This window comes from Stenotrophomonas sp. YJH_SMC_82, from assembly GCF_059368875.1.
Window position 1 is genome coordinate 1 of record NZ_JCAFSE010000001.1, and the last position, 57,671, is coordinate 57,671.

Below are 57,671 nucleotides of genomic sequence, written 5' to 3' on the forward strand. Positions count from 1 at the left end.
AGTGCGACACTCCAAAAGCCTCCCTGGTGAAATTAGCGCTGTGGAACCACCCGATCCCATCCCGAACTCGGAAGTGAAACGCAGCTGCGCCGATGGTAGTGTGGCTCAAGCCATGCGAGAGTAGGTCATCGCCAGGGTTTATACCCAAAACCCCGCTGCTCACGCAGCGGGGTTTTTCTTTGTGCGCAGAACATGTGGGTAGTGCCGGCCGCCGGCCGGCACCGCCATAGCTGCACACCGGCCGGTAGATGCACGCCATGCGTGGATATTCTCCGCGGGCAGCCCCAGCGCCAACCAGGGTTGGCGACTACCGAGGGCATGCGGGCGCACAGTAGATTCACGCCATATGTGGATGCGGCACCAGCCAGGGTTGGTCGCTCCTCACGGCAGGTCCGGAAGCGGCCTTTTTTCCTGACCCATCACGCAAAAGCAGGCAAAAAAAACGGCGCCCTGCGGGCGCCGTCTTGACCGGGATGGAACTGCAGGCCCGGATCAGGCGGCCCGCGAGACCTCGTGCGGTTCCTGCTGGCGGAACACCGATACCGCCTCGGTAAGCGTACCCGCCTGCGATTGCAGCTCGCGTGCGGCCGCGGTGGCTTCCTCCACAAGCGCGGCATTCTGCTGCGTCGCCTGGTCCATCTGCACCACGGTCTGGTTGATCTGCTCGATGCCGACCGACTGCTCCTGCGAGGCCGCCGAGATCTCGTGCATCAGGTGGCTGACATTCTCAACGCCCCCGACAATGCCCTGCATCCGCTGGCCCGCATCGGCCACCAGCTGGGCACCTTCGCCCACCTGGCGACCCGCCTCATCGATCAGTTTCTTGATTTCCTGTGCGGCGGCGGCGGAGCGCTGCGCCAGCACGCGCACCTCGCTGGCCACCACCGCGAAGCCACGGCCCTGCTCGCCGGCACGGGCGGCCTCCACTGCCGCGTTGAGCGCGAGGATATTGGTCTGGAAGGCGATGCCATCGATCACGCCAGTGATGTCGCCGATCCGCTTCGAGGCTCCCTCGATCGCCTGCATGGTGTCGACGACCCGCTGCATGGCGACGTTGCCATCGCTGGCGGCGCTCTGGGTGGTGATCGCCAGCTGGCTCGCCTCGCGCGCATGGGCAGCGTTCTGGCGCACGGTGGCAGTCAGCTCTTCCATCGAAGCGGCGGTTTCCTGCAGGTGCGCTGCCTGGCGCTCGCTGCGCTCGGACAGCGCGCCATTGCCCGCAGCGATTTCGCTGGCAGCGGTGCTGATCGAGGACGCGCACTGCTGGATACGGCCCACCATGCGCGCCAGCTGGCCGGCGGTGGCGTTGGCATCGCGCTGGATCGCGGCAAAGGCGCCGTGATACTCGCCATGCATGCGTCGATCGAGATCTCCGCTGGCCAGCGCCGAGAGCATCTGCCGCACCTCGTCAACCGTACTGCCCAACGTATCCAGCAGCTGGTTGATGCCACCGGTGAGGCCATCGAGGAAGCTGGCACCTTCGGTTGCCTGCAGGCGCTGGTCGAGGTCGCCGGCGGCGGCGGCCGCGACGATGCCGGCGACGGCGTTCTCCAAGGCGAGCTCATGGGTACGGTCATGCCACTCCACGGCGAAGCCCAGGCGCAGGCCCTGTGCGTCGAAGACCGGAGTAACCACCTGTGCGAAGTGCACCGGGCCGATCTGTACCTTGCCGTTGTGGCTGACCTGCAGGCCATTGAGGATGGCGCGGATCCGGTCCGGGTTGGCGTGGAAGCGATGAATGCTGCTACCGACCAGGCGCTCGGCATCGAAATCGGGGAAGGCCTGGCGCAACGTTGCCTGCTGGTTGCGCAGCAGGGCCACCACCGAGCGGTTCACGTAGCGGATCACGTGATCGTTGTCGGCAATCATCATCGCGGTGCGCGAGGCATCGAGGGCCTGGCGGATCTGCGCGTTCTCGGCGTGTGCCTCCGCTTCGCGTCCACGCTGGGCCTGCACATGGCGTGCGGTGTCGGCCAGCGCATGGGCCAGCGAACCCGGTGCGTAGGCGGTGGTGTCAGCATGTGCACCAAGATCGGCGCCGGTGGCGATGTCGCGCGCCAGCGCGGCCAGCCGCCGGGGACCGTGGCCGAGTGCTTCGGTCTGCTGGCGGAGCCGCAGTGCGACCTGGCCAAGGAACAGGGTCAGGCCGGCCAGCATCGCGGCCTGCAGCAGCGCCGGCGCCACCGCAGCACCGGCCGGCAGCGGGGCCAGCAGTGCAAGCGTGCCGATGCTACCGGCCAGCCACACCGGCAGACGATCGCGATGGCCCAGCAGCACGCCCAGCAGCAGGGCGATCGGCAACGCCGGCGACAGGCCGGTGATCGCGGACAACAGGGCCAGCTGCAGCGCCACCAGGATTGCCAGGGCGTTGCGGGCGATGCCGCGGCCTGCCAGCGGACCGGCCAGCCACAAGGCGGGCAGCACAGCGCCCGCGGCCAACGCGGCGGCCACACCGTGCGGACCGCTCAGGGCCAGCACCAGCCCGGTCACGGCCAGTGCCGCGCTGCCGGTCAGCAGGCGGCGGTCAGCACCGCGGGCGAGCTGTTGCAGGTGCGACAGGCGGGCGGTATCGGGGGGACGGGCGGATGCAATGGACATCGGAGGCTCCTGGGTCAGCAGACGACAACGAGCACGCCGCAACGCACGCAGCAGGGCGTGACGAGGGCGGGTGCCGGGAATTCGAGGGATGCGGCGCGATCAGCGACGCGGAGACGGGACACCGCGGCCACATCCTGTGGGTGACGGTGCAGCAGAGCGGGCATGCGGACTTCCTTGCAGAACCAGGCACATGCCGCAGGACCGACCGGGCCCGCGTGCAGCGGGCGCAGGGGCCCACAACTGATGTATCGGCCGCAAACGCGCGGAGTGAAGCGCGCGGACGCCTGCGCTCAGCCGGCGTTGTCGTTGCTGAAGAAGTGCAGGATCACGCCTGCGATCTGTTCCGGATCTTCCATGTGCAGGTGATGGTTGCCGGGAAACACTGCCAGCCGGCCATCCCGCAGGTGCTGCAGGCGATCGCTGCGCATCGGCTCGGGATAATACGACTGCGCCGGTGTGGCATAGATCACCTGTGTCGGGCAGGCGATGGCCTGCAGCAGGTTGTCGATCTGGCCCTCGCTGAGGCGGATCGCGGTGGGCAGCATCAGGCGCGGATCGCTGCACCAGCGATACCCGCCTTCGACCGGTTCCACGCCGCGCTCGACCAGCAGTCGTGCGCACGGTTCGCTGAGCTGGTTGGTCATCATCCGTGCGCGGATCGGCGCGGCCAGGTCGGGGAACACGCGCAGCTGCTTGCGCGCCAACGCACGGGTTGCGTTCACGTGCTCGCGCAGGCGATGGGCGGTCTCTTCTTCGGGGCCGCGCAGGCCGCCGAGAGCTTCGATCGCCACCAGGCGCTCGACGCGGTCGCTGACCGAGGCGGTGAGGCTGGCGATGCCGGCGCCCATCGAATGGCCGAGCAGGCTGAAGCGGTCCCAGCCCAGGGCGTCGGCCACATCAAGCACGTGGCAGATCGCGGCCGCCGTGGTGTAGCTGGCACCGGCCGGCAGGTGCGCGCTGTGGCCATGGCCGGGCAGGTCGATCGCCACCAGCTGCAGCGACGCCAGGTGCGGCGCCAGCGGCACGAAGCTGGCGGCATTGTCGAGCCAGCCATGCAGGGCCAGCACGCACGGGCCGTCGCCGCTGTTGCGCAGGCCGGCGACGCGGGTGCCGCCGACCCCGAGTTCAAAGGGTTGCAGACTCATGCCAGCGAGGCCACGGCCAGTCGCGCCAGGGCGCGCGCGTGTTCCGGTTCGGCATTGAGGCAGGGGATGTAGCGCATCGTCGCGCCACGTTCGGCCAGCGTTTCGGTGAAGCCCATCGCGACTTCTTCCAGCGTTTCCAGGCAATCGGTGGCGAAGCCGGGGCAGACCACGTCGATCTGCTTCACACCGGATTCGGCCAACGCCCACAGGCTCGGCTCAGCGTAAGGCTGCAGCCAGCGCTCGCGGCCGAAGCGCGACTGGTAACCCATCTGCCAGTCGTCCTTGCCCAGGCCCAGCGCGTTGGCGATGGCCTGCGCGCTGGCCTCGCAGCGCTGCGGATACGGATCACCCGCGTCGGCCAGGCGCTGCGGAATGCCGTGGAAGGAGAACATCAGTTTCTGGCTGCGGCCGTGCTGTTCCCAGTAGCGGCGGATCGAGCCGGCAACGGCCTCGACCCAGCCCGGGTCGACCGAGTAGTCGCGTACCAGACTGACGGTCACGCCCGGGTTGCGCCGCTGCCAGGCATCGACCCGGTCCTCGACCGAGGCGGTGGTGGTGGTGGAGTACTGCGGGTACAGCGGCAGCACCACGATGCGGCGTGCGCCTTCGCCGGCGAGGCGGTCGAGCTCGTGGGCCAGGGCCGGTTCGCCATAGCGCATTGCGTGGCGCACTTTCAGGGTTGGCAGCAGGGCCTGCATCGCCTGCGCCAGCTGCCGGGTATGGACCATCAGCGGTGAGCCATCCGGCAGCCAGACCTGGGCGTACTTGGCCGCCGAACGACTGCTGCGCAGCGGCAGGATCAGCCCGCGCAGCAGCGGCTGCCACAGCAGTGGCGGGATCGCGACCACGCGGCGGTCGGACAGGAATTCGGCCAGGTAACGGCGTACGGCGGGGGCCGTCGGCGTATCGGGCGTGCCTAGGTTGACCGCCAGCACGGCGGTATCGGGTGCGTCGAGCATGGGGTGCATTGTCGCCGATCCGGTGTCGCACCGGGATGCAGGGTTCGGATTGCTGGCATAGCGCGCATCTATGTGAGCGGGGAGCGCTCATTGGGGATTCATGACAACACTACTAATTTCAGTCACTTGCTATATCTTCCTATGGACTGACTTCTGGAGCCTGCCATGCGTCGCCCGATCCAAGCCCTGCTGATCGCCGCCAGCCTGCTGTCCAGCCAGGCCATGGCCGGACCGCAGGAAGACCAGCGCGCCCGCAATGCCGTGCGCGTGCTGGCGGAGATCCAGGAAATCCCTGAACAGGGAATTCCGGACAAGTTGCTCGACGAAGGCCGCGCGGTCATCGTCATTCCCGACACGATCAAGGCCGGCCTGGTCATTGGCGGTCGTCGCGGCCACGGGCTGATGTCGGTGCGCATGCCCAATGGCGCCTGGTCCAGCCCGGTATTCGTCAAGCTGACCGGTGGCAGCATCGGCTTCCAGGCCGGCGTGCAGTCTTCCGACGTAGTGCTGGTGTTCCGCAACGACCGCAGCCTGGACAACCTGGTCAATGGCAAGTTCACGCTTGGCGCCGATGCCGGCGTTGCCGCCGGTCCGGTCGGCCGCAATGCCGCCGCCGCCACCGACGGCCAGCTGAAGGCCGAGATCTGGTCGTGGTCGCGCGCGCGCGGCCTGTTCGCCGGTGTCGCGCTGGATGGCGCGGTGCTGCAGATCGACGATGCCGCCAATCTGGACGCCTACGGCAGCAACACCACGCCGCGCATGATCTTCGAAGGTCGCGCCGTCGGTTCGCCGTCGATGGACGTGGTCGCCTTCCGCGATCGCCTGGAAGAGGCCACCTACGCCGCCCGCAACAACCGCAACGGCAACGGTGGCAATGCACCGCGTCCGGCGCCGGCGCCGGCTGCCGCCCCCGTGTCTGTGCCCGTTCAGGCAGCACCGGCGGCCCCGGCCGAAGCCACCACCGCGCCGCTGCAGAACGTTCCGCAGAACCCGCCGCCGCAGCAGCAGGGCTTCCAGCCGGTCAACGACGGCGAAATCCGCACGGAAACGCTGGGCGGAAACTGACTTTCGTCACGCGCGCCGGCTAACACCCGGTGCGCTATGCTCGACAGCCTGATCACTAACGTAACGAGCGTCTTTATGGGCAGTTTCAGCATCTGGCATTGGTTGGTCGTGCTGGCCATCGTCCTGCTGGTGTTCGGCACAAAGCGCCTGACCAGTGGCGCCAAGGACCTCGGTTCGGCGGTCAAGGAATTCAAGAAGGGCATGCGCGACGACGACAAGCCGAACGCGCAGCTGGGCGACGAGTCGCGCAGCCAGGACGCCTCGCGCACCGCGCAGGACGAGCACGACCGCACCCCTCGCTGATCCGGAGCGGTCGCGGTGTTTGATATCGGCTTCAGCGAACTGCTGGTGATCGCCGTGGTCGCCCTGGTGGTGCTCGGTCCCGAGCGCCTGCCCAAGGCGGCCCGCTTTGCCGGCCTGTGGGTGCGTCGCGCCCGCAATCAATGGGATTCGGTGAAACAGGAACTGGAGCGCGAACTGCAGGCCGAGGAGATCAAGCGGCAGATGCAGGACGTTCGCCAGGGCATGCAGGACACCGAGAACCAGCTGCGTGCCAGCGGCGAAGCGATCCGTCGCGAAGCGCAGGAGGCGCAGCAGCAGGGCGATACGCTGGCGCAGGAGGTACGCGCACCGGCGCCTGCGGATCTGCCGCCGCATATGAGCGGCCTGACCCGTGCCGATGCACCGGTACAGGAGGGCGTCGCTCCCGAGCCGACGCCGGCGACACCCCCTGAAGCCGGTGCGCCGCCGCCGCCGCGCACGGAGCGCCAGCCATGAGTGAACAGGATTTCGGCGAGAGCTCGCTGGTCGAACATCTGGTGGAACTGCGCGGCCGCCTGGTGCGCGCATTGCTGGGCCTGGGCGTGGTGCTGCTGGCGCTGCTGCCGTTCACCCAGAAGCTGTACAACGCGTTGGCCGAGCCGCTGGTCTCGCAGCTGCCGAACGGGCAGACGATGATTGCCACCAATCCGGCCGGCGCCTTCTTCGCGCCGTTGAAGCTGACCTTCTTCGTTGCCCTGTTCGTGGCGGTGCCGTGGCTGCTGTACCAGCTGTGGGCCTTCGTCGCGCCCGGCCTGTATGCGCGCGAGAAGCGCCTGGCGGTGCCGCTGCTGGTGTCCTCGGTGCTGCTGTTCTACACCGGCTGTGCCTTTGCCTACTTCCTGGTGCTGCCGGCGGTGTTCCACTTCCTCACCACCTTCAGCCCGGAAGTGATTGCGATCACCCCGGATGCAAATGCCTACCTGGATTTCGTGCTGGCGATCTTCTTCGCCTTCGGCGGCAGCTTCGAACTGCCGGTGGCGATGGTGATCCTGGTGCTGCTGGGCTGGGTGACGCCGCAGCAGTTCAAGGAAGGCCGCGGCTACGCGATCGTCGGCATCTTCGTGCTGGCGGCGGTGCTGACCCCGCCGGACGTGGTTTCGCAGCTGATGCTGGCGATCCCGATGTGCCTGCTCTATGAGCTGGGCATCCACGCCGCACGCTGGCTGGTGCCGTCGTCGGCAGTCAAGAAGCCCGCCGCCTGAAAGAAAAAAGGGGACGGAGGGGATTAAGTCGTTTATGCCCAGTGTGTGCAGCTAACGACTTAATCCCCTCCGTCCCCTTTTTTCATCAGGCGTGGAAGATGTCGCTTGAGGTCGGCGTGGTCGGGACCGGCGGTGCGGCGCGGCTGCCACGGTGCACGAACATCTGCTTCCACGCGGCGTAGACCGCGCCGACATACAGCGGCATCAGCACCGTGGTCAGCACCAGCTGGGCGATGAAGGCGGCGGCCAGCGGGCCGCCGATCAGCATCGCGATCTGGATCACGATCACGAACAGGATGTAGATGCAGAACGCGGCGATCAGGCCGAGCACGGCGAACACGATCATCGCGCCGATGTTCTCGATGCAGCCCTGCAGGCTCAGGCGCAGCGCGTGCATGCCGCTCTGCTTGTCGAACACCACCAGCGCCGGCTGGGTGAACATTGCCAGCGACAGTGCGACCGCGCTCAGGAACACCAGCAGCATCCACAGTGCGATGCGCTTGGCCGGCAGGTTGGCCACCAGCGCCGCGGCATCGTCCGGCTTGATCTGCTGGCCATTGCGGCTGATCTCTTCCATCTTGGTCATGACCTCGCTGAAGGCGGTGAAGCCTTCGCGGCCGATCATCAGGAAGAGCAGCGCGCCCAGCAGCAGCACCGCCAGCACCTGGATCGCCAGCGGCACCAGCAGGTGGCTGACGCGGTGGTCGCGGATCGGCTGCAGCAGGTGCGAGGCCAGGCCCGGGCGACCTTCGTCGATCTCACCCACGGCGTACAGCATGCCGCCGAACATGATCGGCGAGATGGCCAGGGTCATCAGCTGCACGGCCATGCCGGCGGCGCCGGGAATCAGCGTCGACAACAGGGTGACCACCCAGCTCACCAGCAGCCAGGTCAGACCGATCCGGGCCAGCTGCAGCGGCGCACGCCGATACAGCGAGAACGTATCCAGCAACCACTGGGCGCCCGCCGAGGCCGGCAGCTTGCGAATCTCTTTCATGGACATCCGGGAAGGACAGGAGGGGCCGGGCGCTTGCCCGTGCCGCCGATTATCCCTGTTTTGCCGCCGGCTGGGCTGAAGACAGCCGCGCCTGGCGAACGAAGCGGCGCAGCAGCTGGCGCGCCAGCGGTGCGGCGCTGACCGCGCGCTCGATGCTGCGGGCACAGCCGCCATGGCGGCCGATGCAGTCGGCACGGGCACGCACGTAGCCGCGCATGTGGTGGGTGGCGAACTCGGGGTGGAACTGCACGCCCCAGGCCTGGCGCCCCCAGCGGAAGGCATGGCAGCCATCCAGCGGCGAGCGTGCCAGTACTTCGGCACCGTCAGGCGCGCGCAACACGGTCTGCAGGTGGGTGGCGTGGGCGGCGAAGTGCTGCGGCAGGCCCTGGAACAGCGGGTCCTGCGCGGCCTGCGGCTGCAGCTCCAGTTCGATCGTGCCCGACTCGCGCCCGGCCGGGTTGTAGGCCACCTCGCCACCCAGCGCGTGCGCCAGCAGCTGGTGCCCGTAGCAGATACCGAACACGGGCAAGTCGTCGTGGGCGGCCTGGCGCAGCCATGCGGCACTGCGCTCACTCCATTCGGCGTGGTCGGTGACGAAGGCGGCCGAGCCGGTCACCAGCACGCCGGCGAAGGCATGCGGGTCGGGCAGGGCATCCCCGTGTTCGACATCGACCACCACCGTCTCGTGCTCTTCCAGCCCGGCGGCCACCCGGATCCAGTGCGGGAAGCGCCCGTAGCGGCGCAGCGACGGCACCGGGCGGCCGGTTTCAAGGATCAGGAACGGGGCTGGGTTCATCCGGGGGCGGCAGGACTGACAGGACTTCCTCGATTGTAGTCAGCCCCTGCGCCACCTTTTCAAGCCCGGCCTGGCGCAGGGTTCGCAGCCCTTCAGCCCGCGCGGCACGGGTGAAACCGGCCAGATCCATGTCGGCGCGGATCTGCCCACGCAGCCGCGAGCCCAATGGCAGCAACTCATACAGGCCGATGCGGCCGAGGAATCCGGTGCGCCGGCACTCCAGGCAACCAACCGGCCGACAGGGCGTGGCGGCATCTGGATATGCAGCTTGGCTATCAGCCAGCACCGCCCAGTCGGCAGCACCAAGGGTGTGCGGCTGCTTGCAGTGCGGGCACAGGGTGCGCACCAGGCGCTGGGCGAGGATGCCGTTGAGGGTGCTGGCCAGCAGGTAGTGCGGCACGCCCAGGTCGAGCAGGCGGGTGACCGCCGACGGCGCGTCGTTGGTATGCAGCGTGGACAGCACCAGATGGCCGGTCAGCGAGGCCTGCACCGCCATCTGCGCGGTTTCCAGATCGCGGATCTCGCCGATCATGATGATGTCCGGGTCCTGCCGCAGCAGGGTGCGCACGCCGCTGGCGAAGTCCAGGTCGATGTTGGCCTGCACCTGCATCTGGTTGAACTCGGGCGCGATCATCTCGATCGGGTCCTCCACGGTGCACACGTTCACGTCCGGCGTGGCCAGCCGCTTCAGCGTGGAATACAGGGTGGTGGTCTTGCCTGAGCCGGTCGGGCCGGTGACCAGCACGATGCCGTGCGGGCGTTCGACCAGTGCATTCCAGCCGGCGGCCTCCTGCGGACTGAAACCCAGCTGGTCGATGCTCTTGAAGGCGGCATCCGGGTCGAAGATGCGCATCACGCACTTCTCGCCGAAGGCGGTGGGCATGGTCGACAGGCGCATCTCGACCTCGCGGCCGCCCGGCGAGCGGGTCTTGATGCGGCCGTCCTGCGGGCGCCGGCGTTCGGCCAGGTCCATGCGGCCGAGCACCTTGATGCGGCTGACCACGGCGGTCATCACCGCCGGGGGCACCTCGAAGACCTTGTGCAGCACGCCATCGATGCGGAAGCGCATGCGCCCCATCTCGCGGCGCGGTTCCAGGTGGATGTCCGAGGCGCGCTGTTCGTAGGCATATTGCAGCAGCCAGTCGACGATGTGCACGATGTGCTGGTCGTCGGCATTGACGTCGCCGGTACGGCCCAGCTCGACCAGCTGCTCGAAGCTGGGCAGGGTGGTGCTGGCTTCGCCGCGGACATCGCCGCGCGCGCCACGCACCGAGCGGGTCACCCCGTAGAACTCCATGGTGTAGCGGTGCAGGTCGAGCGGATTGACCACCGCCAGCTCGATGCTGCGGCGGGTCAGGTGATGCAGGTCGCGGCGCCACTCCTGCACCAGCGGCTCGCTGGTGGCCACCAGCACCCGTTCGGCATCCACCGCCAGCGGCAGGAAGCGGTGGCGGCGGGCGTAGGCGTGGGAGACCAGCGCGGTGACCGCAGCGACGTCGACCCGGGTCGGATCGATGCGCAGGTAGCGGCTGCCGGTGCGCCGGGCCAGCCATTCGGTCAGGCGTTCCAGGGTCAGTTCGCCACCGTCGCGGGCGGCCAGCTTGAGGTTGGACAGCAACACCAGCGGGTGCACTTCACTGGCATTGCGCGCGCCCTGTGCGGAAAACCGCATGCGCTCGACGTCGTGCTCGGCCACCAGGCCATCGGCCAGCAGCGCTGCGCAGACCTGTTCGAAATGCAGGCGGCCCCACGGCAGCGGGATGTCGCCTGGCTCGCCGGGCGTGCCCACCGGCAGCCGATGTTCCATCTGCCTGCTCCTCCCGGGTACGGAATGCCCCGCAGGTCGGCCGTTATACTAACGCACCCCCTTGCCGGCCAAGACTCGTACGCATGTCCGCGACCCCGACCGTTCCGATCACCTTCCAGGGCCTGATCCAGACCCTGAACCAGTTCTGGGCCCAGCAGGGCTGCGTGCTCATCCAGCCGCTCGACCTGGAGGTGGGCGCCGGTACCTTCCACCCGGCCACCTTCCTGCGTGCGATCGGTCCGGAACGCTGGAACGCGGCCTACGTGCAGCCCTCGCGCCGCCCGACCGATGGCCGCTACGGCGAGAACCCGAACCGCCTGCAGCGCTACTACCAGTACCAGGTGGCGATGAAGCCGGCGCCGGACAACATCCAGCAGCTGTACCTGGATTCGCTGAAGGCGCTGGGCATCGACCCGCTGGTGCACGACCTGCGTTTCGTCGAGGACAACTGGGAATCGCCGACGCTGGGCGCCTGGGGCCTGGGCTGGGAAGTCTGGCTCAACGGCATGGAAGTGACCCAGTTCACCTACTTCCAGCAGGCCGGTGGCCTGGAGTGCCGCCCGGTGCTGGGCGAGATCACCTACGGTCTCGAACGCCTGTGCATGTACCTGCAGAACTGCGACAACGTCTACGACCTGGTCTGGACCTACGGCCCGGACGGGCAACCGGTGACCTATGGCGACGTCTACCACCAGAACGAAGTCGAGCAGAGCACCTACAACTTCGAATACGCCGACGTGGACGAAATGTTCCACCGCTTCGATGCCTGCGAGCGTGAAGCGCAGAAGCTGGTCGAGGTGGGCCTGCCGCTGCCGGCCTACGAGCAGGTGATGAAGGCCAGCCACACCTTCAACCTGCTCGATGCACGCCGCGCGATCAGCGTGACCGAGCGCCAGCGCTACATCCTGCGCGTGCGCGCGCTGGCCCAGGCGGTGGCCAAGGCGTACTACGAGCAGCGCGAGAAGCTGGGCTTCCCGGGCGCGAAGAAGGCCTGACGGGCCGTCCGCACCCACCCGCTTTTCATCAACTACCCGGGGCGCCGGACGCGTCGCGCGCTGCGCCCCCACCACAGGATCGAACCGATGAGCCAACTGTCCCCCCTGCTGATCGAACTGGGCACCGAGGAGCTGCCGGTCAAGGCGCTGCCGGGCCTGGCCCAGGCGTTCTTCGACGGTGTTGTCGAAGGCCTGCGCACGCGCGGCGTCGCGCTGGAACTGGGTGATGCACGCCCGCTGTCGACCCCGCGCCGCCTGGCCGTGCTGCTGCCGGGCGTGGGCCTGGAACAGCCGGAACAGCACAGCGAAGTGCTGGGCCCGTACCTGAACATCGCACTGGACGCCGAAGGCCAGCCGACCAAGGCGTTGCAGGGCTTCGCCGCCAAGGCCGGGATCGACTGGACCGCGCTGGAGAAGACCACCGACAACAAGGGTGAGCGCTTCGTGCACCGCGCGGTGACCCCGGGCGCACGCACCGCCAGCCTGCTGCCGGAGATCCTGCGCGAGGCGATTGCAGCGATGCCGATTCCCAAGCCGATGCGCTGGGGCGGCCACACCTGGGGCTTTGCCCGCCCGGCGCACTGGCTGGTGCTGCTGCACGGTACCGAGGTGGTGGAGGCCGAACTGTTCGGCCTGCAGGCCGGCCGTGTCAGCCGTGGCCATCGCTTCCACCACGACCAGCCCGTGTCGCTGGCCCAGCCGCAGGACTATGTTGAAGCCCTGCGCGCCGCCTTCGTGCTGGTCGACCCGCGCGAGCGCCGTGCGCGCATCGTCGCCGAGGTCGAGGCCGCCGCAGCCAGGGCCGGTGGCAGCGCCCGCATCACCGACGACAACCTGGAGCAGGTGGTGAACCTGGTCGAGTGGCCGTCGGCGGTGCTGTGCAGCTTCGAACGCGCGTTCCTGGCAGTGCCGCAGGAAGCGCTGATCGAAACGATGGAGATCAACCAGAAGTTCTTCCCGGTGCTGGATGCCGCAGGCACGCTGACCGAGAAGTTCATCGGCATCGCCAACATCGAATCGAAGGACGTGGCCGAAGTGGCCAAGGGCTACGAGCGGGTGATCCGCCCGCGCTTTGCCGACGCCAAGTTCTTCTTCGACGAGGACCTGAAGCAGGGCCTGGCGTCGATGGGCGACGGCCTGAAGACGGTGACCTACCAGGCCAAGCTGGGCAGCGTGGCCGACAAGGTGGCGCGCGTGGCCGCCCTGGCCGAAGTGATCGCACCCCAGGTGGGTGCCGATGCCGTGCAGGCCAGGCGGGCTGCCGAATTGGCCAAGAACGACCTGCAGTCGCGCATGGTCAACGAGTTCCCGGAGCTGCAGGGCATCGCCGGCCGCCACTACGCCGCGGCCGGTGGCGAATCGACCGAGGTGGCGCTGGCCATCGACGAGGCCTACCAGCCGCGCTTCGGCGGTGATGACATCGCGCTGTCGCCGCTGGGCAAGGTGCTGGCCATCGCCGAACGCGTCGACACGCTGGCCGGTGGTTTCGCCGCAGGCCTGAAGCCGACCGGCAACAAGGACCCGTTCGCGCTGCGCCGCAATGCGCTGGGCCTGGCCCGCACGATCATCGAAAGCGGCTTCGAGCTGGACCTGCGCGCGCTGCTGGCCAGCGCCAACGCCGGCCTGGCCGCGCGCAACGTGCAGGCCGATGTCGGCGAGCTGTACGACTTCATTCTCGACCGCCTGAAGGGCTATTACGGCGACAAGGGCGTGCCGGCCACGCACTTCAACGCGGTGGCCGAACTGAAGCCGGCCTCGCTGTACGACTTCGACCGCCGCCTGGATGCGATCGGCACCTTCGCCGCACTGCCGGAAGCCGAAGCACTGGCTGCGGCCAACAAGCGCATCCGCAACATCCTGCGCAAGGCCGAGGGCGACATTCCGGCGCAGATCGACCCGGCGCTGCTGCAGGAAGACGCCGAGCGCGCGCTGGCCGAAGCGGTCACCGCCGCCATCGACGACACCGGCGCCAGCCTGCACCAGAAGGACTACGTGGCCGTGCTGGCACGCCTGGCGCGCCTGCGCCCGCAGGTCGACGCGTTCTTCGACGGGGTGATGGTCAATGCGGACGATCTGGCGCTGCGTGGCAACCGCCTGGCGCTGCTGACGATGCTGGGCGAGCGCCTGGGCAAGGTCGCGGCGATCGAGCATCTGTCGAGCTGATGCCCGTATCGGTAGTGCCGGCCGCTGGCCGGCATTACCCCGCGCACCGCATCGCCGGTGGATGTCCATCGGGGTCATTGCCGGCATCGCGCACGATGCCGGCATCCTCGCCTGCATTCACGATGATCGCCACAAAGGTGCGTATTTTGACCGCCACTTAACAACCGATCCCGAATGACGTGATGCATTTCGCATCGTCACCTTCGGTCGGTATGCTGTCCCGCATGCAGCCAAAGAAATACGCCCTGCCGCTGATGGTCCTGTCGTTGGCCGCCACTTCCGTGGCCCACGCGCGCGGCACCATCGACAAGGTGGACATCAAGGGATTGGACAAGGGCGACGACGCCGCAATCATCGAGAACATCCAGGAATCGCTGTCGCTGTACGACACGATCGGCAAGGAACAGGGCGAATCGCGCCTGGAATACCTGCTGTCACAGGCCGAGCGGCAGACCCGCCAGGCACTGGAACCGTTCGGGTACTACAACCCGGTGATCAAGGTCGAGGCACCGCGCGAGGACGAACACGTGCGCGTGCTGATCCATGTCGACAAGGGCACCCCGGTGACCGTGCGCCGCGAGCACATCGACATCACCGGCCCGGCGATGTACGACCAGTACCTGCAGGATGACCTGGCCGCGTTCAAGCCGCGCAAGGGCCAGCGCTTCGAGCACACCCAGTACGAAGCCAGCAAGATCACCATCACCCGGCGCCTGGCCGAGCGCGGCTACTTCGACGCCGACTACACCCAGCGCCAGGTGCAGATCACCCGCGCCGACAACGCCGCCGACATCGACCTGACCTGGGACAGCGGCCGCCGCTACAACATGGGCCCGGTGCGCTTCCAGCAGGACTACTTCGTCGACAAGCTGTTCGATCCACTGGTCTACTGGGACCAGGGCAGCTACTACCACGAGGGCAAGCTGGACCGGCTGCGCGAGTCGCTGACCAAGCTGGACTACTTCAGCGTGATCGACATCCAGCCGCGCCCGGACCAGGCCGACGAGAACGGCGAAGTGCCGGTGGACGTGAAGCTGACGCGCGCCAAGCGCACCATCTATACCGCCGGCCTGAGCTACGGCAGCGAGAGCGGCCCGGGTGTACGCGGTGGCATCGAGCGGCGCTTCCTGAACAACCGCGGCCACAAGATGAACACGCAGCTGGACTATGCGCAGAAGCGCAAGAGCCTGGTCACCAGTTACCGCATTCCGGCCTTCAACTGGCTCGACGGCTGGTACACCTTCGCCGCCAGCGCGTACGACGAGCAGACCGACTACATCGATCTGCGCAACTTCAAGCTGATCGCCAGCCGCAGCGGCGAGATCAACGAGCACTGGACCGCGATCGCCTCGATCAACGCACTGCGCGAGCGCTGGCGCTACGCGTCCGGCACCGAATTCACCGACGCCGTCTACAACACCTCGACGCTGGTGTACCCGCAGATGGTTGCCGACTACGTCAACGTCGACGACGAGATGTTCCCGCGCAAGGGCATCAGCGGCGCGGCGACGGTGCGTGCCGGCGTGGAAGGCGCCGGCTCGGATACCAGCTTCGTGCAGGCCAACGCCGTGCTGCGCTGGTACATCCCGGTGGGTGAAAGCAACCGCCTGATCCTGCGCGGTGAAGGCGGCACCACGTGGACCAGCGACCTGGTGGCGATGCCACCGAGCCTGCGCTACTTCGCCGGCGGAGACCGCAGCATCCGCGGCTACGCTTATCGCGAAGTTGGTCCGCGCACGCCCAAACCCGACAAATATGCGCTGGGCGCAAAGAACCTGGTGATCGGCTCGGCCGAGTACGAACACTACTTCAATGGCGGCCCCTGGGGCGCGGCCGTGTTCGTCGATACCGGCAGTGCCTTCGACAACACCATTGACCTGCATACCGGCGTCGGCTTCGGCGTGCGCTGGAAATCGCCGGTGGGCCCGGTGCGGGTGGATATCGCGCACGGCCTGAACAATCCGGACTCGCAGTTCCAGCTGTACCTCAACATCGGAGCGGACCTGTGAGCACGCCCGCACCCACCCCGAACACGCCGCCGCCGCGCGTGCGTTTCTACCGCCGCCGCCGCTTCTGGGCGTGGTCCGGCGTGGGCGTGATCGGCCTGGTGCTGCTGGCGTTGCTGGCGGTGTACTGGCTGCTGCAGACCGTGGCCGGCCGCGATGTGCTGCTGGCCCAGGTGGTGGCGCGACTGCCGGCGGGCGCCAGCTTCACCTGGGACAAGGTGGACGGCCCGGTGGCCGGTCCGCTGACCCTGTACAACGTCGACTTCCGCTACGACGACATCCATTTCCACGCCGAGCGCGCGCACCTGGAGCCGGACCTGCGCCCGCTGCTGGGCCGCAAGCTGCTGCTGGACAAGCTGGAGCTGACCAACGCCACGCTGAACCTGGCCAAGAGTGACGAGCCGTTCAAGCTGCCGTCGTGGCCCGATTCGCTGCCGCAGATCGAAATGCCGCTGGCGATCCAGGCCGATGCCATTGCCATCGACGGCTTCCGCATCAGCCAGGCCAACGAGCCGGTGATCGACATCAGCCGTGTGCGTGGTGGCATCGAGATCGCCAATGGCGAGTTCCAGGCGCACAAGCTGGTCGTGGACAGCGACATGGGCAACTTCACCGCCCAGGGCCGTTACATTCCGGCCAAGGACTACGACACCGATGTGACGGTGACGGCGGTGCTGCCAGCACCGCGTGGGCGCACCGCCGCTACGGTGGGCCTGGTCGCACGTGGCGACCTGTCGCACATGGAAGTGGCCGTAGCCGGGCGCGCGCCGAAGCCGCTGCACGCGATGCTGGTGTTCGATGGCCGCACCGACCCGAGCTGGAGCGCCCGCATCCGCAGTGACGAGCTGGATCTGGCGCTGTTGTCGCCAGCATTGGCGAGCTCGGCGATTGCGCCGTTGTCGCTGGACTTCACCGCCGCCGGCAAGGGCGGCAATGCCAACCTGCGCGGCAGGGTGAAGCAGGGCGACCAGGAGCTGGAACTGGCACCGTCGGTGGTGTCGCTGCAGGACCAGGTGCTGAAGGTCTCACCGCTGCTGGTGAAGGGCCTCGGTGGCGAAGCGCGGCTGGAAGGCACCGCCGACTTCAGCCAGGACGATCAGCAGAAACTCAATTTCTCGGTGGTCGCACGCGATCTGACCTACGTGCCGGCACCCGACCCGAACACGGCTGGCAGCGCACCGGTGCCGGTCACCCTGAAGGAAGCACGCTTCGGCCTGGCCGGTACCCTGAAGGCCTGGGCGGCGATCGGCCGTGCCGAGATCGAACGCGAGGCGCAGAAGGCGCAGCTGCAGTTCGACGTACGCGGCAATGACCAGGCCGCGTCGATCCACCAGCTGCAGGCGCAGACGCCGGGTGGGCAGCTGCAGGTGGAAGGCCAGGTGGCCTGGGCGCCGCAGCTGGACTGGGACGCCAAGGCCACGCTGAAGGACTTCGACCCCGGCTATTTCGTGCCGGGCTGGAGCGGCCGCCTGTCCGGCAACCTGGCCTCCAAGGGCCGTCAGCTGCCGCCGCCGGCCAATGCCGCACCGGGCACGGCCGGCACGCTGGAAGCCACCGTCGACCTGCCGTCGCTGAAGGGCATCCTGCGCCAGCGCAACCTTGATGCACAGGGCAAGTTCGCGCTGCAGGGCGCGCAGGGCCAGGGTGACCTGAAGCTGTCGCTGGGCAGCAGCCGGGTGACCGCGTCGGGCAAGGTCGGCGACCGCCTCGACATCGATGCACGTTTCGAACCGCTGCAGCTGAGTGACCTGCTGCCGGGCGCCGACGGTGGCCTGCGCGGCCAGGTGCAGGTGAAGGGGCCGCGCGATGCGCCGGACATCACCGCCGACCTGGTCGGCAATAACCTCAACTGGGAGGGCTACGGCGCCGAGAGCGTGAGCATCAAGGGCCACCTGCCTTGGCGCGGCGACAGCGGCACGCTGGCGGTGCAGGGCCAGCAGGTCAACGCCGGCATGCTGCTGGAGCGCTTGAACGTGGATGCGCAGGGCAGTGTGTCCAACCTGCGCCTGGCTGCGCAGACCCGCAATGAGATGGGCGCGATCGAGCTGCAGGGCAGCGTGCGCCAGCAGGGGGCGCAGTGGCGTGGCGAGCTGGCCTCGCTGCGCATCGCACCGGTGAAGGGTGATGCGTGGTCGCTGCGTGCACCGGCGGCGTTCGCGATCAACGGCAGCACCTACACCCTGTCCGAAGCCTGCCTGGCCGCCGCCAGCAGCGGCGCGCTGTGCGCACAGGCCAACTGGCCGCGAGAAGGCCTGGTGCTGCGCAGTGACGCGCTGCCGCTGGCGCTGGTGCAGCCGTGGCTGCCGCCGCAGTCCGGCCGCCGCATCTACCTGCGCGGCGACGTCAGCCTGGACGCGCAGATCCGCCCGCGTGGCGCGGCCTGGGAAGGCCATGTGGAAGTGCGCTCGAAGGAAGGCGGCGTGCGCCTGGGCGAGAACCGCAACACCGTGGGCGATACCACCCGCGGCGAGCTGGTGCGCTATGACCAGTTCTCGCTGAAGCTCGACATGACCCCGGCCAGCATCAAGGGCTACCTGGGCATGGGCTTCCAGGGCAATGGTTTCGTCGACGCGAAGATGCAGACCGGCTGGGAAGCCAGCGCACCGCTGAACGGTGAGCTCTACCTCAACATGTCGCGGCTGTACTGGCTGGAGCTGTTCTCGCCGGACATCGTGCGCCCGACCGGCCTGATCGAAGGCCACGTCAGCCTGCGCGGTACGCGCGGGCAGCCGTCGCTGGGCGGCGACGCGCAGCTGAGCAACTTCAAGGGCGAATTCCCCGCGCTTGGCCTGACCTTCGACCAGGGCAAGGGCAGCTTCGTGGCCCAGCCCGACGGCTCGGCCAAGATCACCGCGCAGGCCAACTCGGGCCAGGGCACGCTGTATGTCGACGGCGGCCTGTCGTGGTTCGGTGATGCACAGCCGCTGCAGCTGAAGATCCACGGCGAGAACGTGCTGCTGTCCAACACCAGCGAGCTGCGCATCGTCGCCAACCCCAACCTCGACTTCACGTTGGCCAAGGCGGCGATGGAGCTGCGTGGCACCGTGCACGTGCCCGAGGCCGACATCGACCTGGAGCGCCTGGACCGTGGCACCTCGGTGTCCGAAGACGTGGTGGTGCTGGACCCGGCCGATCCGGAAGAGTCGCGCACCTCGCCGCTGGACATGGACCTGACGGTCAGCCTCGGCGACAAGGTGAAGATGACCGGCTTCGGCCTGAAGGGCGCGCTGACCGGCAAGATGCAGGTCTGGGCCAAGCCCGGCCGTGAAATGACCGCCAATGGCGGCCTGGAAGTGAGCGGCCGCTACAAGGCGTATGGGCAGGACCTGACCATCACCCGCGGCAACCTCACCTGGAACTACAACGCGGTGTCCGACCCGCGCATCAACATCCGCGCCGAGCGCCGGATCGGTGATGTCACCGCCGGCATCGACGTGACCGGGCGTGCGCAGCAGCCGCGCGCGGACGTGTGGTCCGATCCGGCGATGTCGCAGTCCGAGGCACTGGCCTATCTGGTGCTGGGACGCAGCCTGACCGGTGCCAGCAGCGACCAGGCGCAGCAGGTCAACGCGGCCTCGGCGGCGCTCTCGGCGGGCAGCGGCCTGCTGGCTTCGCAGCTGGGCGCCAAGCTGGGCCTGGACGACGCCGGCGTGAGCCAGTCGCGCGCGCTGGGCGGCTCGGTGATCGGTGTCGGCAAGTACATCTCGCCCAAGCTGTACGTCGGCTACGGCGTGTCGCTGGTCGGTGCCGGTTCGGTGATCACGCTGAAGTACCTGCTGCGCCGCGGGTTCGACGTGGAAGTGGAGTCGAGCACCGTGGAAAACCGCGGGTCGATCAACTGGCGGCGGGAGAAATAACCCGCTGCCCCTCAACCACCCTCTGTGTCGGGATCGGTCTGGCTGACAACGGCGAAGGAGGGGGCTGGCCTGCGCGGACGAGGCCCGTGCGTGAGCATGCCGTGCCCATCAAGCGCCGACGGTGGCTCGACGGGCGCTGGCGCGGACGCCGTCCGCGATGGGGTGCCTCCAACGAAAGGCGTCAGCATGAGGACGCCAGACACGATGACCACCGAGGCATGGATTGCCACGTGTTTCATGCTGGACGTGCTGATCGGGATAGGGCGAGCGGCATCACCGAGCAATGCCAGCGCTGCCAGAACGGCCAGCACGACGAGAGCGCCCAGCAGGCAGCGGACAATGGCCACCTGCATCTTCATGAGATTGAAGTGCCCGGGTTGGGATACCGCCATCCAGAAGGCGACCTGATCCGTGTCCAGTGGCGCCAGCGTGTCACGGACACCATGCACTCCCAGACGCTGCATCGTTTGCCGCATGATGCCAGCACGCCCGGGCACGCTGGCCGACAGCAGCGATTGCAGCCAGTGCCACGGTCGGGTCAAGCGTTCCATGCGGGCATGGGCCTCGGTTACGGACACGCGGTCATGCGGTCGGTCCAGGGCTGCGGTGAGGGCCGTGTGGTTGCGCGGCTGCAGCTGCCAGCGGCGATGCAGCAGGTTGCGCCGTGCGCGGACCCGGTAGGGATCGATATCAGCCCGGATCTCATCCCAGCAGAAGTATCGACCGAGCAGATCGAAGTTGGACTCGCACAGCGGCTGGCCCTGGTGCAGCAGCTGCTGCAGTACCACGTCACCGATACGCGGCCTGTCGGCCAATGACCACAGCTCCGGGCGATGGGCCAGCCAGTGCTCGAAGCTGGCCGGGTCGGCGTCGCCGGCGGTGTTGATCAGCAGGCGCGCAAACCGGGGCAGGTTCAATGATGGCTCCACCACATCGTCCGGCATGTCGGTGTCGGGCGTGCATGGATGATGCAGCACCGGCATCTCGTCCATCGGCGAATGGCTGTCGTACGGCGCCGGTGGGCCGGGTGGGCTGTTGTCTGCAGGTGGCGTCGACAGCGCTTCTGCACCGCTTTCCTCCTGCCATTGCGTGCGGCTGCGTGCCCACAGCAGGGCCTGCTGGTAAGCCTCGTGCAGCGCCTGGAATGCCACCGGGTCTTCGTCCGGGCGTGCCGCGCGCAGTCTCTGCGCGTAGGCGCGCTTGATCGCCTTTTCGTCGGCGCTGGCGTCGAGCCCGAGAGCGTCCAGTGCCCGGTTCACACGGTGTTTCCAGAAGCAGGTGGAGGCAGGTCGATCGACAGGCGACGGCACCTGTCACGCAGGAACCAGGTGGTCCATAGCAGCAGGACCAGGGCGCAGCCCACTTCGGGGACGAACATGCCGATGCCCGGTCCAATCAGGTTGCGCGGCCGGAATCCCCGGCCATCCTCGCGCCGGATCCAGCGTGCCGTCGCCAGAGCAAGGCCAGGGAACAGCAGCAACGTACCTTCCAGCCGCAGATCCAGGCCATGGACCAGGATCAGGCTGGCGAGGGCGATCAGCGGCGCTGGCAACGCCAGTAGCCATCCCCAGCGCGAAGGGGGCAGATCCAGCGTCAGCTGGCGCAGCGCCCAACGGACATGGACCCACAGAGCGCCGGCCAGGGCGAGCAGGACCCCGAGCAGCACGCCGCCTATGCCGAGCGCGGCGGCGGTGCGCAGGTCACGCTGGGCAAGACTCATGAGAGTCGAGCCACCGGCAATCGCGAGCGTCAGGGCAGCCAACAGGCCGCCCCGCAGCGCATTGACCTGGCAACGCCAGCGGTTGGGACGGGAAACGTCGGCAAGGCTGCGCCAGAACTGCACCTGCTGCCGATCCCAGGCGGCGGGCAATGGCTCCTGGCCGCCGCGTTCCAGCGCATCCAGCAGCGCGTTGACCTCAATGATGTGCTCGGGCAGCTGCGCCTGCCAGAGGGATCGTCGCGCGTGCCATGGCTGCGACAGGTAGCGCAGGCAACGCGCAAGGGTGACCCTCCCCAGCCGCAGGCTGCCCTCTTGTTCAAGCAGTGCCGACAGCTCTGCCGCATTCCCGGTCTCGGCGGCCCAGCGTCGATGACCGCGCGACTGGATCGATGCCAGCCTGTCCGGATCCACGCCATCGTGTACATCATCCCAGCCAAAGCAGCGTGCCAGCAGACCCATGTTGGCTGCGCTGACGCTGTTGTGACTGCGTGCCAGTTCATCCAGCAGCGCGTCGCCCACCAATGGCTTGTAGCGCAGCGACCACAGCACCGGCGTGGCCTCCAGCCAGGGGCCGAAGTCTTCAGGGGAAGACAGATGGGCCATGCGCAGGATCGTGTGCGCATGGCCCGATACGTGGACCGCTCCCTCCAGTTCCGCCACTGGTGCCGTGCGCAGCAGCACAGGCGTGCCGCGAGGTGGCCATGGAGGCGAGTACGAACGCGTTTCGGGCGGCGCCCATGCCACGTCTGCGTCGGGCGGCCAGGGTGCGATGTCGGTTGCATGCTTCGCCGGTTCGTCTTCGTCCGCGATATCGGCCAGCGCTTCCTGGCGGACCCAGTCCAATGCCGCCTGATAGGCCTCATGCAGATGCTGGAAGGCGACCGGATCCTCGTCAGGGCGCGTCACCCGCAGGCGCTTTGCATAGGCGCGCTTGACCGCGCGCTCGTCAGCCGTTTGGTCCAGCTCCAGGACGTGCAGTGCCCAGCTCATGCATCGCGCTCGAGGGCGTCGAGTGCCTCGTCCAGCTGACGGCGATGACGCTCGACGGCAACGGCATCCTGGCTCTCCAGCACATGGCGGAAGCTGCTCAGCCACGACTGCAACTGTTCACGGTGATGGATGCGTTCCTCGTACAGGCGCTCGGTGCGGGCGATCACCGCGAGGTTGGGCTGGGCGTCACGCGGGTGGATCTTCAGCGCTTCCAGCGCGCGCAGGCGCTGCTGGATCTCTTCGGGTGACAGCAGCCCGGGATTCTGTTCCAGGATGAGCTCGTGGCGCCTGCCGGTGGCATCCTCGGTGACTTCCACCTGCAGCAGCCCGTTCACGTCGTAGGTGAAGCGGGCGGTGACGCTGCGTTCCTGCATCGGGACAGAATGGGTCAGCGGCACGGTCAGCTCACCGAGCTTGATGTTGCGATCCACCGTCGGGCTCTCGCCCTGGAACACGTCGATGCGGATGGCACTTTGCCGCTCGTGCAGCGGGTAGAAGCGATCCTCGCGGCTGACCGGCACCACGCTGTTGCGCTGGATGATCGGGTGGAAATAGCCGCTGCGCTCGCCACCGGCAGCATCCTGGCGGGACACCTGCGTGCCAAGCGTGTAGGGGCAGACATCGGTCAGCACGACTTCGCGCAGCGATTCGTCGCGCGCCTTCAATCCCGCTGCAACGGCGGCACCCAAGGCAATCGCCTGGTCCGGATGGACATGGCGCAGCGGCAGCCGGCCGAACATGCGGGTCGCAAGCCTGCTGACCATCGGCATGCGTACCGCACCGCCGACCAGGATGATGTCGTCCAGCGCCTCGGGCTTGAGCCGGGCGTCGCGGATCGCGCGCTCGATGGGCGCGCGCATGCGCAGCAGCAGTGGCTCGCAGAGCTGGGCGTAGCGAGCTTCATCCAGCTGCCACTGGCGTTCGCTGCCGGCCAGGGGCAACTGCAGGCTGGCAGTGCCGCTCTGGCTGAGTTCGCGCTTGAACAGTTCCAGCCGACGCAGCAGCTGCGCCTGCTCGGCAGCGGACAGGTCGCTGGCGGACGTGCCCTGGTCGGCGTGGAAGGCCTGCACGAGTACCTGCAGGAAATCCTCGCCGCCCAGGAAATTGTCGCCGGCGCTGGCATGCACTTCGACCACGCCATCGAACAGTTCCAGGATGGAGACGTCGAAGGTGCCGCCGCCCAGGTCCAGCACCAGCACGCGGCCTTCGCCGTCACGCTCCTGCAGACCATAGGCCAGCGCAGCGGCCGTGGGTTCATTGATCAGGCGCTCGACGCGGATGCCGGCCAGTTCGCCGGCGGCCCGGGTGGCCTTGCGCTGGGCGTCGGAGAAGTAGGCCGGCACGCTGATCACCGCTTCCTCCACCTTGTGGCCCAGGGCGGCTTCGGCGTCGGCCAGCAGCGAGCGCAGCACCATGGCCGAGAGCTCCTCGGGACGGAAACTGCGCTCACCCAGCCGGGTCTCACGGTCGCTGCCCATCCAGCGCTTGAAATGGGCCACGGTCTGCTGCGGATGGCTGACCAGGCGGTCACGGGCCGGCTGGCCGACCAGTACGGCACCATCGACGAGGCTGACCACCGAAGGGGTCAACAGCTCGCCATGGGCATTGGGGAACAGCTGCGGCCCTGCTGCCGTGTGCCTGCCGATGAGGGAATGGGTGGTGCCAAGATCGATGCCGACGATCATCTGCGAACGTCCGATGTGCAGAAAACGGCAATTCTAGGAGCGCGGCGCAGGCCTGACTATCGGGCGTTGCCCGACAGCGCCCCACGGGCTATGGTCCCGGGCTGTTCTGTCGTACCGGATTGCCTCATGTCACCACGCAAAGCCCTCCCCACCGCCCTGGCCCTGGGCCTGACCCTCGCCACCGGCGCCCACGCCGATGAAGGCATGTGGATGCCGACGCAGCTGCCGGACCTGGCCCAACCGCTGCAGGCCGCTGGCTTCAAGGGCAATCCGGCCGACCTGGCCAACGTCACCGCGCCGCCGCTGAGCGCCGTGGTGCGCGCCGGTGGTGGCACCGGTTCGTTTGTGTCCGCCGACGGCCTGCTGCTGACCAACCACCACGTGGCGATGGGCGTGATCCAGTACAACAGCTCGCCCGAGCACGACCTGATCGCTGGTGGCTTCATCGCCAGGGACCGTGCCGACGAGCGCCCGGCCAACCCGGACTTCCGCGTGCTGGTCACCGTCGGCTTCGACAAGGTGACCGACCAGGTGCTGGCACAGGCCCATGGCAAGACCGGCCGTGCCTACTTCGATGCCGTGGATGCAGCCAGCAAGCAGATCGTGGCCGAGTGCGAGAAGGACGGCAGCGTGCGCTGCTCGGTGGCCAACATGTACTACGGCACCGATTTCTACCGCATTGCCCAGCTGGAACTGAGCGACGTGCGCCTGGTGTATGCGCCGCCGCGTGCGATCGGCAACTACGGCGATGAGATCGACAACTTCATGTGGCCCCGCCACACCGGCGACTTCACCCTGCTGCGCGCCTACGTGGGCAAGGACGGCAAGCCGGCCGCCTACAGCAAGGACAACGTGCCCTACCAGGCGCCGGCACACCTGCAGATGTCGGTGGAAGGCCCGAAGGAAGGCGATTACGCGATGCTGGCCGGTTACCCGGGCATCACCTACCGCCACCGCACCGCGGCCGAATTCGCCGGCCAGATCGATACCGTGCTGCCGCGCCGCGTATCGTTGTTCCAGCAGATGATCGACACCATCGAGGCCGCCAGCGCCAAGGACGCGCAGGCGCGTACCCGCTACGCCTCGCAGCTGCAGTCGCTGAAGAACAACCGCAAGCGCGCCGCCGGCGAACTGGAAGGCCTGCTGCGCAGCGATGCGAAGGCCCAGCGTGCCGCCGACGAGACGGCCATGCTGGCTGCCACCGACCGCAGGTACCAGGGTGACATCAAGGCGCTGCTGGCCAACCTGTCGCAGGGTGCGGCGGTGGGCGAGCGTGACCTGCTGCTGGAGCAGATGGCCGCGCAGAGCCAGCTGCTGCGCTCGGCGCTGCTGCTGGAGCGCCTGCGCATCGAATCGGCCAAGCCGGACGCGCAGCGCGAGAGCGGCTACCAGCAGCGCGACCAGGCGATGATCGAAGGGGTGCTCAAGCAGGTCCAGCGCCGTTACGCGCCGGAGGTCGAGAAGGCCCTGCTGACCACCCTGCTGACCCGCTACCAGCAGCTGCCGGACGCGCAGCGCGTGGCCGAGTTCGACGCGGCCTTTGGTCGTACCCCACAGCAGCTGGCCAAGGCGCTGGACACCCTGTATGCCGGTACCCAGCTGGGTGAGGAAGCGCAGCGCCTGTCGCGCTTTGCCGCCGCACGCGAAGGCAAGGCACTGGCCGCCGATCCGCTGATCAGCGTGGCCGGTCCGCTGGTGGCCGCGCAGCTGCGCATCGAGAACGAGAGCAAGACGCGCGAAGGCGAGCAGCTGCGCCTGCGCCCGGCGTACATGCAGGCGCTGTTCGCCTGGCGTGCCAAGCAGGGCCGCGCGGTGTATCCGGATGCCAACCGCACCCTGCGCATCAGCTACGGCAAGGTCGAGGCGCTGCACCCGCGCGATGGCGTGACCTACTCGCCGGTGACCACCGTGGCCGGCATCGTCGAGAAGAACACCAACGCCTATCCGTTCGATGCCCCCAAGCCGTTGCTGGCAGCGATCGCCAAGGGTGACTTCGGCAGCACCGCCGATCCGGCACTGAAGACCCAGACGGTCAACTTCCTGACCAACCTGGACACCACGGGCGGCAACTCCGGCTCGCCGGTGCTCAACGCCAGGGGCGAACTGATCGGCCTGAACTTCGACAGCAACTGGGAGTCGGTCAGCGCCAGCTGGTGGTTCGACCCGCGCTACAAGCGCGCCGTGCACGTGGACATGCGCTACCTGCGCTGGCTGCTGGCCAAGGTCTACCCGGCGCCCGAGCTGCTGAAGGAAATGGGCGTGCCGGCCCAATAACGCCGGTACCTGGCAGGCGCCCACCGCTTCCTGGTGGGTGCCCATTGATTCCCGGTAGGTGCCCACTGTTAGTGGGCACGGATGTCCCCGTCACGACCAACGGTCGTGACCCACCAGACGGATCAACGATCGTGACCTACTGCCATGCTCCACCCTTGCGGTCCTTCCTCGTGACCTACCCGCACGACCAGCGGTCGTGATCTACTGACCCCTGTCCTGACGGAAACGCACGCGTGGTCTCCAGCTGGATCCTGCTGCTGGTCTCGGTTGCCTATGCCGCGCTGCTGTTCGGCGTGGCGTGGTGGGGCGACCGTCGGCCGATGTACCCCGACCGGCCGTGGCTGCGGCCGGTGGTCTACAGCCTGGCACTGGCCGTGTACTGCTCGTCGTGGACCTTCTACGGCGCGGTCGGCACCGCCGTGCGCAACGGCGTGGGCTACCTGCCCATCTACATCGGCCCGCTGCTGCTGCTGCTGTTCGGCTGGCGCATCATCGAGCGCCTGGCGCTGATCGCGCGCAGCCAGAACGTGGTCTCCATCGCCGACTTCATCTCCTCGCGCTTCGGTCGCTCGCGGCGGCTGGCGGCGCTGGTGGCGATCATCGCGCTGATCGGCATCATTCCGTACCTGGCGCTGCAGTACAAAGCGGTGGCGATGAGCCTGCAGGTGCTGACCGGCAACACCGGCCCGACCGGCTTCTTCACCGATCCCGCGCTGTACGTGGCGCTGCTGATGGCGCTGTTCGCCACCCTGTTCGGTACCCGCCAGGTCGATGCCACCGAACACCACCACGGCATGATGCTGGCCATCGCCTTCGAATCGGTGATCAAGCTGCTGGCGATGCTGGCCGTGGGCGTGTTCGCCTACCTGTGGCTGAGCAACCGCACCGACGCGGTGGTCGAGTCGGTGCATACGCTGTTCACCGGCCTGCCGCCGGTGGGCTTCATCTCGCAGACGCTGCTCAGTTTCCTGGCCATCATCTGCCTGCCGCGCCAGTTCCACGTGGCTGTGGTCGAGTGCGGCGATGTGCGCGACGTGCGCCGCGCGCGCTGGATGTTCGGCGGCTACCTGGTACTGATCTCGGGCATGGTGCTGCCGATCGCCACCGCCGGCGTGACCCTGTTCGGCACCGGCGGCAGCGTCGCCGACGACTCGATGGTGCTGGCCCTGCCGCTGGCCGAGGGCCGCAACGCGCTGGCGCTGATCGCCTACGTGGGCGGCTTTTCGGCGGCCACCGGCATGGTCATCGTGTCGTCCATCGCGCTGGCTACCATGGTCAGCAACGACCTGGTGATGCCGGTGCTGCTGCGTCGGAGCGGTGATCACCAGGAGGCCGCCGACGTCGCCTCGCGCGTGCTGTGGATCCGCCGCCTGGCGATCCTGCTGCTGGCGTTGATGGCCTACAGCTACTACCGCACCAGCAGCAACGACAGCACCCTGGCCTCGTACGGCCTGATGGCGTTCGCAGCGGTGGCGCAGTTCGCGCCCGGCCTGATCGGCGGCCTGTACTGGCGCGGTGCCAGCCGGCGTGGCGTCGAGGTGGGCATGCTGCTCGGCTTCGCCACCTGGCTGTACACCCTGCTGTTGCCGGCGATGACCATGGCCGGCTGGGTCGATGCCGCCTGGGTGCAGCACGGCCCGTTCGGCATTGAGTGGCTGCGCCCGCAGCAGCTGTTCGGCATGACCGGCTGGGATCCGCTGACCCATGGCACGTTCTGGTCGCTGCTGGTCAATGCGGCGACGATGATGCTGGTGTCCGCACGCTGGCGACCCGGCGTCGACGAGCGCCTGCGCGCTGCCCCCTTCCTCGACCCGTATGCCGAACGCCCGTCGGTGGCCGGCGGCTGGCCCGGCCACGTGCACGTGGGCGACCTGCTGGCACTGGCCTCGCGCGTGGTCGGCGAGCGCCACGCGCGGCGTTCGTTCTTCGAGCAGGCGCAGTCGCTGGGCCGCGAGCTGCAATCCTCGGCGCCTGCGGACCGGCCGTGGGTACAGTTCACCGAGCGTCTGTTGGCGGCCTCGATCGGCGCGGCATCGGCGCGCCTGCTGCTGACCAGCCTGCTGCGTGGCTCGGGCATGGACCTGGGCGAAGTGGTGGCGGTGCTGGACGAAGCGGGGCAGGAGCTGCGCTTCAACCGCGAGATCCTGTCGACCACGCTGGAGAACATCAGCGCCGGGGTCAGCGTGGTTGATCCGGATATGCGCCTGACCGCATGGAACCGCCGCTACCAGGACATGTTCGGCTACCCCGACGGCATGCTCTACGTGGGCCGCCCGGTGGCCGACCTGATCCGCTACAACGCCGAGCGCGGCGAGCTGGGCGAGGGCGATATCGAAGTGCAGATCAACCGCCGCATCGGCTACATGCGCGCCGGCTCACCGCACGTGTTCGAGCGCACCCGCAGCGACGGCAAGGTGATCGAGATGCGCGGGCAGGCGCTGCCCGGCGGCGGCTACGTGACCAGCTACAACGACATCACCGACTACAAGCACGCAGAAAAAGCCCTGCTGGAAGCCAACGAGACGCTGGAACAGCGCGTGGCCGAGCGCTCGCACGAGGCCGAGGTCGCGCAGCAGTCGAAGACCCGCTTCCTGGCGGCGATCAGCCATGACGTGTTGCAGCCATTGAACGCCGCACGGCTGTTTGCTTCGGCGCTGCGCGACAGCGACCATGTGAGCGACGAGCAGAAGCACCTGGCCGAGCGCGTGGATGCGTCGCTGCGTGCTGCCGAAGAGCTGCTTGATGGCCTGCTGGACGTGTCGCGGCTGGATGCCGGTGGCCTGCACCCGGTGATCGGCGAGTTCGACGTGAGCGCGCTGATGCGCGAACTGGCCGCGCAGTACACGCCGGTCGCCGCCGGCCGTGGCCTGCGCCTGGACCTGTTCACGCGTCCGGCCTGGGTGCGCAGTGATCGCCGCCTGCTGCGCCGCGTGCTGCAGAACTTCCTGGCCAATGCGCTGCGCTACACCCGTCAGGGCCGCATCGTGCTGGCGGTGCGCCAGCGTGGCAACGAAGTGGAGCTGCAGGTATGGGATACCGGCCCGGGCATTCCCGAGCACCACATGCGGCAGATCTTCGACGAGTTCCACCGCTACCAGCAGCCGTTCGATTGGGGCGAACAGGGGTTGGGCCTGGGCCTGTCGATCTGCCAGCGCATCTCGCGCCTGCTTGACCATCGCCTCAATGCGCGCAGCCGGGTTGGCAAGGGCTCGATGTTCTCGATCATCCTGCCGCGGGTGGCGCCGCTGCCGGGCTATACCGAACTGGCCGCGCCGGTACAGGCCGCAGCCGCGCCGCTGCGCAGCGATTCGCTGGCCGGCCTGCGCGTGCTGTGCGTCGACAACGACGAAGAGATCCTCGACGGCATGCGCGCGCTGCTCGGTCGCTGGCAGGTGCAGGTGATTACGGCATCGACGGTGGATCAGGCGCTGGAGAAAGTGGCCGAGCGGCCGCAGGTGATGCTGGTGGACTACCACCTGCACGACCGCATGGACGGCCTGGATGCGCTGGTGGCGCTGCGTGAAGCCGCCGGTTACCCGCTGCCGGGTGCGTTGTTGACCGCCGATGGCCGCGACGAACTGAAGCGGATGGCACGCGAACGCGGCTACCGCGTGCTGACCAAGCCGATCAAGCCGGCCTCGCTGCGCGCCTTCCTGGGCGCGCTGCGCGATGCCGGCAATAGCGATGCCTGATCGGCAATTGTAGAGCCGAGCCCATGCTCGGCTCCCGAACGCATAGCGGCGCCGATATAGCCATCGCTATACAAACCAGCCCTGCCTGCGCGTTTCGCTGGAAATGCGCCACGTGCGGATCGCGATGCTAAGCTTCGCGTCCCCTTGGGGAGTAGCCGGATTCCTTCGCAGGAATCGTCCACGTCAACATACTCGGCCAGTGCGCCGTGGCGTGGACAACCATGATGGTTGGCGAGACCAGCGGCCCGCGCGCGCAACGTCAGGTTGGGCGCGAGCGCAGGCCGTGCGTCCGTCCTAGCCCGACCTCAGCCACCGCCCATGTCCCCCATTTCGATCCTCCTGATCGGCTTTGCCATGTCCACCGATGCCTTCGCCGCTGCAATCGGCAAGGGTGCGGCCATGCGCAAGCCGGTGTTCCGCGATGCATTGCGTGCCGGCATCATCTTCGGCGTCATCGAGGCGATCACGCCCATCATCGGCTGGCTGCTCGGTCGGGCTGCCCTGCAATACGTCGAAGCCTTCGACCACTGGATCGCCTTCGGCCTGCTCGGCGCACTGGGCATCCACATGATCTACAACGGCCTGCGCCCCGACAGTGCTGAGGACGACGAAGATCCGTCGCAACACCACGGCTTCTGGAAGCTGGCGCTGACCGGTTTCGCCACCAGCATCGACGCGATGGCGGTGGGCATCGGCCTGGCCTTCATGGATGTACATATCGGCGTGATGGCTGCGGTGATCGGCCTGTGCACGCTGACCATGGTCACCGTCGGCATCATGCTTGGCCGCGTACTGGGCAGCATGGTCGGCAAGCGTGCGGAGATCATCGGTGGCGTGATCCTGGTGATCATCGGCGCAACGATCCTGTACGAACACCTGCACGGCGTGGGGTAACGCCCGCCCCTGTAGAGCCGAGCCCATGCTCGGCTGCTTCACATGGCAGCCGAGCGTGGGCTCGGCTCTACATTGGAGCATTCGCCGACATGCAGCACGGCATTTCGCTGATGGAGAGACTGTCATGCGTGCCATAGCCTCTTCGCATGGCCAGTCCCGCACTCCGCTTTGGTCGCTGGTCGCAGACCGGCAATGTCTACGCGATCACGGCTGTGACACGCGCACGCCGTCCCTGGTTCGACGACAAGGCCAATGTCGATCTGCTGATCGAAGCGCTGCGCACCGTAGAGCGGACGGGGCGGACCTCCTCCCTCGCCTGGGTGGTCATGCCGGACCACCTGCATTGGTTGGTCGAGTTGCGTACCGGAACGCTGGCCGGCTGCATGCAGATCCTGAAGTCCCGGGGTGGAAGATCCATCGCCAGGCGCGTTGATGCGAACGCACCGATCTGGCAGCCGGGGTACTACGACCATGCGTTGCGCAGCGATGAGTGCCTGCGCACGCAGGCGATGTACATTGCAGCCAATCCAGTGCGTGCTGGGCTGGCCACGCGCATCGGGGAATACCCCTATGTATGGAGTCGATGGCGGCTTTGGGGGTGATCGGTATTGAGGCCAAGAGCAGCCGAGCATGGGCTCGGCTCTACAGGGGCATCATGAAGGCTGCGGAGCCGAGCACATGCTCGGCTCCGCAGTCCGTTACGATCAATCTTCTTCCGGCGGCAGCACGATGGCGTCGTCGTCGATCGCCAGCTTGCCGGCCATCAGCACGGCCTGGGTGCGGTTGGTCACGCCCAGCTTGCGCAGGATGGCGGTGACGTGGGCCTTGATCGTCGCTTCGGAGACATTGAGGTCGTAGGCGATCTGCTTGTTCAAGCGCCCAGCGCCGAGCATCTGCAAGACGCGGAACTGCTGCGGGGTCAGCTCGCGCAGGCGCTGGCCGACTTCGCGTTCTTCGCTGCCGGTGGGTGGCACGTTGTGCGCTTCCGGCGGTGCCCAGGTCTCGCCATCGAGGATGGTGCCCAGTGCGTGGCCGATGGTGTCCGAGTCGGCGGACTTGGGAATGAAGCCGAGCGCGCCGTGGTCGAGGGCACGGCGCATCACCGTGGCTTCTTCGCGCGCGGACACCACCACCACCGGCAGGTGCGGATGCAGCGAGCGCATGTGCACCAGCGCGTTGAAACCCTGCGCACCGGGCATGTTGAGATCCATCAGGACCAGGTCGGCGTCATTGTGCTGGTCGGCCAGTGCATACAGCGCTTCCACGCTGTCGGCCTCGAACAACTGCACGCCGGGGATGACCCGCTGCACGGCCCCGCGCAGGGCCTCGCGGAACAGCGGGTGGTCATCGGCAATCAGGAGGGTGGTCATGGTCGGGGGGAACCGTGGGGGGAAACTGCATGGGGCCAGATCCTCCGGGGTCAGAGCCCGTTCCTGGCGGAACGGGATCCGACCCCGGGGATCCGACCCCGGGTCGTACGTCAGCGCACCTTGCGCTCGTCCACCAGCGACGCCACCACCGACGGATCGGCCAGGGTCGAGGTGTCGCCAAGCTGGTCCGGCGCGTTCTCGGCAATCTTGCGCAGGATGCGGCGCATGATCTTGCCCGAGCGGGTCTTCGGCAGGCCCGGCGCCCACTGCAGGTGGTCCGGCGTGGCGATCGGGCCGATTTCCTTGCGCACCCAGGCAACCAGTTCCTTGTGCAACTCGTCGCTCGGTGCCTCTTCGGCCACCAGGGTGACGTAGGCGTAGATGCCCTGGCCCTTCACGTCATGCGGGAAGCCGACCACGGCCGCTTCGGCCACCTTCGGGTGCGAGACCAGCGCGCTTTCCACTTCGGCGGTGCCGATGCGGTGGCCGGACACGTTGATCACATCGTCAACGCGGCCGGTGATCCAGTAGTAGCCGTCCTCGTCGCGGCGGCAACCGTCGCCGGTGAAGTAGCTGCCCGGGTAGGTGCGGAAATAGGTATCGATGAAGCGCTGGTGGTCGCCGTACACCGTGCGCATCTGGCCCGGCCAGGAATCACGGATGATCAGGTTGCCCTCGGTCGGGCCGTCCTGGATCTCGCCATCGGCATTGACCAGCGCCGGCTGCACGCCGAAGAAGGGCAGGGTGGCCGAACCGGGCTTGAGGTCCATCGCGCCGGCCAGCGGCGAGATCAGGATGCCGCCGGTCTCGGTCTGCCACCAGGTATCGACGATCGGGCAGCGGCTGTCGCCGACCACTTCGTAGTACCAGCGCCAGGCTTCCGGATTGATCGGCTCGCCGACGCTGCCGAGCAGGCGCAGCGACGCGCGCGACGTCTTCTTCACCGGCTCCTCGCCTTCGCGCATCAGCGCGCGGATGGCGGTCGGGGCGGTGTAGAAGATGGTCACCTTGTGCTTGTCGATGACGTTCCAGAAACGCGAGGTATCCGGGTAGTTCGGCACGCCTTCGAACATCAGCGAGGTCGCGCCGTTGGCCAGCGGCCCGTACACGATGTAGCTGTGGCCGGTGACCCAGCCGACATCGGCGGTGCACCAGTAGACGTCGTCTTCGCGCAGGTCGAACACCGCTTCATGGGTGTAGGCCGCGTACAGCAGGTAACCGCCGGTGGTGTGCAGCACGCCCTTGGGCTTGCCGGTGGAACCGGAGGTGTAGAGGATGAACAGCGGGTCTTCCGCGTTCATGCGTTCCGGTTCGCAGGTGGACGGCTGGCTGTCCACCACATCGTGGAACCAGCGGTCGCGCGGGGCCTGCATGTCCACCGCGCCGCCGGTGTGGCGCACCACCAGCACGGTTTCAACCGTATTCGTGCCCGGCAGCTTCAGCGCGGCATCAACGTTGGCCTTCAGCGGAATCCTGCGGCCACCGCGCAGGCCCTCGTCGGCGGTGATGATCAGCTTGCTCTGGCAGTCGCTGACGCGGTCGGCGATCGAGTTCGGCGCGAAGCCACCGAACACCACCGAGTGGATCGCACCGATGCGCGCGCAGGCCAGCATGGCCGCCGCGGCGTCGACGATCATCGGCAGGTAGATGGTGACCCGGTCGCCCTTCTTGACGCCGAGGTTGCGCAGCGCGTTGCCGAGGCGGCAGGTGCGCTCGTACAGCTCGCGATAGGTCACATGCTGGGCCGGTGCATCCGGGCCGTCCGGCTCGAACAGCAGGGCGGTCTTGTCGCCGCGCGTTTCCAGCTGGCGATCCAGGCAGTTCACGCTGGCATTGAGCTCGCCATCTTCGAACCACTTGATGTGGAAGTCGGACAGGTCATAGCTGACGTTCTTGATCTTCGTCGGCTTGCGCATCCATTGCAGGCGCTCGGCGGCCTTGCCCCAGAAACCATCCGGGTCGGTCACCGACGCCTGGTACTGCTGTTCGTACGACGTCTTGTCGATGCGTGCCTTGGCGGCGAACTGCGGATCGACGGGGTAGATATCAGCCATGGCACCCTCACTTGCACGTTGACTTTGTATGTGCGGTCGCAGCATCGCAACGACCGATCCCCCTCAGTTTGCCCCATCCACCCCCGGCCGCGTCACCACCCTGGTTAGACCATGGTCGAAAGTGAGCGCCCAGCAGGGCCGGGTTCGACCAATGGCCAATAGCCGCTGTGCGCGAACGCCCCGCAGTCTCGGCTCGACCGTGCCCCACGCGCGGCATCACCTTGCCACTTGGGAGAGAGGGCAACATGAGCCACCGTACGTTGAAAGCCGTGCGCACACCTTTGGCGGCCTGCCTGTTGGTCGCCCTGGTCGCACCGGGCATGGCGTTCGCAGAGACCGCCAAAGAGAAGGCACTGGAAGCACGCGTTGCCGAACTGGAACGCCAGGTCCAGCTGCTGCTGTCTTCGCAGCAACAACAACAGACCCAGATCAGCCAGACCCAGCAGGCGGTGACCGAAGTGCGCACGGTGCAGGCCGGGCAGAAGCCGGTCGCCTCGGTGCCGGCGGGCAAGCAGCCGATCCAGGTCACCACCATCACTCCGGGCGCCGCGCCGGGCACCACGGTCAAGATCGGTGGCTTCATCAAGGCCGACTTCCTGGCCACCCAGACCAGCGATGGCCAGCTGGCCGACGACGCCACCGGCCGTTCGCTGTACCTGCCGGGCCAGACCCCGGTGGAAGGCGCCGGCGGCAGCGGCAAGCGTTCGGGCACCGACTTCAACGCCCACGCCAAGTTCTCGCGCTTCAACCTGGGCATCGACAACGTGAGCGAATCGGGCAACAAGGCCGGTGCGTTCTTCGAGATGGACTTCTTCGGCAACTCGCTGGGCAACCAGACCGCCACCAATACCTATGGCGTAACCCTGCGCCACGCCTACATGTACTGGAACAACTGGATGGCCGGCCAGACCTGGTCCAACTTCATGGACGCGGCCGCGCTGCCGGAGGCGGTCGACTTCGTCGGCCCCACCGACGGCGTGATCTTCGTGCGCCAGGCCCAGGTGCGCTACACCCAGGGCGGCTTCAGCGTCGCACTGGAAAACCCGGAAACCACCACCCTCACCGGTACCCGCAACCCGGTCACCGGGGCCTGGACCAACGCCAGCGCCAACTCCGACCGTGGCAGCCTGCCCGACCTGACCATGCGTTATGGCTGGAAGGGCGACTGGGGCACCTTTGGTGTCGGTGGCATCGTCCGCCAGTTGAAGGTGGACAACCAGGCCACCGGCGCGAAGGCCGACAAGGTGGCTGGCGGCCTGACCCTGGGCGGCAAGTGGGTGATGGGTGACAGCGATTCGCTGCACTACCAGCTGACCGGCGGCGAAGGCATCGCCCGCTACATCGGCCTGGGCATCACCGCCGACAGCGCCTACGACGTGGCCCGCGACGAGCTCAACCCGACCGGCGTGCTGGCCGGCTACGTGGGCTGGCGGCATGCGTTCTCGCCGAAGCTGCGCACCAACCTGATCTACGCGCGCAGCGACTACGACAACGACAGCATCCTCGGCCCGCTGGTGACCAAGAGCGTGCAGAGCATCCGCGGCAACATCTTCTATTCGCCGCTGCCCAAGGTCGATATCGGCGCCGAGCTGATGTACGGCCGCCGCGAAGTGGAGAACGGCAACAAGGGTGACATCACCCGGTTGCAGTTCACCACGAAGTACAGCTTCTAAGAGCGTGCCGGCCAGCGGCCGGCACCTACCGAGATGGGGTGCCGGCCAAGGTTGGCACCTGCCGAATTGAGTGCCGGCCAACGGTCGGCACCCACCCACAACGATTGCTTCGGAGGGGAAGCGTCTTATGTCCAGCACTGCACCAGGCCCGCACCATGCGGCGGGCACCCTGACCAAGGGCCACAAGAAAGTCATCTTCGCTTCGAGCCTCGGCACGGTCTTCGAGTGGTATGACTTCTTCCTGTACGGCTCGCTCGCGGCCATCATCGCCAAGCAGTTCTTCAGTGGCGTCAATGAAACCACGGGCATGATCTTCGCCCTGCTGGCGTTCGCTGCCGGCTTCTTCGTGCGTCCGTTCGGCGCGGCCTTCTTCGGCAGCCTCGGCGACCGCATCGGCCGCAAGTACACCTTCCTGGTCACCATCCTGATCATGGGCATCTCGACCTTCCTGGTCGGCGTGCTGCCCAACTACGCCTCGATCGGTTTCGCCGCACCGGTGATCCTGATCATCCTGCGCCTGGCCCAGGGCCTGGCGATGGGCGGCGAGTACGGCGGTGCCGCCACCTACGTGGCCGAGCACGCGCCGGACGACAAGCGCGGCCTGTACACCAGCTTCATCCAGTGCACCGCCACGCTCGGCCTGTTCCTGTCGCTGCTGATCATCCTGGCCTGCCGCATGACGCTGGGCAACGAGGCCTTCGAAGCCTGGGGCTGGCGCATCCCGTTCCTGGTCTCGATCCTGCTGCTGGGCATTTCGGTATGGATCCGCCTGCAGCTGAGCGAATCGCCGCTGTTCCAGCAGATGAAGGCTGAAGGCAAGGGCTCCAAGACCCCGTTCCGCGACAGCCTGAAGGGTGGCAACCTGAAGCTGATGCTGCTGGTCCTGCTCGGTGCGGCGGCTGGCCAGGCGGTGGTCTGGTACGGCGGCCAGTTCTACGCGCTGTTCTTCCTCAGCAGCATGCTGAAGGTCGATGCCACCACCTCCTACCTGCTGATCGCCGCTGCGCTGGCACTGGGCACGCCGTTCTTCATCTTCTTCGGCTGGCTGTCCGACCGCATCGGTCGCAAGAAGATCATCCTGGCCGGCTGCCTGCTGGCGGCCATCACCTACATCCCGATCTTCAAGGGCCTGACCCACTTCGCCAACCCGGCCATCGAAGAAGCCCGCAGCAGCTCGCCGGCCCTGGTCGTGGCCGATCCGGCTACCTGCTCGTTCCAGTTCGATCCGGTCGGCCTGCGCAAGTTCACCAGCTCCTGCGACGTGGCCACCGCCGCGCTGACCAAGGCCGGTGTGCCGTACGACGTGCAGCCCGCCGCCGCCGGTTCGCTGGCGATGGTGAACGTGGGCAGCGCCAGCGTCACCTCGTATGAGGCCGCCGGCCTGACCAAGGAAGAAGGCAAGGCCAAGGCCGATGCGTTCGGTGCGGAACTGAAGACCGCCCTGACCACCGCCGGCTACCCGGCCAAGGCCGATGGCGCCCGCATCAACATCGCCGGCACCATCTTCATGCTGTGGCTGCTGGTGCTGTACGTGACCATGGTCTACGGCCCGATCGCCGCCTACCTGGTCGAACTGTTCCCGACCCGCATCCGCTACACCTCGATGTCGCTGCCGTACCACATCGGCAACGGCTGGTTCGGTGGCTTCCTGCCGGCGATCTCGTTCGCGCTGGTGGCCGGTACCGGCAACCTGTACTACGGCCTGTGGTACCCGATCGCGATCGCACTGATGTCGGTGGTGATCGGCGGCCTGTTCCTGCGCGAAACCAAGAACGTGGATATCACCAAGTAACCGGTGGGTTCCATGCAGTGAAGGAAAGGCCGCGGTGCAGACCGCGGCCTTTTTGTTTGTGGGGTGGCGACCGGGGTCGGATCCCATTCGCGCGCGAATGGGCTCTGACCCCTCGCGGTATGCAGTACACGCTGCAGCCTTGTGCGGTCGATCAACAGTCAGCTCTACCCGCCGTACAGTGCCCTTCTCTGCGAGGGAGTGACGTCAAAGATCCCCGCATCGATCATCTTCCCGTAGTGGTCCCTGTTGCCTGGGCCTGGTGGGTCGCAGCGAAGCAGATTGTCGAGGGAACCATCGGGTGCATCCGAGGGACTCAGGCGGGCTGTGGCATAGTCCTCCGCAGTGGGACGCACCTCAGAGGGGTGCAGGTCAGGAAGGGCGGGAGATACCCAGGCGCCAGCGTCATTGAATTGCCCTCCACAGAATTGCCCGGTCTGACGCGCAAGCAGGCAACCGCTTCGTGTGTCGATGAAACCGCAGTACTGCCTTTCATGCAGAGAACGGCGTCCATCCGGCATGCCAACCTCACCGGATTCCACGTCAGTGACAAGCACATACCGACCGTCAGGGGACGTCGCCGGGTCGGTGTCGTACTCGAATAGAGAGTACGAGCGTTTGCGCGACGCTATGCGGCGCACCAGCTTGCCCTGTTTCATCACCGACAGGTTCCGGTAGCGTCCATTCTCCTCGCCGTCGTATCGCAAGGTGATGTTGCTGCGAGCGTGCACCCATCTCCCGCTGCCAGACTTCGCATCCTCTGTTGAAGCCGCTGCTGCGAGCACAGTGAAGATCAAGCTCAACAAATTCATTCTCCAGGAAACCGTCAATTTCAGGCGGGAGCATGTGATGGGCATCAGGGGCTGGTGGTGGTGGCTTCCGGGCATTCACCTTCATCCGCCAGCTGCCGCGTCGAGAACTCCTTGATGCACAACAAGCGCTGTTCACTCTCATCGCCTGCCCGACCAATTTCCCTGCGCAGCTGGTCGGCTCCCGGGCAGCGCGCAGCGCGAGCGACAACGAGGTTGCACACAGGAACAAACGGGAAGTACACGTCATGGCGTGGAATGTTCAGCTTCTCGTCCCAGGCCTTGAACGGGAAGAGTACATGTAACAGCCCATCTGCCGCCTCATCCTCGCTTGGTCGCGTGAGGGCGACATCCGGAGCATCCCTGAGCAACGTCGCATAGGCGTCCAGGAAGCGACGGCCGTACCGATCACGCTCCGCCGGTGTGCTCGCCTGCCGCAAGGCGGTGTAGTCCGGGAAGAGGCTGTCTACATCGGGTCCGCCGCAGGTCACGCCGGACGAACGTGAGCTGTCATTGTCCGTGGGCTGGACATGGCAGGTCGTACGTTCAAGTCTCTCTGCAAGTATCTCGAGCACCTTGCCAATACTGGCACCAGGTGTGGCATCGCCCTCGAGCTCGCCGACGACGACAGCCAGGCTGTCGCCCACCGATGGGATGTGTTCGCGCTCGGCGTTCAGGCCGACTGCCGCGACATCAATGGACTGCTCGCTGGCATCGGAAGCTCCGGCCATGAGAAGACATCCGGTCAGAAATGCAAATACGCGTCGCATCTACGCATGTTATTGGAGGTGGGATAATACCTTCAGCGCGCTGACGTCGTGCGGCAATGAAACAAGTACGAATCTACATATCAGCCCAGTATTTGATCGTACCGGTGCGGGATGACGTATCCAGCCACACGGAAGACGGGGACTTCTAGCAAGAACTGCCAACTTCTGACGCAAATGGCCCGAACTCCCTTTGTTCGCCAGTACGCTCCATAGCATGTGTGATTCATCGAATCGGATCGGGGAATGCGCAGCGTACTTCTGGCAGCGATCATCACTGTCTCAGCGCCAGCGGCCGGCGCAGAAACGCATGTAGCCGCCGGCGGTGCGACACCGCAGGGAAGCCTGCGAGTCGAGGAAAGATCGCCCGTGATCAAACAACTTTGCAAGACAGAGAAGGTCTGGCTGTCCTGGAACAAAGCCGTACCAAACGCAACGCTGGTGACCTGCGATTGCAGTTGCACATCGCATGACAACTCAGGATGGCTTGTTGAGGCGCAACCGGAAGTCGACACCTATCGGGTACATCGAGTCTCTCTCGGCAAGGTTTTCAGTCCCACGGAGTTACGTCGGGCTGGTGCGCGGATTCAGGACATCGTCTCGTCGCATCCGTGGTGTTCAGCCGCCAGACCGAGCGTGCCGACGAATGCCGTGTTCGCGACGTTGGTGAAGCAGCCCACGGAATCGGGCGATGAGCCTTACTGCTTTACACCCCACTTCTTCGTAGGTGATCCAAAAGCCCCCCTGAGAAGAACTCCAGTTTCGGGTGAACTGTTCTCCGATTCGCCCGCAGCAGAATCAGCAGTGATCGCGCGGGAGGTCAAGATGCTGCGTGACTGGAGGCGGGAGTTTGCGCCTGAGTAGGGCCTTGGTGCCCTCGGACAAGAAGTGAGGGCTATACATTATGGAGTTTCAATGATGTTTGTTTTGAAGCGGGTGGCGCTGGCATTTCTTGCTGGCCCACCTCTGCTCTTGTCTGCCTACGCTGTGGAAGCCAGCGCGATCTATGGCGTCAACCACACCCATTGGGCGATCAACCGGTTCAGTGTCGATGGCCGTTCGGCGATTGACATTATTGGTCCGTATCAAGGTGGCGGTGGAGGGTGCTGCTACATGGCCCCAGATCAATGGCAACCAGGAACGATGGTACGGGTCGATTGGGAAACGGGGGTAGGAGGCTCAAATGGATTTCCTGGATTTGCTGATGAGGCGAAGTACGACGCCTGGCTGCAACAAATCGAGGCACAAAAGCGTTACCACAGCAAAATCGTCGCCGTCCCGGATTACACCAACCAGAATGTCTGCGGCATCACTGTACATTTCCTGCCCTGCGATGAGATTCAGGTCACCACTTCCTGTTACGCCTACGGCAGCCCCGAGTACCCGATCAAGATTCCGCTTGAGTTGCCAGAGCCACAGTCATGCCCGGCAGATCGAACCGACCAGCAGAAGACGTGGTGATGGACGGGTTTGCATGCGAGGGTGAACGCATGCAAGGCGGTTGGGAGGTATCCCAATGAGAGCCCGTGCCACGGCGTGAAGGTTGGCATGCGAGCCAAGCATGGCTCGACCCTACAATCGGCCCATGACCACCACCGTCCCCGCCGACCTGCCCGCCCTCCTGCACACCCTGCGCAGCGCCTGGCAGTCGCAGCGCCCGTCGCTGGACCAGCGCGAAGCTGACCTGCGCCGCCTGCGCGAGGCGCTGAAGCCGCGCCTGGACGAGATGGCCCAGGCCATCGCCGAGGACTTCGGCCACCGTGCCCACGTTGAATCGAAACTGGCCGATGGCATGAGCGTGCTGTCGGCCATCGACCACCTGCGTCGCCACCTGCGGCGCTGGTCGAAGCCGCAGCGGGCATCGGCGGGATGGAAGCTGTGGCCGGCGCGCGCGCAGCTGCGGCCGACGCCGCTGGGCGTGGTCGGGGTGATCTCGCCCTGGAACTACCCGGTCACGCTGGCATTGGTGCCTTTGGCCACCGCCATCGCCGCCGGCAACCACGTATTGCTGAAGCCTTCGGAACACACTCCGCGCACCAGCGCGTTCCTGGCCGATCTGCTGGCCAGCGTGTTCCCGCCCGATCGGGTGGCAGTGGTGCAGGGTGGGGCGGACGTGGCGGCTGCGGTGTCTTCGCTGCCGCTGGACCATCTGCTGTTCACCGGCTCGACGGCGGTCGGCCGCAAGGTGATGGCCGCCGCGGCTGAGCATCTGGTACCGGTCACGCTGGAACTGGGCGGCAAGTCGCCGGCCATCGTCTGCCGTGATTTCCCGCTGGACAAAGCCGCCGCACGGCTGGCCACCGGCAAGTGGTTCAACGCGGGCCAGACCTGCATCGCGCCGGATTATGTGCTGATCGATACCGCGCGCCAGCGCGAGTTCGTGCAGGCGCTGCAGCAGCAGGTGCGCGAGCGCTATGGCGACTTCAGCGATGCCGACGACTACACCCGCATCATCAATGAAGGCCAGTACCGGCGCCTGCAGGGCTACCTGGGACAGGCGCGGCAGCGCGGGGTGCCGGTGATTCCGCTGGCGCAGGTGGACGACGCGCGCGCCGACCGCGAGCGCCTGCTGGTACCGACCGTGGTGCTGGACCCGCCGGACGACCTGGACCTGATGCGCGAGGAGATCTTCGGGCCGATCCTGCCCGTGCGGGCCTACCCGGACCTGGAGGCGGCGCTGGCCGACATGCTGTCCCGTGACCGGCCGCTGGCGCTGTATCCCTTCAGCCATGACACGGCCACGGTGGAGCGCATCCTCGGCCAGGTGGTGGCCGGCGGGGTGACGGTCAACGACACGCTGCTGCACTTCGCCGCCGATGGCCTGCCGTTTGGCGGGGTAGGGGCTAGCGGCATGGGCGCGTACCACGGCCGGGCCGGGTTCGATGCGATGAGCAAGCGGCTGCCGGTGCTGTGGCAGTCGCGCTGGGCGGCCAGCGACCGGCTGCGGCCGCCGTATTCGAAGATTGCGGGTTTGTTGCGGTTCCTGCTGCGGTAACGCTGGCGGGGGGGCATGGGGTTGCCGGCCAGCGGCCGGCACTACCCGGTAGGTGCCAACCTTGGTTGGCACACCCAATTGCGATCACACCAGGGCTTCAGCCTCGAACTGTGCAGTGGCCCTCTTGCCCATGGCACCTTCAATCAGAGCCAACAGAGCCAGCTGGCGTTGGTTCCAAAGCCCTTCAAAGTCATCTGCGCGCAGGGCCTCCGCGGGAATGCGATGACTCGCCAGCAGAGCATCCATGCCAACGTCGTCAAGTTGCACCTGCTTGTGTGACTGCAGCGCAGACAGATAGTGGGACGGTGCTGAGCCACCAATCATGCGATTCGCCCTATAGGAGATCGGCGTCTTGTTGATGATCGAATCGTAGCGACGGCGCGGAATGTCCTGTTTCTCGCACCAGTCACGCGGGAAGATGTGATGAATGTCGAGCGCGATCTCGTCGGCTTCAAGGTCGCGGATTCGCCCCTTCCAGTACAGATCCTGCGCACCCTCGCGTAGCACCAGCACGTTGATACCCTTGTAGGCGGCACTCAATCGTGAGGAAAGCGAAGCCAGGCGATCGATCTGGAAAGCAGCGTCAGAGATCGTTCGCGGCTGCAGGGCGTCCTGCTCAATCCAGCCCAACAACTCCTCCACATCATTGGCCATGCGCGTTTCCACCGCGCCGCCATACAGTTCACCGAGCACGCCGCACCAGTACCACTGGGCTAGCTTCTGGTGGACCTGCGGTTCGCGCCACCGCTCATCGGCACCAATCAATGCCAGCACTGCAGCCAGCGGTGCCAACTGAGTGCGGTAGGGCAGGTCGCGTGGAGAGATGAAGCACTCATGGCGCAGGAACTTGGCGGCACGGATGAAGCCCTGTTCCACCACGTCTGCCCAGCGCTGATAGGCTTCCAGTGGAAGCTCCAGCACCGAGGCTCGTTTGGCGCTCACAGGTGTCACCTGATTGCCGCTCTTTCCGGCGGCCAGATCGGCGCGTCGCTTCTCCAGCGTATGCAGCATGGTCACGGCCTGCAGGAAATCGGTGTTCTCCACGCTCTTCAGAAGCGGCTCCCTGGCCAGCCGCTTCTGCCGCGAAATAACGCCGCGTTGCTGGCTGCCATACCAATCGTCGCGCAGGTTGTAGCCATCGGCGGCATAGGTAGCGGTGACCAGCTCGAATACCGACAGCGGAACGCCGCCGGTGTTGACCTTTTCGAAGACCAGACACACAGCTTCCTTGCTGGTTTCCTTCTTCAGCACGATGAGTGGAATCTGATACTCGTTGTAGGCATCGAGAACCTGCTTCTTGAATTCGAAAAATTGCGGGACCGCAGCGGCGTTGTATTGATAGAGATCCTGCAGCCAGCCCATGCCTTCCAGAATTTCAGAGCACGGGAAGTATTCCTGCTGGCACTCCAGTTCGCGTGTGGAAAGATCCCGGTCCAGCCTGCGGCCGAAGTCACTGCGTTGTTGACGCGTGCCGTCGGTGGCAATGATCGCCTCGTCCAGGCGGTCCGGCCCGGCCAATGCAGTGGGGATATGGATGTAGTAGTGGCGATCAACCGGCCTGCCTTTGTCCGTCGTGGTCTTGACCGGCCCGGACAGCTTGAGAACCTGAGTGAGCGTGGTCAGACGTTGCTGTCCGTCCAGGATCAGCTTCTCCGGAGGCAGCAGGCCCTCATGCGGGACATTCTCAACAGGGCGCACCTGGAAGCGCACCGCGCCACCTGTCTCCAGCAGCATTACCGCGCCCACCGGGAATGAACGGCCAAGGCTGACCAGCAGGCTGCGCACGTGCTCATCGTCCCAGACCCAGCCTCGCTGGAAGTCCGGCAGCTGGATCTTGCCGTCAACGATGTCCTTGAGGAGATCTTTCAGTGGCAGCTTGGTACTGTCGAAGGTAGTCATACGGGTGATTCCTTTCGAGGTCGATGATTAGTTGGATGCAGCCTTGCGACCACGCTTGGGTTTAGGTGCAGCAGCACGCTGGACGCGGATGCGCTCGAGCAATACGCTGGCCGGCTCGTCGTTGGGATCTTGGGGGACCAGTTCGCCACGGAAGGCTTTAGCGAGGATGCGTTGGGTCAGGGTATCGATGCGCATTCTGGCCGTTACGACCTTAGTTTCCAGCTGGTCAGCTATGGCGAAGAGTTGTTCGACACGGCGCACAATCTCTGCCTGCTCCGCTGGTGGTGGCATGCCGATAGGAAGTGCCATCAGTGCAGCCTGAGTTAGCTTTGCTCTTCCTGTGGTTCCGGTCAGCCACGGCGTGACGTCGTAGTGCATCAATGTGTAGCAGAGGTAGGACTGCCCAATCCTGTCATGTGCTCGGAGCGCATGGACGTGATTGTTGACCCAGCACTTCCCTGAGTGCATATAGGCAATTGGCTTCACTCGACCGTAGAACGTTTCATCTTCCGTCACCAGAACAAGGTCATCGTCAAAGATGAACTCATCCACGCGGTCAACTTCACCATTAGCGCCAAAGTATGGATACGTACCGACAGTTGCCATACGGAGCTCTTTTTTAACGGGGACGCGCATGCTATCCAAGCATTCGGCGACGCTGGAAACGCTGGTAACGATCCAGGAATCTGGAACATCAATGTTCCTTGTTTCAGTGTCTGGCATAACCGGGGGCTTGAAACGAGCCCTTGGTTCTTCGCGTCTTGATTCAAGTATGCGTCTGAGGTATTCGCCGGCCGATTCATTGCCTTGAGCGCCATTGGAATCGCGCCAGTCCTGCGTCAGCCGGCCACTTGCGGCGGTAACTAGAACTGCATGGCGGAAGCGCTTAATTAGCGGAAGAATGGTGCTAACCCGTTCCCTCAATGAGTCGGCTTGTGTCAGCAACGCATCCAGCTTCTGCGCGATGCGCTTCTGCTCTGCTTCCGGAGGCAACGGCATTTCAATTGCACGTAGGGCGTCCTGCGAGATGTTTCGCATAGAGAGCTGATTGCCAGTAGCCAACGATTCGATCTGGGCTCTGCCCGATTCTGATCTGAGGCAGATGAGTGCCCACTCGCGCAGCGACTCAGGCAGCTCCAGGCGCAGAACCTTGTCACTCAAGTACAGGTGCTTAGAAATTTTCTGCACAATTACCGGCGCACCAACGAGCTCCAGGGTGTTCGCTCGAGAGATCAGCAGATCGCCAGGCCGGATCCTGTTGCGTTCGTCGAGACCCTCTGCGGTCAGTAGGGTTTTGCTCTCGATCTCGTCGAACTCGCCCCACGTTACGGCACTGATCTTGACCAACCCAGGCTCGTTGCCTTCAGGGGGGCGTTCGTCGCACTTCACGCTCTTCCCGGCTTGGATGTGGCAGAGGAGATCTCCGAGCTGGCAGCTGGCCCAGCCTTCAGGCAACTCACTCACAGTCCACCCCATTGCCGGAGATCTGCATCCCCATTACGTCAGCCAACAACCGCTTCTGCTCCAACGCTTCATCTCCAGCACCCAGCGCCTGCATCAACGCATCCAGTTCCCTCAGCGCCTCCGACAGCTCCGCCATCGCCTCAGCCGCCAGCACTTCCGGCGCAGGCAGATTGCCCGCATCCACGCTGTCAGCATCCTTCAGCCACGTGATATCCAGCGAATCACCGCGTTCCTTGATCTGATCGCGCGTGAAGCAGCGGAACCGGCCTTCCTCGCCCTCATCCACTCGCGGGCTGCGCCCATTTGCGTCTACTCCGTAAGCCTCTTCAAACGGCTTCAAGTGCACGGGACCAAACGGTGTCCGCTTGCCAAAGCTGGGCATGTTGCTGCGCAAGTCATACACCCAGGTGGCCGTGGTGCACCCCGTTTCCTGGCGCGGATTCTCTGCCGTGCCCTTCTGGAAGAACAGCACATTGGTCTTCACACCCTGCGCGTAGAAAATTCCGGTGGGCAGGCGCAGTAACGTATGCAGATTGCACTTTTCCATCAGGTCGCGGCGGATCTCGGTTCCGACGCCCGATTCAAACAGCACATTGTCCGGCAGTACTACCGCCGCACGCCCGCCGGGCTTGAGCCCGCGATAGATGTGCTGCAGGAAGGCCAACTGCTTGTTGCTGGTGCGATAGGTCAGGTCATCACGGGTGGGGCCGCCGCCGCCCTTGGCCGTACCGAACGGCGGATTGGAAAGGATGACGTCCGCCTTGGCCAGTCCTGCGCCTGCATTGCCCAGGCTGTTGCCCAGCTGCACCACGCCTTCGCCCTCGCCATCCATGCCATGCAGCAGGCAGTTCATCAATGCCAGGCGACGGGTACCCGGAACGAGCTCCATGCCGACAAAGGCCTTGCGGCGCTGGAAGCGGCGCTCCTTGTCCGTCAGGGTGTACAGATCATCGGTCTGCGATTTGATGTACCCATCTGCGGCAATCAGGAAGCCAGCGGTACCTGCCGCAGGGTCTTGAATGGTCTCACCCGGCTGTGGCCTCAGGCAGCGAATGATCGAGTCGATCAACGCGCGCGGGGTAAAGTACTGTCCCGCGCCAGACTTGGTTTCATTCGCGTTCTTCTGCAGGAGACCTTCGTACAGGTCGCCAAGGCCATCCTCGCGCGCGCTGAACCAATCCAAGCCGTTCAGGGCCTTGATCAGCGTCTCCAGATGCCGCGGCTCCTTCAGGCTGGTCTGCGCATCGGCGTAGATGGCCGCGATCATCAGATCATCGCTCTGGCTAAGATCGAGCAGCATGCGCTTGTAGCCGGTCAGTAGCTTGGTACCTGACAGGGCTGTCAGGTCGGGCCACCGGCAGCCTGCGGGAAGCTTGTGTTCGAACGCTTCGTTGTTCTGCACCTGCTCGTATTCCATTTTCAGGAACAGCAGCAACACCAGTTCGGTGACGTAGTCACTGTAGTTGATGCCATCGTCGCGCAGGACGTCGCAGAGGTTCCAGAGTTTCTGGACGATATCGTTATGGTTCATGGGTGCTGTCTTCCGTAGATGCAGTAAAGGCAGGCAGGGACGCGTCCGATGCCGGCCAATTGATTTCGTAGCGGGTGCTGCGGCCTCCGCCGGGCAGGCGGCGCAGGCAGCCCTTTTCCAGCAGATCGGCCAAGTGGCGCGTGGCGGTCGCCTTGGAGACCTTGGCCACGGTCTGGTACTGGCTGGCACTGATGCCCAGTGCGAAACCTCGCTCTCCGCCATCCAGCAGACGATTCAGTACCTTGGTCTGTTCGGCGGACAGCGGCTGCTCCCGGTGCGCCTGCCAGTAGCGTGTCTTGGTCAGAACCTTGTCGATGCGCTGCACCGCCTGGGTCAGACTGGTATGGAGAGTCTCCAGGAACCAGTGCAGCCACGCTGTGATGTCCAATCCACCCTTCTGGGTCGTCTCCAGGCTGCGGTAGTAGCCGTTGCGGTCGGCCAGGATGGCGGCCGAGAGCGCATGAAAACGGATTGCCTGCGGTTGCGATTGGGCCAGCGCAAGATCGGTCAGGGCCCGGGTCAACCTGCCGTTTCCGTCGTCGAACGGGTGCAGGGTAACGAACCAGAGGTGGGCAATACCGGCGCGCAGCAGCGGGTCGAGTGTTGCGTCCCGGCGGGAGCTGTTGAACCAGTCGAGGAACGCATCCAGCTGCGACTCCAGGCCCTGGCGGGGCGGGGCCTCGAAGTGCACGCGTGGTCGATCGATCCTGCCGGAGACCACCTGCATGGGAGCCTCGCCGCGAAGCTGCCCTATCCGGATGCGGTTGGCGAGCAGGGTGTCTTCCTCGTCGGGAAACAACCAGTGATGCCAACGCATCAAGCGCGGAAGATCCAAGGGCTCTTGCGCGTGGCCCGTGGCGTCCAGCATCAGCTCGGCCAGTCCCTCGCTTCGGGCAGTGGTGCGGCGTGGTGTGGCATCCACCATGCCCAGGTGACGCGCCAGCGATGACCGGACCGAGCCGACATCCAGATGCTCGCCCTCGATCTCTGAAGAGGTGACAATACTGGAGAGGAGGGCATTCAGCGCCTGCTCGCATTGTGTGTCACCCCCAACGGCTCCCGCCATGCCCAGCACTTGGCCATAGGCTTGCTGGCACTCGCGAAGGTCCACAGCAAGCTCGTCCGCTTTCCAGTGAAAATGCGGCCACTCGGGATGCTGCCAGATCCAGTGCGGGGAGCTCATGGGCGGGTTTCCAGAACAGTGAGCCGAGCAAGGGGGCTATTCGGCTCGTTATTTGAGCCGATTATGCATCCTATTCGGCTCATCCGCTATGTTCAACCTGCCTGTTCCCAGACTGTTTCGCCCAAGGTGTCGAGCACATGGTCCAGCCTGCCTTCCAGCAGGCGATCAAGCTGCGGCGCGCCGCCATCCCCGATGAAGACCCGTTGAACGTCTTCACGGTCCATGACGACTTCATGCACCAACTGCTGGGCCAAACGGCCCAGCCATTTTCGCTGCACCGGAGTCCACGCCCGCTGGGCGTAAATGCTCCGCATTGCCCGCTCCACGCGCTGCTCAAAGGGTACAAGCGCCTCCCCCAATGCCGCGCGCCGGATGTGGCCGATGATGCTGGCCGCGACCTCTTGCTGGGTGCTGTCACGCCAGGCGCCCCGCAGGTGGGCCTCGCTGTAGCCATTCTGGTCCAGCAGCAAGCGAACCTCCTTCAGCTGTGCCCGGGTCAGGTCTCGCGGCCGGTTGACGATGACACTCAAGGCCGCGGATTGGTTGATCTGATCCCGAATGAACGCGTTGAAGCTGTCCAGATAGTCCTCCGGAGCTTCATTCACGCCATAGCTCTGCTCGCGTGAGAGCAGTTCGTCTTGATGCTCGGCAATGATGGGGTAACGCTCGGTTCCCAACAGTTGGTTCACTTCCTGCAGTTGTTGCGGCAAGTTGGAATGACGCTTCAGGAACGCAGCCGCCTCGCGTGCGCCCAGTCCATGTAGGTGCTTGTGCAGTTGTGCAGGCGGCACCCCCCATTCGGCCTCCAGCGCATCGAGCTTGTCGCGTACGTCCTTCCTGCGCTCAGCCTTGTGCTCGGCCTGGCGCAGCACGCGCATGATGCGCTGGCTCAGCTGGGCCAGCGCATCATCCGCGTGACTTCCGCCATCATTGCCGGGTGCACTGAAGCTCGCTTCATGGCCGAGCTCACCAATCAGTTGCTCGATACTGACGTTCGCGTCCTTCACGAGCGGTTTCATGGTGTCCACCTCTTCAAGGGCGGCATACAGATCCACCGGATCGAAGATGCGGAATACGGTCTTGCCGATTTCATCACAGCGACGGGTCGCGCGCCCCTTCATCTGTTCATAGAGGATGCGCGAGCGGACCCGACGCATGAAGACCAGATTGCTGATGGTGGGCACGTCGATGCCGGTGGTAAGCAAATCAACGGTAATTGCGATATTGGGATAGCGCTCATTCTTGAAGCAACGAATGAGCTGGTCGACCTTGTCGCTATCCCCGACAATGACCGCGACGCTCGCCTGATTGTACTGATCGCCATGCATGGCCTTCAGTGCTTCATCCAGCCGGTTCTTGACGTGCTCTGCGTGCTTCTTGCTGACACAGAAGATCAGCGTCTTCTCCTCGCCATCAGGATCCAGTTCCTTGGCAAGCTGCTCACAGACGACCCGATCAAAATTGGGTGTAATGACACGACGGTTGAACGACTCGATATTGAAATCGAGCTCGTCCTCCAGCTCCGCGGTATCCACTTCGCCCGTGTGAATGTTGACCACACTGACCTGATCTCCACTGTCGAAATGGATGCCGTTGCGGCTGAGCAGTGTTTCGAAACGGATTGGAGGCTCGTGGTCGATCAGCCAATCGTCAGCTACAGCTTCCCGATAACTGTAGGTGTAGATGGGCTTTCCGAAAATTTCGGTTGTGTGCTTGGCCGGGGTCGCTGTCAGACCAATTCGGCAGGCATCAAAGTAGTCCAGAACCCGGCGATACTGCGACAGATACTGCGCATGATCGCGCACGGCCAGCTCACCCTCGGTCATGTCCTGGTCGAGGGTGTAGCCGCGGTGGGCCTCGTCGACCACGATGCAATCGAACGTTCCGATTGCTGGCGGCGTGTCCGACTGGAAGATGCGCCTTACCATTGCCTGTACGGTTGCGACCTGAACTCGGGTTTCGTTGGCAGTCCGCGTGTCGTCCAACCCGTCGAGGTTGTAGATCTGGGCCAGTGTCTGATTCTGTTCCAGCGTCATCTCGGCCATTGCTTCACTGGCTTGTGTGCCTAGTGCTGAGCGATCCACCAGGAACAGGATGCGATTGAATCGCTCGCTCTTGAGCAACCGGTAGATCAATCCGATCATGGTGCGTGTCTTGCCGGTGCCGGTGGCCATAGCCAACAGACAGTTGCGCTCACCTGTAGCGAGGGCCTCCTCCACGGCACGGATCGCATGCAGCTGGTAGTCGCGCAGGCGAAGGTAGCTCATGCCCTCTTGTTCGAGTTCTGCCTCTGCCTTGGCACGGTCACGCTTGAGCTGGTCAAGAATATCCGCTGGTGTATGGAAACCGTGCAGCGACCGCCGCAGATTGGAGGGCGAGCGGAGATCGCGGAACCAGACGCCCGACTGCTCGGCAAGTTGCTTGACGAATGGACGTCCATTGCAGGCGAATGCCAAAGGCACCTGGAACGTTCCACCCTGGCCGTCCTCCCAGCCAGCATGCAAGCCTGCACCGGCCCACGCCATTTCGACGCCACCCTCAGCGGTCAGGTCGCGCGCATAGCGCTCGGCCTGAGGAATGCGATCGGCGACATTGACCCCTTTGCGCTTGGCCTCAACGATGGCAACCGGCGTCAGACCGATGAAGAGCACATAGTCTGCATTGGCATGAGGTACAGAGGTTGGCCATTCCGCAATGGCCAAGTTGCGGCCCTTCTCCGGACGGGCGCCCTTCGCGTAGGTGAGCTCCAGCGAGTCGGCTTCCCATCCCGCATCGCGAAGCTGCTGGTCAATCAGGATGCGGGTGAGATCTTCGCTCAGCTCGAAGCTGGCGCTGGATCGCTGTGTGCTCCGGGCAACCTGCTGCGTCGCGCTCGTTGCGACCCCGACGGAAGCTTGAAGGTCCGCTACACGTTGCTCGAACTCTGCCCGAAGCTGCTGTAGTTCCTGTTCGCGCTGAGCGACTGCCGCTGCGAGCTCCCGGGCCTCGGCATCCATAGCCTCAGCCAATTCTGCATTGAGTTGTACCTCGCGCTCTTTCAGGTCAATCAGGGCTTTGCTCTGATCGTGCTGCTGACGCGCGGCATCCAGCTCGGCTTGCAGTTGGCCGACCTGATGCTGGATCTCACGCAGGGGTGCTGCAGGATCCTTGGGGGGGAGGAACGGGCCCGGCTTGAACTGGGCCGCGTTGGTGCCAAAAGCACGGTGGTACCAGATCGCCAGTTCCCGCGCGACTTTGAGGCCGTCCATGGCTTCACGATGCTGGGTGGCAAATTCGTGCGTCGCCTTGTTGCCCTCGACACGAAGGACCCGGAACAGGTCTTGCACCTTTGGATCCAATTGCAGTTCACGGCCCAACTGATACAACAGGCTGGCTTGACTGGTCTGGGAATCCCGACGAATGGCGGCACGGGCGGCAAGGTCCTGTGCGATGGCCTCGCCAAGTTGCCTCAGCTTGATCAGTGTCGTGTTGGGATCACTGGCGAAGACCTGTTCGGCCATCATTGCCAGCTTCAGGAAGACAGGATCGTGTTCCTGCAGGAAATGAAAGTTGCTGTCGGCAGTCACACGCGTATCCATACAGGGGCGCTCGGCGGCGGGTGGCATCTTGCGGCAGCGATCATATCCCAGGCGCCAATTTCGGTCATGTTCGGTCAAAAAGTCGAAAGCGTCGGTTTTTTGGCGCGGGTTGATGGAAATCGAGGAGCGCCGACCAAGGTCGGCCTCTACCAAAGCCCACCCGGTTAGAATGCCCCCATGAAGATCGCCTCGTGGAACGTCAATTCGCTCAATGTCCGCCTGCCGCACCTGGAGCAGTGGCTCAAGGAGTTCGGCCCGGACATCGTCGGTATCCAGGAAACCAAGCTGGAGGACCACAAGTTCCCCGATTCGGCGCTGATCGCCGCAGGCTATCGCAGCGTGTTCGCCGGCCAGAAGACCTACAACGGCGTGGCGCTGCTGTCGCGTGAGCCGGCGCAGGACGTGCAGATCGGCATTCCCGGTTTCGAGGACGAGCAGAAGCGCGTCATCGCCGGCACCTTCGGCGACCTGCGGGTGATCAACCTGTACGTGGTCAATGGCCAGGACATCGGCACCGACAAGTACGACTACAAGCTGCGCTGGCTGGAAGCGGTGCATGCCTGGATCGCCGGAGAACTGCAGCGCCACCCGAAGCTGATCGTGATGGGCGACTTCAACATCGCCCCGGACGCGCGCGACGTGCACGACCCGGCGGTGTGGAACGACAACCACATCCTGACCTCCACCGCCGAGCGCGGCGCATTGAACAAGCTGCTGCAGCTGGGCCTGCACGATGGCTTCCGCCTGCACAACGACGAGGCGGGTACCTTCAGCTGGTGGGACTACCGTGCCGCCGGCTTCCGCCGCAACCTGGGCCTGCGCATCGACCTGACCCTGGTCTCAGAGGCGCTGAAGGGCAGTGCGGTGGCCTCGGGCATCGACCGCGAGCCGCGCACCTGGGAACGCCCGAGTGACCATGCGCCGGCCTGGGTGCAGATCGGTTGAACGAACGGGGCCCGACGATTGCCGGGCCCGTTCTGGAACATCTGCCGGCCAGTGGCCGGCACTACCCTCAGATCACCGTATGCTCTTGCGGGTGAACAGGTTGACGATCGCCAGCAGGATCACCGCACCGATCAGCGAGAACAGGAAGGTGCGGAGGGTGATCGCTTCGTTGATGCCGCCGCCGAACAGCCAGCCGGAAATCAGCGCGCCGACGATGCCGACCACGATGTTGAGGATGATGCCCTGCTGGGCATCGCGCTTCATGATGATGCTGGCCAGCCAGCCTACGATGCCGCCGACGATCAGCCAGATGATGATGCCCATGATCGAACCTCCGGTGGGGAACTGTGACCAGTTGACGCGCAGGGCTGTGAACCCGTCGTGGAATTGCGTGATGGGCGTGTGCGGATGAGCCTGCCAGCCACCCTCGATGGCCCGTGGCGCTTCGGTCCGGTGACGGTCTGGCGGCGCCCGCATGTGCCGGGCCAGCGTGGTGAACCGCAGGCGCGGCAGGTGCTGGCGCAGGCATTGGGCGCCGACCCGCAGACGCTGCCGCTGGTCCGTGATGACAAGGGCCGGCCGGAACTGAGCGGCCCGTTGGCCCACTACGGCACCGGCTGGAGCCACAGCGGCGAGGTGCTGCTGGTGGCGCTGGGCGAAGGCGTGCGGCTGGGCGTGGACCTGGAGCTGCTGCGGCCGCGACCGCGCCTGCTGGAGATCGTGCGGCGCTTCTTCCACCCGCAGGAGGTGGCCTGGCTGGAACGCCTGGATGAGGCCGGGCGCGAGCACTGGTTCTTCCGCGTGTGGTGCGTCAAGGAGGCCATCCTGAAGGCGCATGGGCAGGGCATCTCGTTCGGCCTGCACCGCCTGCAGCTGGCGCCCGGGCCCGATGGCGCCCTGCACCTGCGCTGGTGCGACCCGGAACTGGGCGAGGCCGCACGCTGGCACCTGCACGAGTGGCAGGCCAGCGGCCAGTTCCGCGCCGCATTGGCCTGGTATCCACACTGAAGCGGGGAATCGGCGCGCAAAACCGGCGATAATGCCGGCATGAGCGAACACCCACTTCCCGCCAGCGTGTCTGCCACGCTGGAACAGGGCCTGGCCAGCATGGGCCTGGACGCCGCGCTGGCGCCGCCGTTGCTGCGCTACCTGGCCCTGCTGCACCGCTGGAACGGCACCTACAACCTCACCGCCATCCGCGACCCGCAGGAGATGGTCACCCGCCACCTGCTCGACTCGCTGGCGATGCAGCCGTTCGTGGCCGACGGCAGCCTGGCCGACCTTGGCACCGGCCCCGGGCTGCCCGGCATCCCGCTGGCGATCGCCTGCCCGGGCCTGCAGGTCACCCTGGTCGAGAGCAACGGCAAGAAGGCGCGCTTCATGCGCGAAGCCGTGCGCCAGCTCGGCCTGGGCAACGCCCGCGTGGCCGAGTCGCGCGCCGAGGCGCTGGACGAGGCCGGCCGCTACGACCAGCTGACCGCGCGCGCGATGGACACCCTGGCCGGCATCGTCCGCGTCGGTGGCCACCTGCTGCGCCCCGGCGGCGTACTGCTGGCCATGAAGGGCGTCTACCCGCATGAGGAGATCGCGGACCTGCCGGCGGGCTGGCAGGTGCGTGAGGTGACCCCGTTGAGCGTGCCCGGCCTGGCCGGCGAACGCCACCTGGTCACTGTTACAGGCCCCTGATTCCCGCCGCCAGCCCCTTGTGGAACAACGGGTTGGCGATCCACGATTTCCGCAAGGGGCCGGTTGTACGCATAATGACCGGTCCCAGCACACGTCGACGAGGCACACCCGCATGGCCCGCATCATCGCCATCGCCAACCAGAAGGGTGGCGTCGGCAAGACCACGACCGCCGTCAACCTGGCCGCTTCCCTGGCCAACGCACCCAAGCGCGTGCTGTTGGTCGACCTGGATTCGCAGGGCAACGCGACCATGGGCAGTGGCGTGGACAAACGCGAGCTGGCCGCCTCCACCTGTGACCTGCTGCTCGGCGAGAACAGCGCTGCCGATGTACGTGTGCAGACTGCCGAGGGTTACGACCTGCTGCCCGGCAATATCGACCTGACCGCCGCCGAGATCCAGCTGATGGGCCAGAGCGAGCGCGAGCAGCGCCTGAAGCGCGCGCTGGCGCCGATCCGCGACGAGTACGACTACATCCTGATCGACTGCCCGCCGGCGCTGTCGCTGCTGACGCTCAACGCGCTGGCCGCCGCCGACTCGGTGATCGTGCCGATGCAGTGCGAGTACTACGCGCTGGAAGGCCTGAGCGCGCTGGTGGAAACCATCGAAGCGCTGCGCACCAGCCTGAACCCGGCGCTGGAGATCGAAGGCGTGCTGCGCACCATGTTCGACGTGCGCAACAACCTGGCCAACGCAGTGTCGGCCGAGCTCACCGAGCACTTCGGCGACCGCGTGTTCCGCACCATCGTGCCGCGCAACGTGCGCCTGGCCGAGGCACCCAGCCATGGCCAGAGCATCGTCGGCTACGACCGCGCCTCGCGCGGTGGCGTGGCCTACCTGGGCCTGGCCGGCGAGATCATCCGCCGCAACAACGAACGCAACAAGGCCGGCAAGGCCGTGGAGATCGTCTGATGACCAGCAGCAAGCCGGCAGCCAAGAAGCGAGGCCTCGGCCGTGGCCTGGATGCGCTGTTGGGCCCGAAAGGCGCGGTCAGCCAGGTGCAGGCCACCACCGCGGTGATCGAGCCGCTGCCGGGTGAAGTGCTGCGCAAGTTGCCGGTCGGCCAGCTGCAGCCGGGCAAGTACCAGCCGCGCCGCGAGATGGACGAGGGCAAGCTGTCCGAGCTGGCCGACTCGATCAAGTCGCAGGGCGTGATCCAGCCGATCCTGGTGCGCCAGCTGCCGGCGGGCAACTACGAAATCGTCGCCGGTGAACGCCGTTGGCGCGCATCGCAGCTGGCCGGCCTGGACGAAGTGCCGGTGGTGGTGCGCGAGCTGGAAGACCGCACCGTCATCGCGATGGCGCTGATCGAGAACATCCAGCGCGAAGACCTCAACCCGCTGGAAGAAGCCGAGGCGCTGCAGCGCCTGATCAGCGAGTTCACCCTGACCCATGCCGAGGCCGCCGAGGCCGTCGGCCGCTCGCGCGCGGCGGTGTCCAACCTGCTGCGCCTGCTGGAGCTGCCGGTGGCGATCCGCCTGCTGCTGGAAACCCGCCGCCTGGAAATGGGCCACGCTCGCGCGCTGCTGACCCTGGCTCCCGAGCTGGCCGGCAAGCTGGCCCAGGAAGCAGCCGATGAAGGCTGGTCGGTGCGCGAGGTCGAGCGCCGTGCGCAGGCCTTCGCCGCCGGCAAGGTGCCGAGCAACCGCCCGGCGGCCACGCCGAAGGTGCAGCAGGCTGATATCGCCTCGCTGGAGACCGAACTGTCCGAAGCATTGGGCGCCAAGGTGGCGATCAATCATGGCCGCGGTGGCAAGGGCAAGCTGATCATCCACTACACCGACCTGGATACCCTGGACGGCGTGCTGGAAAAGCTGCGCACGCGCCAGGGCTGAGCCCGGCGCAGTGACAGGGGCGCGGCCCGTTCCTGCCGTGTCCCGCCAATGACAGGGAACGTACCGCCGCGCGCGCCGAGGGAATGCACTGCCTTCCGGTCCGTGGCCTCATCCAGGGAGCAGGACATGAGCAACGAATACGAGGACGTCAGCCCGGACGGCACCCAGATACTGGTACATCGCCGCGAAAAGGACTTCGTGCTCGCCACCGGCGAAGAACGCCACATCGAGGCGATCAGCGCCCACCTCGAACGCCATCTGGGCCCGGTGTCCGGTGTCTTCCACGAGATCATCTCCGACCTGGTGCACATCGACGTGCACGTGGTGCCGGCCAATGACCACTGCCCTTACCTGCGCCTGGTCACCTCCGGCATGAGCGACCTGCCGATGACCGTGCCCGCCGAGGTGGACGCGGACGTGCCGCGCTACATGGAACTGATGGTGACCCTGCCGGCGGACTGGCCCATCTCCCAGGACGCCTTCGAGGACGAGCGCAATTACTGGCCGGTGCGCCTGCTGAAGGGCATGGCGCGGTTGCCGCACGAGTACGACACCTGGCTGGGCTTCGGCCACACCATTCCCAACGGCCATCCCAGCGAGCCCTATGCGCCGGGCGTGGGCTTCGACGGCGCCATCGTGCTGCCGCCGGTAACCACCCCGGAGGACTTTGCCACGCTGGAACTGGACGACGGCAAGACCATCAGCTTCATGAGCCTGGTCCCGCTGTACCCCGAAGAGATGGACCTGAAGCTGAGGAAGGGCGCCGAGGCGCTGCTCGACCGCTTCGACGCGAAGAAGATCCAGGATGTAATCGAACCCGGCCGCACCAACGTGGCGAAGAAGCGTTTCGGTTTGTTCTGAGACCGGTAACATCAGGGGCCTGAACTTCGTTTCCAGGCCCCTGCCATGACCATCCTGCTCACCGGCGC

42 protein-coding genes, 1 rRNA gene and 1 riboswitch (1 of these 44 running past the window's edge) are annotated in these 57,671 nt (G+C 65.9%); of the genes, 25 read left to right on the plus strand and 18 right to left on the minus strand.

Annotated elements, in window-relative coordinates:
- The first annotated feature begins 22 nt into the window (after nucleotides 1-22).
- Nucleotides 23-137, plus strand: a 5S ribosomal RNA gene (gene rrf, locus AC5P53_RS00005).
- Between the two features lie 355 nt (nucleotides 138-492).
- Here the strand turns inward: rrf and AC5P53_RS00010 are convergent.
- From AC5P53_RS00010 to hemH, 3 genes are all read right to left on the minus strand, one after another.
- Complete coding sequence (locus tag AC5P53_RS00010) at nucleotides 493-2,598, minus strand: methyl-accepting chemotaxis protein (protein ID WP_495227032.1); 2,106 nt, start codon at nucleotides 2,596-2,598, stop codon at nucleotides 493-495.
- A gap of 290 nt (nucleotides 2,599-2,888) precedes the next feature.
- Entirely contained in the window at nucleotides 2,889-3,743 is an 855-nt protein-coding gene (locus AC5P53_RS00015; protein ID WP_075075859.1) for an alpha/beta fold hydrolase, read from the minus strand.
- Nucleotides 3,740-4,702, minus strand: a complete 963-nt coding sequence (gene hemH / locus AC5P53_RS00020; RefSeq protein WP_032957857.1) for a ferrochelatase — start codon at nucleotides 4,700-4,702, stop codon at nucleotides 3,740-3,742. Before hemH ends, AC5P53_RS00015 begins: the two co-directional genes overlap by 4 nt.
- A 165-nt stretch (nucleotides 4,703-4,867) precedes the next feature.
- Between hemH and AC5P53_RS00025 the strand changes: the two genes are divergently transcribed.
- The 4 genes from AC5P53_RS00025 (at nucleotide 4,868) to tatC (ending at nucleotide 7,290) form a co-directional block, all read left to right on the plus strand.
- On the plus strand, nucleotides 4,868-5,767 hold the full coding sequence (locus AC5P53_RS00025) for a lipid-binding SYLF domain-containing protein (RefSeq protein ID WP_111205393.1): 900 nt from the start codon (nucleotides 4,868-4,870) through the stop codon (nucleotides 5,765-5,767).
- Between the two features lie 75 nt (nucleotides 5,768-5,842).
- Nucleotides 5,843-6,070 carry a Sec-independent protein translocase subunit TatA gene (tatA, locus tag AC5P53_RS00030; RefSeq protein ID WP_014648907.1) on the plus strand — a complete coding sequence of 76 codons (228 nt, stop codon included), beginning with the start codon at nucleotides 5,843-5,845 and terminating at the stop codon, nucleotides 6,068-6,070.
- A 15-nt stretch (nucleotides 6,071-6,085) separates the two neighbouring features.
- Nucleotides 6,086-6,544: a Sec-independent protein translocase protein TatB gene (tatB, locus tag AC5P53_RS00035; protein WP_032957854.1), complete on the plus strand. Its 459-nt coding sequence runs from the start codon at nucleotides 6,086-6,088 to the stop codon at nucleotides 6,542-6,544.
- On the plus strand, nucleotides 6,541-7,290 hold the full coding sequence (gene tatC / locus AC5P53_RS00040) for a twin-arginine translocase subunit TatC (protein ID WP_241887603.1): 750 nt from the start codon (nucleotides 6,541-6,543) through the stop codon (nucleotides 7,288-7,290). Before tatB ends, tatC begins: the two co-directional genes overlap by 4 nt.
- An 85-nt stretch (nucleotides 7,291-7,375) precedes the next feature.
- Here tatC and AC5P53_RS00045 read toward each other — a convergent pair whose 3' ends face one another.
- Genes AC5P53_RS00045 through AC5P53_RS00055 form a run of 3 tightly spaced genes read right to left on the minus strand, consistent with a single transcriptional unit; the run spans nucleotide 7,376 to nucleotide 10,890 of the window.
- On the minus strand, nucleotides 7,376-8,287 hold the full coding sequence (locus AC5P53_RS00045; protein WP_495227034.1) for a BPSS1780 family membrane protein: 912 nt from the start codon (nucleotides 8,285-8,287) through the stop codon (nucleotides 7,376-7,378).
- Nucleotides 8,288-8,336: 49 nt separating this feature from the next.
- Complete coding sequence (locus AC5P53_RS00050; RefSeq protein ID WP_014648904.1) at nucleotides 8,337-9,083, minus strand: glutamine amidotransferase; 747 nt, start codon at nucleotides 9,081-9,083, stop codon at nucleotides 8,337-8,339.
- Complete coding sequence (locus AC5P53_RS00055) at nucleotides 9,055-10,890, minus strand: GspE/PulE family protein (RefSeq protein ID WP_142235019.1); 1,836 nt, start codon at nucleotides 10,888-10,890, stop codon at nucleotides 9,055-9,057. Before AC5P53_RS00055 ends, AC5P53_RS00050 begins: the two co-directional genes overlap by 29 nt.
- An 83-nt stretch (nucleotides 10,891-10,973) precedes the next feature.
- Between AC5P53_RS00055 and glyQ the strand changes: the two genes are divergently transcribed.
- From glyQ to AC5P53_RS00075, 4 genes are all read left to right on the plus strand, one after another.
- Nucleotides 10,974-11,885, plus strand: a complete 912-nt coding sequence (gene glyQ / locus AC5P53_RS00060) for a glycine--tRNA ligase subunit alpha (protein WP_014648902.1) — start codon at nucleotides 10,974-10,976, stop codon at nucleotides 11,883-11,885.
- 87 nt (nucleotides 11,886-11,972) lie between these two features.
- Nucleotides 11,973-14,048: a glycine--tRNA ligase subunit beta gene (glyS, locus tag AC5P53_RS00065; RefSeq protein WP_495227035.1), complete on the plus strand. Its 2,076-nt coding sequence runs from the start codon at nucleotides 11,973-11,975 to the stop codon at nucleotides 14,046-14,048.
- A gap of 212 nt (nucleotides 14,049-14,260) precedes the next feature.
- A complete protein-coding gene (locus AC5P53_RS00070; protein WP_111205391.1) occupies nucleotides 14,261-16,057 on the plus strand; it encodes an autotransporter assembly complex protein TamA in 1,797 nt (598 codons plus the stop codon).
- Nucleotides 16,054-19,911 carry a translocation/assembly module TamB domain-containing protein gene (locus AC5P53_RS00075; protein ID WP_288495543.1) on the plus strand — a complete coding sequence of 1,286 codons (3,858 nt, stop codon included), beginning with the start codon at nucleotides 16,054-16,056 and terminating at the stop codon, nucleotides 19,909-19,911. Before AC5P53_RS00070 ends, AC5P53_RS00075 begins: the two co-directional genes overlap by 4 nt.
- 11 nt (nucleotides 19,912-19,922) lie before the next feature.
- On the opposite strand, the gene AC5P53_RS00080 is transcribed toward AC5P53_RS00075, so the two are convergent.
- From AC5P53_RS00080 to AC5P53_RS00090, 3 genes are all read right to left on the minus strand, one after another.
- Complete coding sequence (locus AC5P53_RS00080) at nucleotides 19,923-21,062, minus strand: heat-shock protein (RefSeq protein ID WP_495227036.1); 1,140 nt, start codon at nucleotides 21,060-21,062, stop codon at nucleotides 19,923-19,925.
- A 104-nt stretch (nucleotides 21,063-21,166) separates the two neighbouring features.
- The gene (locus AC5P53_RS00085) at nucleotides 21,167-22,621 is read right to left on the minus strand and encodes a J domain-containing protein (protein WP_288495537.1); all 1,455 of its coding nucleotides are present in this window, start codon (nucleotides 22,619-22,621) and stop codon (nucleotides 21,167-21,169) included.
- Nucleotides 22,618-24,306 (minus strand): molecular chaperone HscC, encoded by a 1,689-nt coding sequence (locus AC5P53_RS00090; protein WP_046433293.1) that lies wholly within the window; start codon nucleotides 24,304-24,306, stop codon nucleotides 22,618-22,620. The genes AC5P53_RS00085 and AC5P53_RS00090 overlap by 4 nt, the downstream gene beginning before the upstream one ends.
- 126 nt (nucleotides 24,307-24,432) lie before the next feature.
- Between AC5P53_RS00090 and AC5P53_RS00095 the strand changes: the two genes are divergently transcribed.
- From AC5P53_RS00095 to AC5P53_RS00110, 4 genes are all read left to right on the plus strand, one after another.
- Nucleotides 24,433-26,580 carry a S46 family peptidase gene (locus AC5P53_RS00095; protein ID WP_495227037.1) on the plus strand — a complete coding sequence of 716 codons (2,148 nt, stop codon included), beginning with the start codon at nucleotides 24,433-24,435 and terminating at the stop codon, nucleotides 26,578-26,580.
- 233 nt (nucleotides 26,581-26,813) lie between these two features.
- The gene (locus AC5P53_RS00100) at nucleotides 26,814-30,272 is read left to right on the plus strand and encodes a hybrid sensor histidine kinase/response regulator (RefSeq protein WP_014648893.1); all 3,459 of its coding nucleotides are present in this window, start codon (nucleotides 26,814-26,816) and stop codon (nucleotides 30,270-30,272) included.
- Between the two features lie 140 nt (nucleotides 30,273-30,412).
- Nucleotides 30,413-30,502, plus strand: a riboswitch (yybP-ykoY riboswitch).
- 88 nt (nucleotides 30,503-30,590) lie between these two features.
- Nucleotides 30,591-31,166 (plus strand): manganese efflux pump MntP, encoded by a 576-nt coding sequence (locus AC5P53_RS00105; protein ID WP_032957840.1) that lies wholly within the window; start codon nucleotides 30,591-30,593, stop codon nucleotides 31,164-31,166.
- Between the two features lie 146 nt (nucleotides 31,167-31,312).
- On the plus strand, nucleotides 31,313-31,768 hold the full coding sequence (locus tag AC5P53_RS00110; RefSeq protein ID WP_049442103.1) for an REP-associated tyrosine transposase: 456 nt from the start codon (nucleotides 31,313-31,315) through the stop codon (nucleotides 31,766-31,768).
- Nucleotides 31,769-31,870: 102 nt separating this feature from the next.
- Here the strand turns inward: AC5P53_RS00110 and AC5P53_RS00115 are convergent, their stop codons facing one another.
- Both AC5P53_RS00115 and acs read right to left on the minus strand, forming a co-directional pair.
- Nucleotides 31,871-32,536 (minus strand): response regulator transcription factor, encoded by a 666-nt coding sequence (locus AC5P53_RS00115; RefSeq protein WP_006477308.1) that lies wholly within the window; start codon nucleotides 32,534-32,536, stop codon nucleotides 31,871-31,873.
- A gap of 110 nt (nucleotides 32,537-32,646) precedes the next feature.
- Nucleotides 32,647-34,590, minus strand: a complete 1,944-nt coding sequence (gene acs, locus AC5P53_RS00120; RefSeq protein ID WP_495227038.1) for an acetate--CoA ligase — start codon at nucleotides 34,588-34,590, stop codon at nucleotides 32,647-32,649.
- 245 nt (nucleotides 34,591-34,835) lie between these two features.
- Here acs and AC5P53_RS00125 point away from each other — a divergent pair, with 245 nt between their 5' ends.
- On the plus strand, nucleotides 34,836-36,263 hold the full coding sequence (locus AC5P53_RS00125; protein ID WP_032957835.1) for a DcaP family trimeric outer membrane transporter: 1,428 nt from the start codon (nucleotides 34,836-34,838) through the stop codon (nucleotides 36,261-36,263).
- Nucleotides 36,264-36,390: 127 nt separating this feature from the next.
- Nucleotides 36,391-38,055: an MFS transporter gene (locus AC5P53_RS00130; protein WP_014648890.1), complete on the plus strand. Its 1,665-nt coding sequence runs from the start codon at nucleotides 36,391-36,393 to the stop codon at nucleotides 38,053-38,055.
- An 853-nt stretch (nucleotides 38,056-38,908) separates the two neighbouring features.
- Here the strand turns inward: AC5P53_RS00130 and AC5P53_RS00135 are convergent.
- Nucleotides 38,909-39,592 (minus strand): hypothetical protein, encoded by a 684-nt coding sequence (locus AC5P53_RS00135; RefSeq protein ID WP_126411535.1) that lies wholly within the window; start codon nucleotides 39,590-39,592, stop codon nucleotides 38,909-38,911.
- 282 nt (nucleotides 39,593-39,874) lie between these two features.
- Between AC5P53_RS00135 and AC5P53_RS00140 the strand changes: the two genes are divergently transcribed.
- The 3 genes from AC5P53_RS00140 to AC5P53_RS00150 all read left to right on the plus strand — a co-directional run bounded on the left by AC5P53_RS00140 (nucleotide 39,875) and on the right by AC5P53_RS00150 (nucleotide 42,623).
- The gene (locus tag AC5P53_RS00140; protein ID WP_126411534.1) at nucleotides 39,875-40,492 is read left to right on the plus strand and encodes a hypothetical protein; all 618 of its coding nucleotides are present in this window, start codon (nucleotides 39,875-39,877) and stop codon (nucleotides 40,490-40,492) included.
- A gap of 54 nt (nucleotides 40,493-40,546) precedes the next feature.
- Nucleotides 40,547-41,089, plus strand: a complete 543-nt coding sequence (gene tli1a / locus AC5P53_RS00145; RefSeq protein ID WP_126411533.1) for a Tli1a family immunity protein — start codon at nucleotides 40,547-40,549, stop codon at nucleotides 41,087-41,089.
- A 124-nt stretch (nucleotides 41,090-41,213) separates the two neighbouring features.
- Nucleotides 41,214-42,623, plus strand: a complete 1,410-nt coding sequence (locus AC5P53_RS00150) for a coniferyl aldehyde dehydrogenase (protein WP_241887608.1) — start codon at nucleotides 41,214-41,216, stop codon at nucleotides 42,621-42,623.
- 84 nt (nucleotides 42,624-42,707) lie between these two features.
- Here AC5P53_RS00150 and AC5P53_RS00155 read toward each other — a convergent pair whose 3' ends face one another.
- The 5 genes from AC5P53_RS00155 to hsdR all read right to left on the minus strand — a co-directional run bounded on the left by AC5P53_RS00155 (nucleotide 42,708) and on the right by hsdR (nucleotide 52,266).
- Complete coding sequence (locus tag AC5P53_RS00155) at nucleotides 42,708-44,522, minus strand: DUF262 domain-containing protein (protein WP_126411531.1); 1,815 nt, start codon at nucleotides 44,520-44,522, stop codon at nucleotides 42,708-42,710.
- Between the two features lie 27 nt (nucleotides 44,523-44,549).
- Nucleotides 44,550-45,986: a restriction endonuclease subunit S gene (locus AC5P53_RS00160; RefSeq protein WP_172601374.1), complete on the minus strand. Its 1,437-nt coding sequence runs from the start codon at nucleotides 45,984-45,986 to the stop codon at nucleotides 44,550-44,552.
- Nucleotides 45,979-47,517, minus strand: a complete 1,539-nt coding sequence (locus tag AC5P53_RS00165) for a class I SAM-dependent DNA methyltransferase (RefSeq protein WP_126411529.1) — start codon at nucleotides 47,515-47,517, stop codon at nucleotides 45,979-45,981. Before AC5P53_RS00165 ends, AC5P53_RS00160 begins: the two co-directional genes overlap by 8 nt.
- Complete coding sequence (locus AC5P53_RS00170; protein ID WP_126411528.1) at nucleotides 47,507-48,700, minus strand: Fic family protein; 1,194 nt, start codon at nucleotides 48,698-48,700, stop codon at nucleotides 47,507-47,509. The genes AC5P53_RS00165 and AC5P53_RS00170 overlap by 11 nt, the downstream gene beginning before the upstream one ends.
- Before the next feature lie 92 nt (nucleotides 48,701-48,792).
- Complete coding sequence (gene hsdR / locus AC5P53_RS00175) at nucleotides 48,793-52,266, minus strand: type I restriction-modification system endonuclease (RefSeq protein WP_126411527.1); 3,474 nt, start codon at nucleotides 52,264-52,266, stop codon at nucleotides 48,793-48,795.
- Between the two features lie 189 nt (nucleotides 52,267-52,455).
- Here hsdR and xth point away from each other — a divergent pair, with 189 nt between their 5' ends.
- Nucleotides 52,456-53,223: an exodeoxyribonuclease III gene (xth, locus tag AC5P53_RS00180; RefSeq protein WP_241887609.1), complete on the plus strand. Its 768-nt coding sequence runs from the start codon at nucleotides 52,456-52,458 to the stop codon at nucleotides 53,221-53,223.
- A gap of 72 nt (nucleotides 53,224-53,295) precedes the next feature.
- Here xth and AC5P53_RS00185 read toward each other — a convergent pair whose 3' ends face one another.
- Nucleotides 53,296-53,547 carry a GlsB/YeaQ/YmgE family stress response membrane protein gene (locus AC5P53_RS00185; RefSeq protein WP_014648887.1) on the minus strand — a complete coding sequence of 84 codons (252 nt, stop codon included), beginning with the start codon at nucleotides 53,545-53,547 and terminating at the stop codon, nucleotides 53,296-53,298.
- Between the two features lie 84 nt (nucleotides 53,548-53,631).
- On the opposite strand from AC5P53_RS00185, the gene AC5P53_RS00190 reads away from it, so the two are divergent.
- From AC5P53_RS00190 to AC5P53_RS00215, 6 genes are all read left to right on the plus strand, one after another.
- A complete protein-coding gene (locus AC5P53_RS00190) occupies nucleotides 53,632-54,231 on the plus strand; it encodes a 4'-phosphopantetheinyl transferase family protein (protein ID WP_046433275.1) in 600 nt (199 codons plus the stop codon).
- Nucleotides 54,232-54,270: 39 nt separating this feature from the next.
- Entirely contained in the window at nucleotides 54,271-54,909 is a 639-nt protein-coding gene (rsmG, locus tag AC5P53_RS00195; RefSeq protein ID WP_014648885.1) for a 16S rRNA (guanine(527)-N(7))-methyltransferase RsmG, read from the plus strand.
- 112 nt (nucleotides 54,910-55,021) lie between these two features.
- Nucleotides 55,022-55,819, plus strand: coding sequence for a ParA family protein (locus AC5P53_RS00200; protein WP_014648884.1), 798 nt, complete (start codon nucleotides 55,022-55,024; stop codon nucleotides 55,817-55,819).
- Nucleotides 55,819-56,742: a ParB/RepB/Spo0J family partition protein gene (locus AC5P53_RS00205; RefSeq protein ID WP_014648883.1), complete on the plus strand. Its 924-nt coding sequence runs from the start codon at nucleotides 55,819-55,821 to the stop codon at nucleotides 56,740-56,742. The genes AC5P53_RS00200 and AC5P53_RS00205 overlap by 1 nt, the downstream gene beginning before the upstream one ends.
- Before the next feature lie 126 nt (nucleotides 56,743-56,868).
- Entirely contained in the window at nucleotides 56,869-57,603 is a 735-nt protein-coding gene (locus AC5P53_RS00210) for a suppressor of fused domain protein (RefSeq protein ID WP_049407664.1), read from the plus strand.
- A 45-nt stretch (nucleotides 57,604-57,648) separates the two neighbouring features.
- Nucleotides 57,649-57,671, plus strand: the 5' end (the start) of a protein-coding gene (locus tag AC5P53_RS00215; RefSeq protein ID WP_014648881.1) for an NAD-dependent epimerase/dehydratase family protein. It continues 943 nt past the right edge of the window; only the first 23 of its 966 coding nucleotides appear in the window; the start codon lies at nucleotides 57,649-57,651; its stop codon lies off the right edge, out of view.

What these genes read in the sequence shown, in the direction of transcription:
- AC5P53_RS00185 (WP_014648887.1), bottom strand. Translation starts at nt 53,547, where the DNA reads ATGGGCATCATCATCTGGCTGATCGTCGGCGGCATCGTAGGCTGGCTG.
- glyQ (WP_014648902.1), top strand. Translation starts at nt 10,974, where the DNA reads ATGTCCGCGACCCCGACCGTTCCGATCACCTTCCAGGGCCTGATCCAG.
- hemH (WP_032957857.1), bottom strand. Translation starts at nt 4,702, where the DNA reads ATGCTCGACGCACCCGATACCGCCGTGCTGGCGGTCAACCTAGGCACG.
- AC5P53_RS00115 (WP_006477308.1), bottom strand. Translation starts at nt 32,536, where the DNA reads ATGACCACCCTCCTGATTGCCGATGACCACCCGCTGTTCCGCGAGGCC.
- xth (WP_241887609.1), top strand. Translation starts at nt 52,456, where the DNA reads ATGAAGATCGCCTCGTGGAACGTCAATTCGCTCAATGTCCGCCTGCCG.
- AC5P53_RS00025 (WP_111205393.1), top strand. Translation starts at nt 4,868, where the DNA reads ATGCGTCGCCCGATCCAAGCCCTGCTGATCGCCGCCAGCCTGCTGTCC.
- AC5P53_RS00170 (WP_126411528.1), bottom strand. Translation starts at nt 48,700, where the DNA reads ATGAGCTCCCCGCACTGGATCTGGCAGCATCCCGAGTGGCCGCATTTT.
- AC5P53_RS00150 (WP_241887608.1), top strand. Translation starts at nt 41,214, where the DNA reads ATGACCACCACCGTCCCCGCCGACCTGCCCGCCCTCCTGCACACCCTG.
- rsmG (WP_014648885.1), top strand. Translation starts at nt 54,271, where the DNA reads ATGAGCGAACACCCACTTCCCGCCAGCGTGTCTGCCACGCTGGAACAG.
- AC5P53_RS00055 (WP_142235019.1), bottom strand. Translation starts at nt 10,890, where the DNA reads ATGGAACATCGGCTGCCGGTGGGCACGCCCGGCGAGCCAGGCGACATC.
- AC5P53_RS00110 (WP_049442103.1), top strand. Translation starts at nt 31,313, where the DNA reads ATGGCCAGTCCCGCACTCCGCTTTGGTCGCTGGTCGCAGACCGGCAAT.
- AC5P53_RS00085 (WP_288495537.1), bottom strand. Translation starts at nt 22,621, where the DNA reads ATGAGCTGGGCACTGCACGTCCTGGAGCTGGACCAAACGGCTGACGAG.
- acs (WP_495227038.1), bottom strand. Translation starts at nt 34,590, where the DNA reads ATGGCTGATATCTACCCCGTCGATCCGCAGTTCGCCGCCAAGGCACGC.
- AC5P53_RS00015 (WP_075075859.1), bottom strand. Translation starts at nt 3,743, where the DNA reads ATGAGTCTGCAACCCTTTGAACTCGGGGTCGGCGGCACCCGCGTCGCC.
- AC5P53_RS00130 (WP_014648890.1), top strand. Translation starts at nt 36,391, where the DNA reads ATGTCCAGCACTGCACCAGGCCCGCACCATGCGGCGGGCACCCTGACC.
- AC5P53_RS00190 (WP_046433275.1), top strand. Translation starts at nt 53,632, where the DNA reads ATGAGCCTGCCAGCCACCCTCGATGGCCCGTGGCGCTTCGGTCCGGTG.
- AC5P53_RS00050 (WP_014648904.1), bottom strand. Translation starts at nt 9,083, where the DNA reads ATGAACCCAGCCCCGTTCCTGATCCTTGAAACCGGCCGCCCGGTGCCG.
- tatA (WP_014648907.1), top strand. Translation starts at nt 5,843, where the DNA reads ATGGGCAGTTTCAGCATCTGGCATTGGTTGGTCGTGCTGGCCATCGTC.
- AC5P53_RS00125 (WP_032957835.1), top strand. Translation starts at nt 34,836, where the DNA reads ATGAGCCACCGTACGTTGAAAGCCGTGCGCACACCTTTGGCGGCCTGC.
- AC5P53_RS00200 (WP_014648884.1), top strand. Translation starts at nt 55,022, where the DNA reads ATGGCCCGCATCATCGCCATCGCCAACCAGAAGGGTGGCGTCGGCAAG.
- AC5P53_RS00105 (WP_032957840.1), top strand. Translation starts at nt 30,591, where the DNA reads ATGTCCCCCATTTCGATCCTCCTGATCGGCTTTGCCATGTCCACCGAT.
- AC5P53_RS00095 (WP_495227037.1), top strand. Translation starts at nt 24,433, where the DNA reads ATGTCACCACGCAAAGCCCTCCCCACCGCCCTGGCCCTGGGCCTGACC.
- AC5P53_RS00155 (WP_126411531.1), bottom strand. Translation starts at nt 44,522, where the DNA reads ATGACTACCTTCGACAGTACCAAGCTGCCACTGAAAGATCTCCTCAAG.
- AC5P53_RS00135 (WP_126411535.1), bottom strand. Translation starts at nt 39,592, where the DNA reads ATGGCCGGAGCTTCCGATGCCAGCGAGCAGTCCATTGATGTCGCGGCA.
- AC5P53_RS00010 (WP_495227032.1), bottom strand. Translation starts at nt 2,598, where the DNA reads ATGTCCATTGCATCCGCCCGTCCCCCCGATACCGCCCGCCTGTCGCAC.
- AC5P53_RS00210 (WP_049407664.1), top strand. Translation starts at nt 56,869, where the DNA reads ATGAGCAACGAATACGAGGACGTCAGCCCGGACGGCACCCAGATACTG.
- AC5P53_RS00205 (WP_014648883.1), top strand. Translation starts at nt 55,819, where the DNA reads ATGACCAGCAGCAAGCCGGCAGCCAAGAAGCGAGGCCTCGGCCGTGGC.
- AC5P53_RS00090 (WP_046433293.1), bottom strand. Translation starts at nt 24,306, where the DNA reads ATGATCGTCGGCATCGATCTTGGCACCACCCATTCCCTCATCGGCAGG.
- AC5P53_RS00140 (WP_126411534.1), top strand. Translation starts at nt 39,875, where the DNA reads ATGCGCAGCGTACTTCTGGCAGCGATCATCACTGTCTCAGCGCCAGCG.
- tatC (WP_241887603.1), top strand. Translation starts at nt 6,541, where the DNA reads ATGAGTGAACAGGATTTCGGCGAGAGCTCGCTGGTCGAACATCTGGTG.
- glyS (WP_495227035.1), top strand. Translation starts at nt 11,973, where the DNA reads ATGAGCCAACTGTCCCCCCTGCTGATCGAACTGGGCACCGAGGAGCTG.
- AC5P53_RS00045 (WP_495227034.1), bottom strand. Translation starts at nt 8,287, where the DNA reads ATGAAAGAGATTCGCAAGCTGCCGGCCTCGGCGGGCGCCCAGTGGTTG.
- AC5P53_RS00165 (WP_126411529.1), bottom strand. Translation starts at nt 47,517, where the DNA reads ATGAACCATAACGATATCGTCCAGAAACTCTGGAACCTCTGCGACGTC.
- tli1a (WP_126411533.1), top strand. Translation starts at nt 40,547, where the DNA reads ATGTTTGTTTTGAAGCGGGTGGCGCTGGCATTTCTTGCTGGCCCACCT.
- AC5P53_RS00070 (WP_111205391.1), top strand. Translation starts at nt 14,261, where the DNA reads ATGCTGTCCCGCATGCAGCCAAAGAAATACGCCCTGCCGCTGATGGTC.